58 protein-coding genes and 1 tRNA gene are annotated in these 50,719 nt (G+C 70.0%); 12 read left to right on the forward strand and 47 right to left on the reverse strand.

What is annotated here, in order from left to right:
- Positions 1-81: 81 nt before the first annotated feature.
- The 45 genes from rpsK to ACH5HR_RS13710 all read right to left on the reverse strand — a co-directional run bounded on the left by rpsK (position 82) and on the right by ACH5HR_RS13710 (position 37,653).
- Positions 82-486 carry a 30S ribosomal protein S11 gene (gene rpsK / locus ACH5HR_RS13490; protein ID WP_402372445.1) on the reverse strand — a complete coding sequence of 135 codons (405 nt, stop codon included), beginning with the start codon at positions 484-486 and terminating at the stop codon, positions 82-84.
- An 80-nt stretch (positions 487-566) separates the two neighbouring features.
- On the reverse strand, positions 567-941 hold the full coding sequence (gene rpsM, locus ACH5HR_RS13495; protein WP_402372448.1) for a 30S ribosomal protein S13: 375 nt from the start codon (positions 939-941) through the stop codon (positions 567-569).
- 181 nt (positions 942-1,122) lie between these two features.
- Positions 1,123-1,236, reverse strand: a complete 114-nt coding sequence (rpmJ, locus tag ACH5HR_RS13500) for a 50S ribosomal protein L36 (RefSeq protein WP_088289657.1) — start codon at positions 1,234-1,236, stop codon at positions 1,123-1,125.
- Between the two features lie 84 nt (positions 1,237-1,320).
- A complete protein-coding gene (gene infA / locus ACH5HR_RS13505) occupies positions 1,321-1,542 on the reverse strand; it encodes a translation initiation factor IF-1 (protein ID WP_012867920.1) in 222 nt (73 codons plus the stop codon).
- Between the two features lie 211 nt (positions 1,543-1,753).
- On the reverse strand, positions 1,754-2,569 hold the full coding sequence (gene map, locus ACH5HR_RS13510) for a type I methionyl aminopeptidase (RefSeq protein WP_416478366.1): 816 nt from the start codon (positions 2,567-2,569) through the stop codon (positions 1,754-1,756).
- Between the two features lie 60 nt (positions 2,570-2,629).
- Positions 2,630-3,187: an adenylate kinase gene (locus ACH5HR_RS13515; protein ID WP_402372944.1), complete on the reverse strand. Its 558-nt coding sequence runs from the start codon at positions 3,185-3,187 to the stop codon at positions 2,630-2,632.
- An 80-nt stretch (positions 3,188-3,267) separates the two neighbouring features.
- Entirely contained in the window at positions 3,268-4,566 is a 1,299-nt protein-coding gene (secY, locus tag ACH5HR_RS13520) for a preprotein translocase subunit SecY (RefSeq protein WP_402372451.1), read from the reverse strand.
- A 343-nt stretch (positions 4,567-4,909) separates the two neighbouring features.
- Positions 4,910-5,383, reverse strand: a complete 474-nt coding sequence (rplO, locus tag ACH5HR_RS13525; protein WP_402372454.1) for a 50S ribosomal protein L15 — start codon at positions 5,381-5,383, stop codon at positions 4,910-4,912.
- Between the two features lie 2 nt (positions 5,384-5,385).
- Positions 5,386-5,568, reverse strand: a complete 183-nt coding sequence (gene rpmD, locus ACH5HR_RS13530; protein ID WP_106267288.1) for a 50S ribosomal protein L30 — start codon at positions 5,566-5,568, stop codon at positions 5,386-5,388.
- Positions 5,568-6,230: a 30S ribosomal protein S5 gene (gene rpsE, locus ACH5HR_RS13535; RefSeq protein WP_416478315.1), complete on the reverse strand. Its 663-nt coding sequence runs from the start codon at positions 6,228-6,230 to the stop codon at positions 5,568-5,570. Before rpsE ends, rpmD begins: the two co-directional genes overlap by 1 nt.
- Before the next feature lie 37 nt (positions 6,231-6,267).
- Positions 6,268-6,639 carry a 50S ribosomal protein L18 gene (gene rplR / locus ACH5HR_RS13540; protein WP_402372459.1) on the reverse strand — a complete coding sequence of 124 codons (372 nt, stop codon included), beginning with the start codon at positions 6,637-6,639 and terminating at the stop codon, positions 6,268-6,270.
- Positions 6,639-7,175: a 50S ribosomal protein L6 gene (gene rplF, locus ACH5HR_RS13545; protein WP_402372462.1), complete on the reverse strand. Its 537-nt coding sequence runs from the start codon at positions 7,173-7,175 to the stop codon at positions 6,639-6,641. The genes rplR and rplF overlap by 1 nt, the downstream gene beginning before the upstream one ends.
- Before the next feature lie 19 nt (positions 7,176-7,194).
- Entirely contained in the window at positions 7,195-7,593 is a 399-nt protein-coding gene (gene rpsH, locus ACH5HR_RS13550; RefSeq protein ID WP_402372465.1) for a 30S ribosomal protein S8, read from the reverse strand.
- A gap of 79 nt (positions 7,594-7,672) precedes the next feature.
- Positions 7,673-7,858, reverse strand: coding sequence for a type Z 30S ribosomal protein S14 (locus ACH5HR_RS13555; RefSeq protein ID WP_013837851.1), 186 nt, complete (start codon positions 7,856-7,858; stop codon positions 7,673-7,675).
- 1 nt (position 7,859) lies between these two features.
- Positions 7,860-8,444 carry a 50S ribosomal protein L5 gene (rplE, locus tag ACH5HR_RS13560; RefSeq protein ID WP_402372468.1) on the reverse strand — a complete coding sequence of 195 codons (585 nt, stop codon included), beginning with the start codon at positions 8,442-8,444 and terminating at the stop codon, positions 7,860-7,862.
- 1 nt (position 8,445) lies between these two features.
- Positions 8,446-8,787, reverse strand: a complete 342-nt coding sequence (rplX, locus tag ACH5HR_RS13565) for a 50S ribosomal protein L24 (RefSeq protein WP_402372471.1) — start codon at positions 8,785-8,787, stop codon at positions 8,446-8,448.
- Between the two features lie 2 nt (positions 8,788-8,789).
- Positions 8,790-9,158 (reverse strand): 50S ribosomal protein L14, encoded by a 369-nt coding sequence (gene rplN, locus ACH5HR_RS13570; protein WP_106267302.1) that lies wholly within the window; start codon positions 9,156-9,158, stop codon positions 8,790-8,792.
- Positions 9,159-9,291: 133 nt separating this feature from the next.
- Positions 9,292-9,576 (reverse strand): 30S ribosomal protein S17, encoded by a 285-nt coding sequence (gene rpsQ / locus ACH5HR_RS13575; protein ID WP_277208556.1) that lies wholly within the window; start codon positions 9,574-9,576, stop codon positions 9,292-9,294.
- Between the two features lie 7 nt (positions 9,577-9,583).
- Positions 9,584-9,823 (reverse strand): 50S ribosomal protein L29, encoded by a 240-nt coding sequence (gene rpmC / locus ACH5HR_RS13580; RefSeq protein WP_402372475.1) that lies wholly within the window; start codon positions 9,821-9,823, stop codon positions 9,584-9,586.
- Positions 9,823-10,242: a 50S ribosomal protein L16 gene (gene rplP, locus ACH5HR_RS13585; protein WP_106267307.1), complete on the reverse strand. Its 420-nt coding sequence runs from the start codon at positions 10,240-10,242 to the stop codon at positions 9,823-9,825. Before rplP ends, rpmC begins: the two co-directional genes overlap by 1 nt.
- 3 nt (positions 10,243-10,245) lie before the next feature.
- Positions 10,246-11,097: a 30S ribosomal protein S3 gene (gene rpsC / locus ACH5HR_RS13590; protein WP_402372478.1), complete on the reverse strand. Its 852-nt coding sequence runs from the start codon at positions 11,095-11,097 to the stop codon at positions 10,246-10,248.
- Positions 11,097-11,465 (reverse strand): 50S ribosomal protein L22, encoded by a 369-nt coding sequence (gene rplV, locus ACH5HR_RS13595; RefSeq protein ID WP_106267310.1) that lies wholly within the window; start codon positions 11,463-11,465, stop codon positions 11,097-11,099. Before rplV ends, rpsC begins: the two co-directional genes overlap by 1 nt.
- 43 nt (positions 11,466-11,508) lie before the next feature.
- Positions 11,509-11,790, reverse strand: coding sequence for a 30S ribosomal protein S19 (gene rpsS / locus ACH5HR_RS13600; RefSeq protein WP_036953289.1), 282 nt, complete (start codon positions 11,788-11,790; stop codon positions 11,509-11,511).
- A gap of 14 nt (positions 11,791-11,804) precedes the next feature.
- Entirely contained in the window at positions 11,805-12,641 is an 837-nt protein-coding gene (rplB, locus tag ACH5HR_RS13605; RefSeq protein ID WP_402372482.1) for a 50S ribosomal protein L2, read from the reverse strand.
- Positions 12,642-12,672: 31 nt separating this feature from the next.
- Complete coding sequence (gene rplW / locus ACH5HR_RS13610) at positions 12,673-12,975, reverse strand: 50S ribosomal protein L23 (RefSeq protein WP_106267314.1); 303 nt, start codon at positions 12,973-12,975, stop codon at positions 12,673-12,675.
- Positions 12,972-13,682, reverse strand: coding sequence for a 50S ribosomal protein L4 (gene rplD, locus ACH5HR_RS13615; RefSeq protein WP_402372485.1), 711 nt, complete (start codon positions 13,680-13,682; stop codon positions 12,972-12,974). Before rplD ends, rplW begins: the two co-directional genes overlap by 4 nt.
- 5 nt (positions 13,683-13,687) lie before the next feature.
- Positions 13,688-14,341: a 50S ribosomal protein L3 gene (rplC, locus tag ACH5HR_RS13620; RefSeq protein ID WP_402372488.1), complete on the reverse strand. Its 654-nt coding sequence runs from the start codon at positions 14,339-14,341 to the stop codon at positions 13,688-13,690.
- Between the two features lie 11 nt (positions 14,342-14,352).
- Complete coding sequence (gene rpsJ, locus ACH5HR_RS13625; RefSeq protein ID WP_013837837.1) at positions 14,353-14,661, reverse strand: 30S ribosomal protein S10; 309 nt, start codon at positions 14,659-14,661, stop codon at positions 14,353-14,355.
- A gap of 467 nt (positions 14,662-15,128) precedes the next feature.
- Positions 15,129-16,325, reverse strand: coding sequence for an elongation factor Tu (gene tuf, locus ACH5HR_RS13630; RefSeq protein WP_402372490.1), 1,197 nt, complete (start codon positions 16,323-16,325; stop codon positions 15,129-15,131).
- A gap of 127 nt (positions 16,326-16,452) precedes the next feature.
- Entirely contained in the window at positions 16,453-18,555 is a 2,103-nt protein-coding gene (gene fusA, locus ACH5HR_RS13635; protein WP_416478319.1) for an elongation factor G, read from the reverse strand.
- Between the two features lie 113 nt (positions 18,556-18,668).
- Positions 18,669-19,139 (reverse strand): 30S ribosomal protein S7, encoded by a 471-nt coding sequence (gene rpsG / locus ACH5HR_RS13640; protein ID WP_106267322.1) that lies wholly within the window; start codon positions 19,137-19,139, stop codon positions 18,669-18,671.
- Complete coding sequence (rpsL, locus tag ACH5HR_RS13645; protein ID WP_106267324.1) at positions 19,139-19,513, reverse strand: 30S ribosomal protein S12; 375 nt, start codon at positions 19,511-19,513, stop codon at positions 19,139-19,141. Before rpsL ends, rpsG begins: the two co-directional genes overlap by 1 nt.
- A gap of 440 nt (positions 19,514-19,953) precedes the next feature.
- Positions 19,954-23,835 carry a DNA-directed RNA polymerase subunit beta' gene (locus ACH5HR_RS13650; protein ID WP_402372497.1) on the reverse strand — a complete coding sequence of 1,294 codons (3,882 nt, stop codon included), beginning with the start codon at positions 23,833-23,835 and terminating at the stop codon, positions 19,954-19,956.
- Between the two features lie 56 nt (positions 23,836-23,891).
- Positions 23,892-27,404, reverse strand: a complete 3,513-nt coding sequence (gene rpoB / locus ACH5HR_RS13655; protein ID WP_416478321.1) for a DNA-directed RNA polymerase subunit beta — start codon at positions 27,402-27,404, stop codon at positions 23,892-23,894.
- 492 nt (positions 27,405-27,896) lie between these two features.
- Entirely contained in the window at positions 27,897-28,286 is a 390-nt protein-coding gene (rplL, locus tag ACH5HR_RS13660) for a 50S ribosomal protein L7/L12 (protein WP_402372502.1), read from the reverse strand.
- A gap of 83 nt (positions 28,287-28,369) precedes the next feature.
- Entirely contained in the window at positions 28,370-28,900 is a 531-nt protein-coding gene (gene rplJ, locus ACH5HR_RS13665; RefSeq protein WP_402372505.1) for a 50S ribosomal protein L10, read from the reverse strand.
- 297 nt (positions 28,901-29,197) lie between these two features.
- A complete protein-coding gene (locus ACH5HR_RS13670; protein WP_416478323.1) occupies positions 29,198-31,750 on the reverse strand; it encodes a CHAT domain-containing protein in 2,553 nt (850 codons plus the stop codon).
- Positions 31,751-31,768: 18 nt separating this feature from the next.
- A complete protein-coding gene (locus tag ACH5HR_RS13675; protein ID WP_416478325.1) occupies positions 31,769-33,295 on the reverse strand; it encodes a S8 family peptidase in 1,527 nt (508 codons plus the stop codon).
- 355 nt (positions 33,296-33,650) lie between these two features.
- Positions 33,651-34,151: a hypothetical protein gene (locus tag ACH5HR_RS13680; protein WP_402372512.1), complete on the reverse strand. Its 501-nt coding sequence runs from the start codon at positions 34,149-34,151 to the stop codon at positions 33,651-33,653.
- On the reverse strand, positions 34,142-34,666 hold the full coding sequence (locus ACH5HR_RS13685; protein WP_416478326.1) for an RNA polymerase sigma factor: 525 nt from the start codon (positions 34,664-34,666) through the stop codon (positions 34,142-34,144). The genes ACH5HR_RS13680 and ACH5HR_RS13685 overlap by 10 nt, the downstream gene beginning before the upstream one ends.
- A 345-nt stretch (positions 34,667-35,011) precedes the next feature.
- Positions 35,012-35,719 carry a 50S ribosomal protein L1 gene (rplA, locus tag ACH5HR_RS13690; protein WP_402372516.1) on the reverse strand — a complete coding sequence of 236 codons (708 nt, stop codon included), beginning with the start codon at positions 35,717-35,719 and terminating at the stop codon, positions 35,012-35,014.
- Between the two features lie 109 nt (positions 35,720-35,828).
- Complete coding sequence (gene rplK, locus ACH5HR_RS13695) at positions 35,829-36,260, reverse strand: 50S ribosomal protein L11 (RefSeq protein WP_402372519.1); 432 nt, start codon at positions 36,258-36,260, stop codon at positions 35,829-35,831.
- A 96-nt stretch (positions 36,261-36,356) separates the two neighbouring features.
- Positions 36,357-37,124 carry a transcription termination/antitermination protein NusG gene (gene nusG / locus ACH5HR_RS13700; protein WP_402372521.1) on the reverse strand — a complete coding sequence of 256 codons (768 nt, stop codon included), beginning with the start codon at positions 37,122-37,124 and terminating at the stop codon, positions 36,357-36,359.
- Between the two features lie 64 nt (positions 37,125-37,188).
- A complete protein-coding gene (gene secE / locus ACH5HR_RS13705; RefSeq protein ID WP_402372522.1) occupies positions 37,189-37,443 on the reverse strand; it encodes a preprotein translocase subunit SecE in 255 nt (84 codons plus the stop codon).
- Positions 37,444-37,577: 134 nt separating this feature from the next.
- Positions 37,578-37,653, reverse strand: a tRNA-Trp gene (locus ACH5HR_RS13710).
- Between the two features lie 192 nt (positions 37,654-37,845).
- On the opposite strand from ACH5HR_RS13710, the gene ACH5HR_RS13715 reads away from it, so the two are divergent.
- Genes ACH5HR_RS13715 through ACH5HR_RS13750 form a run of 8 tightly spaced genes read left to right on the forward strand, consistent with a single transcriptional unit; the run spans position 37,846 to position 44,983 of the window.
- A complete protein-coding gene (locus tag ACH5HR_RS13715; protein WP_416478329.1) occupies positions 37,846-38,751 on the forward strand; it encodes an ABC transporter ATP-binding protein in 906 nt (301 codons plus the stop codon).
- Positions 38,748-39,617, forward strand: a complete 870-nt coding sequence (locus ACH5HR_RS13720; protein ID WP_402372526.1) for an ABC transporter permease — start codon at positions 38,748-38,750, stop codon at positions 39,615-39,617. The genes ACH5HR_RS13715 and ACH5HR_RS13720 overlap by 4 nt, the downstream gene beginning before the upstream one ends.
- Positions 39,604-40,848: a sensor histidine kinase gene (locus ACH5HR_RS13725; protein WP_402372529.1), complete on the forward strand. Its 1,245-nt coding sequence runs from the start codon at positions 39,604-39,606 to the stop codon at positions 40,846-40,848. Before ACH5HR_RS13720 ends, ACH5HR_RS13725 begins: the two co-directional genes overlap by 14 nt.
- Positions 40,845-41,468: a response regulator gene (locus tag ACH5HR_RS13730; protein WP_402372530.1), complete on the forward strand. Its 624-nt coding sequence runs from the start codon at positions 40,845-40,847 to the stop codon at positions 41,466-41,468. Before ACH5HR_RS13725 ends, ACH5HR_RS13730 begins: the two co-directional genes overlap by 4 nt.
- 15 nt (positions 41,469-41,483) lie before the next feature.
- Entirely contained in the window at positions 41,484-42,521 is a 1,038-nt protein-coding gene (locus ACH5HR_RS13735) for an adenosine deaminase (RefSeq protein ID WP_402372532.1), read from the forward strand.
- A gap of 7 nt (positions 42,522-42,528) precedes the next feature.
- On the forward strand, positions 42,529-42,828 hold the full coding sequence (locus ACH5HR_RS13740; protein ID WP_416478331.1) for a hypothetical protein: 300 nt from the start codon (positions 42,529-42,531) through the stop codon (positions 42,826-42,828).
- Positions 42,828-44,330, forward strand: coding sequence for a sensor histidine kinase (locus ACH5HR_RS13745; protein WP_402372537.1), 1,503 nt, complete (start codon positions 42,828-42,830; stop codon positions 44,328-44,330). The genes ACH5HR_RS13740 and ACH5HR_RS13745 overlap by 1 nt, the downstream gene beginning before the upstream one ends.
- Positions 44,327-44,983, forward strand: a complete 657-nt coding sequence (locus tag ACH5HR_RS13750; RefSeq protein WP_402372539.1) for a response regulator transcription factor — start codon at positions 44,327-44,329, stop codon at positions 44,981-44,983. The genes ACH5HR_RS13745 and ACH5HR_RS13750 overlap by 4 nt, the downstream gene beginning before the upstream one ends.
- 154 nt (positions 44,984-45,137) lie before the next feature.
- On the opposite strand, the gene ACH5HR_RS13755 is transcribed toward ACH5HR_RS13750, so the two are convergent.
- Positions 45,138-45,572, reverse strand: a complete 435-nt coding sequence (locus ACH5HR_RS13755; RefSeq protein ID WP_416478333.1) for a hypothetical protein — start codon at positions 45,570-45,572, stop codon at positions 45,138-45,140.
- A gap of 119 nt (positions 45,573-45,691) precedes the next feature.
- Positions 45,692-46,975, reverse strand: a complete 1,284-nt coding sequence (locus ACH5HR_RS13760; protein ID WP_402372543.1) for a phosphotransferase family protein — start codon at positions 46,973-46,975, stop codon at positions 45,692-45,694.
- A gap of 151 nt (positions 46,976-47,126) precedes the next feature.
- Between ACH5HR_RS13760 and ACH5HR_RS13765 the strand changes: the two genes are divergently transcribed.
- The 4 genes from ACH5HR_RS13765 to ACH5HR_RS13780 all read left to right on the forward strand — a co-directional run bounded on the left by ACH5HR_RS13765 (position 47,127) and on the right by ACH5HR_RS13780 (position 50,631).
- Positions 47,127-48,353 carry a sensor histidine kinase gene (locus ACH5HR_RS13765; RefSeq protein ID WP_416478334.1) on the forward strand — a complete coding sequence of 409 codons (1,227 nt, stop codon included), beginning with the start codon at positions 47,127-47,129 and terminating at the stop codon, positions 48,351-48,353.
- The gene (locus tag ACH5HR_RS13770) at positions 48,350-49,015 is read left to right on the forward strand and encodes a response regulator (RefSeq protein ID WP_402372549.1); all 666 of its coding nucleotides are present in this window, start codon (positions 48,350-48,352) and stop codon (positions 49,013-49,015) included. Before ACH5HR_RS13765 ends, ACH5HR_RS13770 begins: the two co-directional genes overlap by 4 nt.
- A 123-nt stretch (positions 49,016-49,138) precedes the next feature.
- Complete coding sequence (locus ACH5HR_RS13775) at positions 49,139-49,399, forward strand: SHOCT domain-containing protein (protein WP_402372552.1); 261 nt, start codon at positions 49,139-49,141, stop codon at positions 49,397-49,399.
- Between the two features lie 230 nt (positions 49,400-49,629).
- Positions 49,630-50,631: a L,D-transpeptidase family protein gene (locus ACH5HR_RS13780; protein WP_416478336.1), complete on the forward strand. Its 1,002-nt coding sequence runs from the start codon at positions 49,630-49,632 to the stop codon at positions 50,629-50,631.
- Positions 50,632-50,719 lie beyond the last annotated feature (88 nt).

Below are 50,719 nucleotides of genomic sequence, written 5' to 3' on the forward strand. Positions count from 1 at the left end.
GGGGGGGCCCCCCCCCCCCGCGCGGGGGGGGGGGGGGCGGGCGGGGGGGGCCCCCCCCCCCCCCCCCGCCAGTCCAGACGATCAGACGCGGCGACGCTTCGGGGGGCGGCAGCCGTTGTGCGCCTGGGGCGTCACGTCCTGGATCGAGCCGACCTCGAGGCCGGTCGCCTGCAGGGAGCGGATGGCGGTCTCACGACCGGAACCCGGGCCCTTGACGAAGACGTCGACCTTCTTGACGCCGTGCTCCTGCGCGCGGCGGGCGGCCGACTCGGCGGCCAGCTGTGCGGCGTACGGGGTCGACTTGCGGGAGCCCTTGAAGCCGACGTGGCCGGCGGACGCCCACGAGATGACGGCACCCGAGGGGTCCGTGATCGACACGATGGTGTTGTTGAAGGTGCTCTTGATGTGCGCCTGGCCGAGCGGGACGTTCTTCTTGTCCTTGCGGCGGGGCTTGCGCGCGGCGCTTGCGCGAGTCTTGGGAGGCATATCTGCAAATACTCCTGGTCTGAGGTCGTCGGACCGGGGCGGACGTCAGGCGGGCTGACGCGCTCCACGGACTGCTGGCGTCAGCGGGCCTTCTTCTTGCCCGCGACGGTGCGCTTCTTGCCCTTGCGGGTACGCGCGTTGGTCTTGGTGCGCTGACCGCGCACCGGCAGTCCGCGACGGTGACGCAGACCCTGGTAAGTACCGATCTCCACCTTGCGGCGGATGTCGGCAGCGACCTCGCGACGGAGGTCACCCTCGAGCTGGTAGTTCCCCTCGAGGTAGTCGCGCAGCGCGACGAGCTCGGCGTCGCCGAGCTCCTTCACGCGCGCGTCCGGGGAGATCCCCGTCGCTGCGACGGTCTGCTCGGCGCGGGTACGACCGACGCCGTAGATGTAGGTGAGCGCGACCACGATCCGCTTCTCGCGGGGGAGGTCTACGCCGACAAGACGTGCCATGTGCCTCTCGGCTCCTGTACTGCTCTCCAGAGGTCTCCCGCACCCGCCTCCCGCGATGACCGCGGGCCCCGGCCCCTGGACCGGAGGTTCCCCCGCCGCCTCGGAGGGCGGTCGAGTTCGTGCTGGTGCGCTGTGCGTGGTCGTCCTGGATCAGGACGACCACGAAGTCATGCTGCTGCGATCAGCCCTGGCGCTGCTTGTGGCGCTGGTTCTCGCAGATCACCATGACGCGACCGTGCCGGCGAATCACCTTGCACTTGTCGCAGATCTTCTTGACGCTCGGCTTGACCTTCATCAGTGTTCCTCCGCCGCCTCCCTGGCCGACCCGTGCGGGGCCGGCCGCACAGGCGGCGATGTAGATCGGGTGGGGGGATGACGACTACTTGTAGCGGTAGACGATCCGGCCACGGGACAGGTCGTACGGGCTGAGCTCCACGACGACCCGGTCCTCGGGGAGGATCCGGATGTAGTGCTGCCGCATCTTGCCCGAGATGTGTGCGAGAACCTTGTGCCCGTTGGCCAGCTCCACGCGGAACATCGCGTTCGGCAAGGCCTCGACCACGCTGCCCTCGATCTCGATGACACCGTCCTTCTTTGCCATGTCCTCCGCTAACTCTCGTCTGTGTCTCTCGACGGACTGCTGCCACGCGCCTCCGACCTGTCGTGGCGGCACCAGGACAGGACGTCAGGAACGTGGATCGCGTGCTTCCGTTCGGCAGGCCGCTGTCCCGAGCTCGGGACAGCGCGCACGACGGACTACACCCGACAGGCAATCCTACTCCATCCGGCCCGAACAGCAACCTTGACCTCGGTCACAGCGGGACCGGGCCGACGCCGAAGGGCTCGAGGCCCGAAGCGCCCAGGTCGGCAGCGGTCAGCACCGCCACTCCCCCGTCCAGGACGGCGACCGTGTGCTCCCAGTGCGCTGCCCGTGACCCGTCGGTCGTGACCACCGTCCAGTCGTCCTCGAGCACGCGGGTCCCCGCGCCGCCGAGCGTGACCATCGGCTCGACCGCCAGGCACATGCCAGGACGCAGCCGCGGGCCGCGGTCCGAGGCCGCGAAGTTGAGGACGTCCGGCGGCTGGTGCATCGCCGTGCCGATGCCGTGGCCCGTGTACTCCTCGACGAGGCCGTACCCGGTGCCCAGCAGCTCGGCGGACAGCTCGACCGACGCCTCGACCGCCACCCCGACGTCCCCGACACGACGGCCTTCGGCGAGCGCCGCGATGCCGGCCCACATCGCGGTACGCGTGGCCCGGACGAGCCCTTGCCCGGCCACGTCACCGCCGCCGGACGGATCGTCGACGTCCACCGCACCCGACTCCCCCAGGAGGAAGGAGAGCGCGGAGTCGCCGTGCCACCCCTCCACGGTCGCACCGCAGTCCACGGAGACCAGGTCGCCGGCCGCGAGCACGCGCCGGCCGGGGATGCCGTGGACGACCTCCTCGTTCACCGACGTGCAGATCGACGCCGGGAAACCGTGGTACCCGAGGAAGGACGGCTCGGCGCCGGCCTCGGCGATCACCGCGGCGGCCACGGCGTCCAGGTCAGCCGTCGTCGTGCCCGGGCGCGCCGCCGCACGCACCGCGGCGAGCGCGTCCGCCACGACCAGCCCGGCACGCCGCATGAGACGCACCTGGTCGAGGCTCTTGAGCTCGATCCGCGGCCGGGGACGGAACACGCCGGCTCAGCCGAGCTGCTGGGCGAGCGCGGCGACGATGCGGTCCGTGACCTCGGAGATGTCCCCGAGACCGTCGACCTGGGCGAGGATGCCCCGCTCTGCGTAGGCCGCCGTGAGCGGCGCCGTCTCGGCGTCGTAGATGTCCAGCCGACGCTCGATCGCCGCGGGGGTGTCGTCCTCGCGACCTTCGGTCTCCGCGCGCTTCGCGATGCGCTCCAGCAGCTCGTCCCGCTCCGCGGTCAGCTCGATGACGCCGTCGAGCTCCCAGCCGAGGTCGGCCAGGATCCCGTCCAGCGCCTCCACCTGGTGGGCGTTGCGCGGGTAGCCGTCCAGGAGGAAACCGCCCCGGACGTCGTCCTCCGCGAGGCGGTCGCGGACCATCGAGTCCGTGATCTCGTCGGGGACCAGCTCACCTTTGGCCGAGTACTCCTGCGCGAGCTTGCCCAGCTCCGTGCCGCCCGCGATGTTGGCACGGAAGATGTCTCCGGTGGAGATCGCGGGGATCGTGAAGATCTCCGCGAGGCGGGCCGCCTGGGTGCCTTTGCCGGCCCCCTGTGGGCCCATGATCACCAGACGCGTGACAGGTCCTTCGGCGCTGGGGGCGCCGTGGAGCTCGCGGCGGGTGGTCGGGGTGTTCGTCTCGGTCAACGGAGGAACCCTTCGTAGTGTCGCTGCTGGAGCTGGGAGTTGACCTGCTTCACGAACTCGAGGCCGACGCCGACGATGATGAGGATCGACGTGCCACCGAACGGGATGTTCGTCGTGACGCCCAGGAGGACCAGCACCAGCGTCGGGATGAGCGCGACGATGGCGAGATAGAGCGCGCCCGCCGACGTGATCCGGGTGATCACGAAGTCGAGGTACTCGGCCGTGGGCCGGCCGGCGCGGATACCGGGGATGAAGCCCCCGTACTTCTTCATGTTGTCCGCGACCTCGTCCGGGTTGAACGTGATCGACGTGTAGAAGAACGCGAAGAAGATGATCATCAGGACGTACAGCGCGATGTACAGCGCCTGGTTCTGCTGAGCGATGTTGTTGGAGATCCAGACGACCCAGTCGGCGGTCTGGTCGCCGAACTGGGCGAGCAGCGCGGGGATCGCCAGGATCGAGGCGGCGAAGATCACGGGGATGACGCCGGCCATGTTGATCTTGATCGGGATGTAGGTGCTGGTCCCGCCGTACATGCGGCGACCCACCATGCGCTTGGCGTACTGCACCGGGATCCGGCGCTGCGACTGCTCGACGAAGACGACGATGCCGATCACCAGGACGATCACCAGGATCATGATGATGAAGTTCAGCGCGCCGTTCGCACCGCCGGCGATCGACCACAGCGCCGTCGGGAAGCTCGCGATGATCGAGGTGAAGATCAGCAGCGACATGCCGTTGCCGATCCCCTTCTCGGTGATGAGCTCGCCCATCCACATCACGAGGCCGGTGCCGGCAGTCATCGTCACCACCATGAGCGCCGCCGTCATGAAGCTGTCGTCGACGACGACGTCGAGGCCGCAGCCCGGGAACAGCAGCCCGGTGCGCGCCGTCGTGATGATCGTGGTCGACTGCAGGATCGCCAGGGCGATGGTGAGGTAGCGCGTGTACTGGGTCAGCTTCGCCTGGCCCGACTGCCCCTCCTTGTGGAGGGCCTCGAAGCGCGGGATGACGACTCGCAGCAGCTGCGTGATGATGCTCGCCGTGATGTACGGCATGATCCCGAGCGCGAAGACCGACAGCTGCAGGAGCGCGCCACCACTGAAGGTGTTGACGAGGCCGAGCAGCGAGGTCTCGCCCTCGAGCGTCGCCACGCACTGCTGGACGTTGCCGTAGTCGACGCCCGGGGTCGGGATGAACGACCCCACGCGGAAGAGCGCCATGATGGCGATCGTGAACAGCAGCTTGCGCCGCAGGTCCGGTGTCCGGAAAGCCCGGCCGAATGCGCTGAGCACCTATCCTCCTGACCCGCCGCGGCGGGGTGTCGTGTCGCCGGAGTCCGGCGAGGTGTGGCGCGCCCCGTCGCGGCCGTAGCCGCGGCGTCGGCGCACCGACTCGGTCGTGGTCCGGCCGGGATTCCCGACGATCACCGCTCGCGCAGCGAACGTCGCGAGCAGAACGGACCGTGACGGATTCTACGTGCCTCAGGAAGTGACCTGTGCCACGTGCGTCGGACGAAAGTAGCAGATCGTCCGATCTCGGTCGCTTCGAGAGGTCGTCCCGGACCGGTCGTCACCCGTGCCGGGACAGCACGGAGGGCCGGCAGCGCGCGTGCGCCACCGGCCCTTCCGTCAGTTCTCAGTCCTCCGAGACGGAGCCACCGGCCGCAAGGATCTTCTCCTTGGCGGACGCCGAGACCGCGTCGACCGCGATCTCCAGCTTCACGGTGACCTCGCCCGTGCCGAGCACCTTCACCGGCTGACCCGAACGGACCGCGCCCTTGGCGACGAGGCCCTCGACGGTGACGGAGCCACCCTCGGGGTACAGCGCGGCAAGCTTGTCCAGGTTCACGACCTGGTACTCGACGCGGAACGGGTTCTTGAAGCCACGGAGCTTCGGCAGGCGCATGTGCAGGGGAACCTGCCCGCCCTCGAAGCCCGCGGGAACCTGGTAGCGAGCCTTCGTACCCTTGGTACCGCGGCCCGCCGTCTTGCCCTTCGACGCCTCACCACGACCCACACGGGTCTTGGCCTTCTTGGCGCCGGCAGCCGGACGCAGGTGGTGGACCTTCAGCGGCTGGGCCGCCGCGTTCTTCTCGGTGCTGTCGGCCATGATCACTCGACCTCCTCGACGGTGACGAGGTGCGCCACCGTGGTGACCATGCCACGGATCTCCGGGCGGTCCTCCTTCACGGCGGTGTCGCCGATCCGCTTGAGGCCGAGGGTCCGCAGCGTGTCACGCTGGTTCTGCTTGCCGCCGATGGCGGACTTGACCTGGGTGACCTTCAGGCGAGCCATCACGCACCCACCTTCTCGTCGGCCTTCTTCTCGCCCTTCGCGGCGAGACCGGCGGCCTGGGCACGCAGGAGCGGGGCCGGAGCCACGTCCTCGAGCGGCAGACCACGGCGCGCGGCCACGGCGGCCGGCTCCTCGAGGCCCTTGAGGGCCGCGACGGTGGCGTGGACGATGTTGATCGCGTTCGAGGAACCGAGCGACTTGCTCAGCACGTCGTGGATACCGGCGCACTCCAGCACGGCACGCACCGGACCACCGGCGATCACACCGGTACCCGGGGAGGCCGGGCGCAGGAACACGACGCCGGCAGCCTCCTCACCCTGGATGGGGTGCGGGATGGTGCCCTGGATGCGCGGGACGCGGAAGAAGTTCTTCTTCGCCTCCTCGACACCCTTGGCGATCGCCGAGGGCACCTCCTTGGCCTTGCCGTAGCCGACGCCGACGGTCCCGTCGGCGTCACCCACGACGACCAGGGCGGTGAAGCTGAAGCGACGACCACCCTTGACGACCTTGGAGACGCGGTTGATCGTGACCACGCGCTCGACGAAGGCGTTCTTGTCGTCGCGGGGGTTGTTGCGGCGGTCGTCGCGCTTGGAGCGGCGACCGTCGTTCTTGGACTCGTTGGCGCCCTGGGGGGCGCCGGTGTTGCGCTGCCCTGCAGCCATCAGAGGATCCTCATCTTCCGTGCGAAAGTGGTCGTCATCACAGCGCCAGACCGCCTTCGCGGGCGCCGTCGGCGACCGCAGCCACCCGACCGTGGTACTTGTTGCCGCCGCGGTCGAAGACCACGGCGTCGATCCCGGCGGCCTTGGCACGCTCGGCGACGAGCTCGCCGACCTTGCGGGCCTTGGCGGTCTTGTCGTCGCCGGAGGCGCGCAGGTCGGCCTCGAGCGTCGAGGCGGACGCCACGGTCTTGCCGACCGTGTCGTCGACGACCTGCACCACCATGTGGCGCGAGGAGCGGGTCACGACGAGGCGCGGACGCTCCGTGGTGCCCTTGACCTTCTTGCGCAGGCGAAGGTGACGGCGCTGACGAGCGACGCTCTTGCCCTTGCCCAGAACCTTGAGAGCCATCACTTACCAGCCTTTCCGACCTTGCGACGGACGACCTCGTCGGCGTAGCGCACACCCTTGCCCTTGTACGGCTCGGGCTTGCGGATCTTACGGATGTTCGCCGAGACCTCGCCCACCTGCTGCTTGTCGATGCCGGACACCGAGAACTTCGTCGGGCTCTCGACCGCGAAGGTGATGCCCTCCGGGGCGGTGACCTTCACCGGGTGCGAGAAGCCGAGGGCGAACTCGAGGTCACTGCCCTTGGCGGTCACGCGGTAACCGGTGCCGACGATCTCGAGCTTCTTCTCGTAGCCGTTGGTCACGCCGGTGATCATGTTGGCCAGCAGGGTGCGGGTGAGGCCGTGCAGGGCACGGGACTCACGCTCTTCGTCGGGACGAGCGACCTTGAGGGCGCCGTCCTCCTGCTCGACCGTGATGGGGGCGGGCACCGAGTGCTCGAGGGACCCCTTGGGGCCCTTCACAGTCACGAGTGCGCCGCTGATGGTGACATCCACGCCGGCCGGGACCGGAACGGGGAGCTTGCCGATTCGAGACATTGGCGTCTCTCCTTTCCGATTACCAGACGTAGGCGAGGACTTCGCCGCCCACACCCTTGTCCTGCGCCTGACGGTCAGTCAGGAGGCCGGAGGAGGTGGACAGGATGGCCACGCCGAGGCCGCCGAGGACCTTGGGCAGATTGGTGGACTTCGCGTAGACACGCAGACCAGGCTTGGACACGCGCCGCACGCCGGTGAGGGCGCGCTCGCGGGTCGGGCCGTACTTGAGGTTGATGGTGAGGTTCTTGCCCACCTTCGCGTCCTCGACGGTCCAGCCGGTGACGTAACCCTCGGCCTGCAGGATCTCCGCGATCCGCGACTTCAGCTTCGAGAACGGCATCGTGACCGTGTCGTGGTGCGCCGAGTTCGCGTTACGCAGACGCGTCAGCATGTCTGCGATCGGGTCGGTCATAGTCATATCGGGCTCCAGCCCTTCCTCGCCGGGGTATCCGTGCGGTGCTCAGCGGAGCACCGCACGGACCTGCGGCGTAGTTGTTTTACCAGCTGCTCTTGGTGACGCCGGGGAGCTCACCGCGGTGGGCCATCTCCCGCAGGCAGATCCGGCACAGGCCGAACTTGCGGTAGACCGAGTGCGGACGACCGCACCGCTGGCACCGGGTGTAGGCGCGCACGGCGAACTTCGGCTTGGCGTTCGCCTTGTTGATCAGGGCCTTCTTCGCCATGTCAGCTCTCCTTGAAGGGGAAACCGAGACGGCGCAGCAGGGAGCGGCCCTCGTCGTCGGTCGTCGCCGTGGTCACGACCGTGATGTCCATACCGCGGACCCGGTCGATCTTGTCCTGGTCGATCTCGTGGAACATCGACTGCTCCGTGAGACCGAACGTGTAGTTGCCGTGCCCGTCGAACTGCTTCGGGCTCAGGCCGCGGAAGTCGCGGATACGCGGCAGCGCGACCGACAGCAGCCGGTCGAGGAACTCCCACATGCGGTCGCCGCGCAGCGTGACGTGCGCACCGATCGGCATGCCCTCACGCAGCTTGAACTGCGCGATGGACTTCTTCGCTCGGTTGATCTGCGGCTTCTGACCGGTGATCGCGGTCAGGTCGCGGATCGCGCCCTCGATGAGCTTCGAATCCTTCGCCGCGTCTCCGACGCCCATGTTGACGACGATCTTCGTCAGACCGGCGACCTGGTGGAGGTTCGAGTGACCGAACTCCTCCTGGAGCGCGGCGAGGATCTCCTCGCGGTACTTCTGCTTGAGACGAGGCAGTGCCGGGGCCTCGATGACCTCGTCGTGAGTCGTCGCAGCCATATCAGATGTCCTTCCCGGAACGCTTGGCGTAGCGGACGCGCACGGTACGCGTGCGACCGTCCTGCTCGACCTCCTCGAGACGGAACCCGACGCGCGTCGGCTTCTTGTCCTCGGGGTCGACCAGCATCACGTTGGAGACGTGGATCGGCGCCTCGACGGTCTCGATGCCACCCGTGCGGGTGCCACGCGACGTCTGGCCGGCCTTCACGTGCTTGGTCACGCGCTGGATGCCCTCGACGATGACACGGTCGCTGTCGGTGAGCACCTCGAGCACGCGGCCCGTCAGGCCCTTGTCACGACCGGCGATCACGATCACCTGGTCGCCCTTCTTGATCTTCGCCATGGTCAGAGCACCTCCGGGGCCAACGAGATGATCTTCATGAACCGCTTGTCACGCAGCTCACGGCCGACGGGGCCGAAGATGCGCGTTCCACGCGGCTCGCCGTCGGTCTTGAGGATGACGGCGGCGTTCTCGTCGAACTTGATGTAGGAACCGTCGGGACGACGGCGCTCCTTGACGGTCCGGACGATGACGGCCTTGACCACGTCGCCCTTCTTCACGTTGCCGCCCGGGATCGCGTCCTTGACGGTGGCGACGATGGTGTCGCCGATACCGGCGTAGCGACGTCCGGATCCACCGAGAACGCGGATGCAGAGAATCTCCTTGGCACCCGTGTTGTCGGCGACCCGCAGTCGCGACTCCTGCTGGATCATCGATTGATCTCCTGTCGTCGAGCTGGTTCTCGGCCCGGGCTGTCCCAGGCGAGCCTTGCCGAACGGATAGTTGCTGTGGTGGGGACCCGACGCATACGTGTGTCACACCGCGCCCCCACCGGGAAGGACTGTCTTACTTGGCCTTCTCGAGGATCTCCACCAGTCGCCACCGCTTGGTCGCGGACAGCGGGCGGGTCTCCATGATGACGACCAGGTCGCCGATGCCGGCGGAGTTCTGCTCGTCGTGCACCTTGACCTTGTTGGTACGGCGCATGACCTTGCCGTAGAGCGGGTGCTTCACGCGGTCCTCGACCTCGACGACGATGGTCTTGTCCATCTTGTCGCTGACGACGTATCCGCGACGCACCTTGCGGGTTGCCCGCTCCTCGGTGGTCACCGTCTCGGTGTTCTCGCTCATCAGTGCCTCACTCACTCACGCTCGGGGCCGTACGGATGCCGAGCTCGCGCTCGCGCAGGACCGTGTAGATCCGCGCGATGTCACGCTTGACCGCCTTGAGGCGGCCGTGCGACTCGAGCTGGCCGGTGGCGGCCTGAAAGCGCAGGTTGAAGAGCTCCTGCTTCTGCTCCTTGAGCTTCGCGACGAGAGCCTCGTCGTCGAAGCCGTCGAGGTCGGCCGGGGCAAGCCCCTGGGTACCGATTGCCATCAGTTCGCACCACCTTCGCGCACCACGAAACGGCACTTCATCGGGAGCTTGTGCATCGCGCGGCGAAGGGCCTCGCGAGCAAGCTCCTCAGGGACTCCGGCCAGCTCGAAGACGATGCGGCCGGGCTTGACGTTGGCGACCCACCACTCGGGCGAACCCTTACCGGAACCCATGCGGGTCTCGGCAGGCTTCTTCGTGAGCGGGCGGTCCGGGTAGATGTTGATCCAGACCTTGCCGCCACGCTTGATGTGGCGGGTCATCGCGATACGAGCAGCCTCGATCTGGCGGTTCGTGACGTAGGCGGGCTCGAGAGCCTGGATGCCGTAGTCGCCGAACGAGATCGTGGTGCCACCCTTGGCCATGCCGGAGCGCTTCGGGTGGTGCTGCTTGCGGTGCTTGAGCCTGCGCGGGATCAGCATGACTCAGGCCTCCGTTCCGGACTCTGGGGCCGCGGCCTGCTCGGCCGGGGCCGGCGCGTCGGACGCAGCGGGGGCCTCGGCAGCGGGCTGCTGCTTCGGCTGCGACGGACGCTCGTTGCGGTCGTTGCGGCGCGGGCCACCACGACGCTCGGGTCCGCCACGGCCACCACGGCCCTGGCGCGGACCGGCGGCGGCCTGCTGCGCGGCGAACTCCTTCTCGGTCATGTCGCCCTTGTAGACCCAGACCTTCACGCCGATGCGGCCGAAGGTCGTGCGGGCCTCGAAGAAGCCGTAGTCGATGTTCGCGCGGAGGGTGTGCAGGGGCACGCGGCCCTCGCGGTAGAACTCCGACCGGCTCATCTCGGCGCCGCCGAGGCGGCCGGCGACCTGGACGCGGATGCCCTTCGCACCGGCGCGCTGCGCGGACTGGATGCCCTTGCGCATGGCGCGGCGGAAAGAGACACGGCTCGCCAGCTGCTCGGCGATGCCCTGCGCGACGAGCTGAGCGTCGATCTCCGCGTTCTTGACCTCGAGAATGTTGAGCTGCACCTGCTTGCCGGTGAGCTTCTCGAGCTCACCGCGGATGCGGTCGGCCTCAGCACCACGACGGCCGATGACGATGCCCGGACGTGCCGTGTGGATGTCCACGCGAACACGGTCACGGGTGCGCTCGATCTCGACCTTGGAGATGCCGGCCCGTTCGAGACCGGTGCTCATGAGCTTCCGGATCTCGACGTCCTCACGGACGTAGTCGCGGTACCGCTGCCCAGGCTTGGTGCTGTCGGCGAACCAGCGCGACCGGTGGTCGGTGGTGATGCCGAGGCGGTACCCGTGCGGGTGAATCTTCTGCCCCACTATCGGGCCCCTTCCTTCTGCTCACGCGGTGCGACGACCACGGTGATGTGGCTGGTGCGCTTGAGGATCTGGCTCGCACGCCCCTGGGCCCGCGGTCGGAACCGCTTGAGAGTCGGGCCCTCGTCCACGTACACCTCGGAGACCACGTACTCGGTCTCGTCGAAGCGCTCGCTCGCGCGGTCGGCCTTGACCCTGGCATTCGCCACAGCGGACTCGACGACCTTGCGGACCGGCTCGCTCGCGGCCTGCGGCGCGAACTTCAGCACCGCGACGGCCTCGACGGCCTGCTTGCCACGGATGAGGTCCACGACGCGCCGGGCCTTCTGGGGCGTGACACGGACGAACCGCGCCTGCGCCTTGGCTTCCATTGCTGTCCTGCTTCCTTTTCTCAGACCGTCAGGGTCGCCCCGCTCAGCGGCGGCGGCCCTTCTTGTCGTCCTTCACGTGGCCGCGGAAGGTCCGCGTGGGAGCGAACTCGCCGAGCTTGTGGCCGACCATCGCCTCGGTCACGAAGACCGGGGTGTGCTTGCGACCGTCGTGCACGGCGAAGGTGTGACCGAGGAAGTCGGGCGTGATGACCGACCGACGGGACCAGGTCTTGATGACGTTCTTGGTCCCCTTCTCGTTCTGGACGTCCACCTTCTTCTGCAGGTGGTCGTCGACGAAGGGGCCCTTCTTCAGGCTACGAGGCATCTGTCAGGCTCCTATCAGCGCTTCTTGCCGGTGCGGCGACGGCGGACGATCATCTTGTCGCTCGACTTGTTCGGACGGCGGGTCCGGCCCTCGGGCTGACCCCAGGGGCTGACCGGGTGGCGACCACCGGAGGTCTTGCCCTCACCACCACCGTGGGGGTGGTCGACCGGGTTCATGACGACACCGCGGACGGTCGGGCGGATGCCCTTCCAGCGGTTACGTCCGGCCTTGCCCCAGTTGATGTTCGACTGCTCGGCGTTGCCGACCTCGCCGACCGTCGCGCGGCAGCGCAGGTCGACGTTGCGGATCTCGCCGGACGGCATGCGCAGCTGGCCGTACGGCCCTTCCTTCGCGACGAGCTGCACGGACGCACCCGCGGAGCGGGCGATCTTCGCGCCGCCGCCGGGGCGGAGCTCGACGGCGTGCAGCACGGTACCGGTCGGGATGTTGCGCAGCGGCAGGTTGTTGCCGGGCTTGATGTCGGCGCCGGGACCGGCCTCGACGGTGTCACCCTGCGACAGCTTGTTCGGCGCCACGATGTAGCGCTTGGTGCCGTCCGCGTAGTGCAGCAGCGCGATGCGCGCCGTGCGGTTCGGGTCGTACTCGATGTGCGCGACCTTGGCCGGCACGCCGTCCTTGTCGTGACGACGGAAGTCGATCACGCGGTAGGCGCGCTTGTGGCCACCACCCTTGTGGCGGGTCGTGATCCGACCGGAGTTGTTGCGACCGCCGGTCTTCGACAGCGGACGAACCAGCGACTTCTCCGGCTCAGAGCGCGTGATCTCGACGAAGTCGGCAACGCTCGAGCCACGGCGGCCGGGCGTCGTCGGCTTGTGCTTACGGATTCCCATGGAAGTTGTCCTCGATCTGCTCTCGTCCGGCTCAGCCGACCGGACCACCGAAGATGTCGATCGAACCCTCGCGGAGGGTGACGATCGCACGCTTCGTGTCCTTGCGCTTGCCCAGGCCGTAACGCGTACGACGCGTCTTGCCCTTGCGGTTGATCGTGTTCACCGAGGCGACCTTGACACCGAAGACCTGCTCGACCGCGATCTTGATCTCGGTCTTGTTGGCGTCCGGGTCCACGACGAAGGTGTACTTGCCCTCGTCGAGGAGGTTGTAGGACTTCTCGGAGACGACCGGCGCGATCAAGATGTCGCGCGGGTCCTTCGTCACGGCGGTCACTTGGTGGCCTCCTTCTCGGATGCAGCCTCGACCTCGGCCTCGCCCTCCGTCGCGACCGCCTTCACCGACTTGCCCGTGGTCGGGCCCGCCAGGAACGCGTCGAGCGCGCCCTGCGTGAAGACGACGTCGTCGGAGACGAGCACGTCGTAGGTGTTCAGCTGGTCCGCGGTCAGCAGGTGGACCTGCTCGACGTTGCGGAGCGACTTGATGGTCAGCTCGTCCGAGCGCTCCGTGACGACCAGCACGTGCTTACGGTCCGTCAGCTTGGCGATCGTGCCGAGCGCGGTCTTGGTCGACGGGACACCGTCGACACCGAAGCCCGACACCACGTGCACGCGGCCCGCGCGAGCGCGATCCGAGAGAGCACCGCGCAGGGCGGCCGCCTTCATCTTCTTCGGCGTGCGCTGGTCGTACTTGCGCGGCTGCGGGCCGTGGACGGTGCCACCGCCGGCGAACTGCGGGGCGCGGGTCGAACCCTGACGGGCGCGGCCGGTGCCCTTCTGCTTGTACGGCTTGCGGCCACCGCCGCGAACCTCGCCGCGGGTCTTGGTGGACGCGGTGCCCTGACGCGACGCAGCGCGCTGGGCGACGACCACCTGGTGGATCAGCGGGACGTTCGTGGCGACGTCGAAGACCTCGGCGGGGAGCTCGGCGGTGCCGGACTTCTTGCCGGTGGCGTCGAGCACGTCGACGTTCAGGTTAGCCATCTGTCTCAGGCTCCCTTCGCGGCGGTACGGACGAGGACGATGCCGCCCTTGGGGCCGGGGACCGCGCCCTTGACGAGCAGCAGACCCTTCTCCGCGTCGACCGCGTGGACGGTCAGGTTCTGGACGGTCTTGCGGGCGTGGCCCATGCGACCGGCCATCCGCATGCCCTTGAACACGCGCGAGGGCGTGGAGGCGCCGCCGATCGAACCCGGCTTGCGGTGGTTGCGGTGCGCACCGTGCGAGGCGCCCACGCCGGCGAAGCCGTGACGCTTCATGACGCCGGCGGTGCCCTTGCCCTTGGTGGTTCCGACGACGTCGACCACGGTCCCGGCCTCGAAGGCCTCGGCGGTGATCTCCTGACCGGTCGTGTACTCACCGGCGTTGTCGGTACGGACCTCGACGAGGTGACGGCGCGGCGTGACGCCGGCCTTCTCGAAGTGGCCCTTGAGCGGCTTGGTGACCTTGCGCGGGTCGATCTGGCCGGCGGCGAGCTGGACGGCTGCATAGCCGTCGGCCTCCGCGTCGCGGACCTGCGTCACCACGTTGGTGGGGACGGCGACGACGGTGACCGGCACGAGCTTGCCCGCGTCGTCCCACGTCTGCGTCATGCCGAGCTTGGTGCCGAGCACCGCGGTCATGTTCTTCTGCTGGTTGGTCATGATCTCCAGCCTCAGAGCTTGATCTCGATGTTCACGTCAGCCGGCAGATCGATGCGCATGAGCGAGTCGACCGCCTTCGGCGTGGGATCGATGATGTCGATCAGGCGCTTGTGCGTGCGCATCTCGAAGTGCTCACGGCTGTCCTTGTACTTGTGAGGCGACCGGATGACGGTGAAGACGTTCTTCTCCGTCGGCAGCGGCACCGGACCCACGACCGTCGCACCAGCGCGTGTCACCGTGTCGACGATCTTGCGCGCCGAGCTGTCGATGACCTCGTGGTCGTAGGACTTGAGCCGGATGCGGATCTTCTGTCCCGCCATGGCGTCGTCTGACTCTCTCTCTCGAACCGCTAATGTCCGACCCCCGCGCTCGGGCGTGTCGCATAGCGCGAGACGCTCGGGCACACACCTGTCCGGCGTTGGGGCCGTTGATTGTGGACCGCTGCGCGGACCACGACGTATGTCCAGCCTGTCGAGACGTGTGTCCGTGGGGCGTTCCGCGTATCGACAGCAGGCATCCCCACGATCCCCTCCGAGGAGGGGGACCGCTCCAGGCGCCGCCACCGGCCTGAGGCCGTGACGTGCACCGCGGTGCTACACACTGTTCGACACGAGAAAGAACGCGCCCGTGACAGGCAACTTGACCATCTTGCCATACGGGGAGCCGGGAGACCAACTCCTCCGGGGTGTGACGCCGGACGCACCCGAGGCCCGGGCCCCCGCGGGGGCCCGGGCCTCGGACGGACCGGTGGAGCTCAGCTCCCCACGATCACCGAGTGATCAGGTGATCACTTGACGATCTTGGTGACACGGCCGGAACCGACCGTGCGACCACCCTCACGGATGGCGAAGCCGAGGCCCTCCTCCATGGCGATCGGCTGGATCAGCTCGACCGACATGTCGGTGTTGTCGCCGGGCATGACCATCTCGGTGCCCTCGGGCAGCGTGATGACGCCGGTGACGTCCGTGGTCCGGAAGTAGAACTGCGGACGGTAGTTCGAGTAGAACGGGTTGTGGCGGCCGCCCTCGTCCTTGCCCAGGATGTAGACCTGCGCCTCGAAGTTCGTGTGCGGGGTGATCGAACCCGGCTTCACGACGACCTGGCCACGCTCGACGTCCTCGCGCTTGAGGCCACGCAGGAGGAGACCGGTGTTGTCGCCGGCCTGCGCCTGGTCCATCTGCTTGTGGAAGGTCTCGATACCGGTGACCGTCGTCTTCTGCGGGGAGCGGATGCCGACGATCTCGACCTCGGAGTTGATGTCGAGCGTGCCACGCGCCACCTTGCCGGTGACGACGGTGCCACGACCGGTGATCGTGAAGACGTCCTCGATGGGCATGAGGAACGGCTTGTCGAGCTCACGCTGCGGCTCGGGGACGTTCTCGTCCACGGCCTCCATGAGCTCCAGGACCTTCTTGGTCCACTCGGGGTCACCCTCGAGCGCCTTGAGGCCGGAGACGCGGACGACCGGAGCGTTGTCGCCGTCGAACTCCTGCGACGACAGCAGCTCGCGGACCTCCATCTCGACGAGCTCGAGGAGCTCCTCGTCCTCGACCATGTCGGACTTGTTGAGCGCCACGAGCAGGTAGGGGACGCCCACCTGGCGGGCCAGGAGGACGTGCTCGCGCGTCTGGGCCATCGGGCCGTCCGTCGCGGCGACCACGAGGATGGCACCGTCCATCTGCGCCGCACCGGTGATCATGTTCTTGATGTAGTCGGCGTGACCCGGCGCATCGACGTGAGCGTAGTGACGGTTCGGCGTCTCGTACTCGATGTGCGAGATGTTGATCGTGATACCGCGCTGCTTCTCCTCGGGCGCGGCATCGATCTCGTCGAAGTTCTTCAGCTGGTTCGACGGGAGGTCGGGGTACGTCTCGGCGAGCGTCTTCGAGATCGCGGCCGTCAGCGTCGTCTTACCGTGGTCGACGTGACCGATGGTGCCGATGTTGACGTGCGGCTTGGTCCGCTCGAACTTGGCCTTAGCCACTGGGGTCCTCCTGGGACTTGGGTAGATGTTCCGAACGTTGCGAGTGTCGGCCGATCAAGCCTAAACCCTCGGGGCGTTGCGGTTTCCTACAGGTTGATGGTTGTGCAGGTGTTCGACCTGTGGGGACTCACTCGCCCCGGGTCTTCTTGATGATCTCCTCAGCCACGGCCTTGGGAACCTCGCCATAGCTGTCGAACTGCATCGAGTACACGGCGCGGCCCTGCGTCTTGGAACGCAGGTCCCCGATGTACCCGAACATCTCACTCAACGGTACCTGGGCGCGCACGACCTTGACGCCCGTCGCGTCCTCCATGGACTGGATCATCCCACGGCGTGAGTTGATGTCGCCGATGACCTCGCCCATGTACTCCTCGGGCGTGCGCACCTCGACGGCCATGATGGGCTCCAGCAGCACCGGGTCGGCGCGCCGGACACCCTCCTTGAACACCATGGATCCAGCGATCTTGAACGCCATCTCCGAGGAGTCGACGTCGTGGTACGCACCGTCGAGGAGCGTGGCCTTGACACCGACCACCGGGAACCCGGCCAGCACACCCTGCTGCATGGCCGACTGGATACCCGCGTCCACCGACGGGATGTACTCACGCGGGATCCGACCGCCGGTGACCGCGTTGGCGAACTCGTAGAGCTCGTTCTCCGTGGTCTCCAGCGGCTCGAAGGTCACCTGGACCTTCGCGAACTGACCCGAACCACCGGTCTGCTTCTTGTGCGTGTAGTCGATCTTCTCCGCCTTGCGACGGATCGTCTCGCGGTACGCGACCTGCGGCTTGCCGACGTTGGCCTCGACCTTGAACTCCCGCTTCATGCGGTCGACGAGGATGTCGAGGTGGAGCTCGCCCATACCGCCGATGACGGTCTGGCCGGTCTCCTCGTCCAGCTTGACGCGGAACGTCGGGTCCTCCTCGGCGAGCTTCTGGATCGCCGTGGAGAGCTTTTCCTGGTCCGCCTTGGTCTTCGGCTCGATGGCCACGTCGATCACGGGCTCCGGGAAGGTCATCGACTCGAGGATGACCTGGGAGTCCGAGGCGCTCAGGGTGTCACCGGTGGTGGTGTCCTTGAGCCCGATGAACGCGTAGATGTGGCCGGCCTGGGCCTCGGGGACCGGGTTCTCCTTGTTGGAGTGCATCTGGAAGAGCTTCCCGATGCGCTCCTTCTTGCCCTTGGTCGTGTTGTAGACCTGGGCGCCCTGCTCGACCTTGCCCGAGTAGACCCGGACGTAGGTGAGCTTGCCGAAGAACGGGTGCGAGGCGACCTTGAACGCCAGCGCGGAGAAGGGCTCCGAGGCGTCCGAGTGACGCTCGATGATCTTCTCCTCGTCCTTGGCGTCGTGACCCTGGACGGGCGGGACGTCGAGCGGCGACGGAAGGTAGTCGATGACGGCGTCGAGCATGGGCTGCACGCCCTTGTTCTTGAACGCCGAGCCGCAGAGGACCGGGAAGGCCTCCGAGTTGACGACGAGCTTGCGGATGCCGCCCTTGATCTCGTCGATCGTCAGCTCTTCGCCACCGAGGTACTTCTCGAGCAGCTCCTCGTCCGTCTCCGCGACGGCCTCGATGAGCTCGGCGCGGTACTCCTCGGCCTTGGCCTGGAGGTCGGCGGGGATCTCCTCGACCTCATAGGTCTCGCCGAGCTTGGTCTCTCCGTGCCAGACCAGCGCCTTCATCTGGAGCAGGTCGACGACGCCGGTGAAGTCGTTCTCCGCACCGATCGGCAGCTGGATGACCAGCGGCTTCGCCTTGAGGCGCTCGACGATCGTCTTCACGGTGAAGTAGAAGTCGGCACCGAGCTTGTCCATCTTGTTGACGAAGCAGATGCGCGGCACGTCGTACTTGTCGGCCTGACGCCACACGGTCTCCGACTGGGGCTCGACGCCCTCCTTGCCGTCGAACACGGCGACGGCACCGTCGAGGACGCGGAGCGAACGCTCCACCTCGACGGTGAAGTCCACGTGCCCCGGGGTGTCGATGATGTTGATCTGATTGTCGCCCCAGTAGCAGGTCGTCGCGGCGGACGTGATCGTGATGCCGCGCTCCTGCTCCTGCTCCATCCAGTCCATCGTCGACGCACCGTCGTGCGTCTCACCGATCTTGTAGTTGACACCCGTGTAGTACAGGATGCGCTCGGTGGTGGTGGTCTTTCCGGCATCGATGTGGGCCATGATGCCGATGTTGCGGACCTTCTTCAGGTCGGTCAGCACGTCGAGTGCCACGGTGTCTTACCCCTCGGGTCAGTGGGACGTCGGGAACCGGTGCGGAGACCCGGCGTCTGCCGGCTCCAGATCCGCGGACGACCCCGGGATGCTCCCGAGGTCGTCCGAGCGCATCACCAGCGGTAGTGCGCGAAGGCCTTGTTGGACTCGGCCATCTTGTGCATGTCCTCGCGGCGCTTGACCGCGGCACCGAGGCCGTTCGAGGCGTCGAGGATCTCGTTCATCAGACGCTCGGTCATCGTCTTCTCGCGACGAGCGCGCGAGAAGTCGGTGAGCCAGCGCAGAGCGAGCGTCGTCGACCGCGACGGCCGGACGTCGACCGGGACCTGGTAGGTCGCGCCGCCGACTCGGCGGGAGCGGACCTCGAGGGCCGGACGGACGTTCTCGAGCGCACGCTTGAGGACGACGACCGGGTCCTGGTCGGTCTTGTCACGAACACCCTCGAGGGCGCCGTAGACGATCGACTCGGCGGTGGACTTCTTACCGTCGAGCAGGACCTTGTTGATCAGCTGCGTCACGACGGGCGACCCGTAGACGGGGTCGACGATGAGCGGCCGCTTGGGGGCCGGACCCTTACGAGGCATCAGGCCTTCTCCTTCTTCGCGCCGTACCGGGAACGCGCCTGCTGACGGCCCTTGACACCCTGGGTGTCGAGCGCGCCGCGCACGATCTTGTAGCGGACACCGGGAAGGTCCTTCACACGGCCGCCGCGCACGAGCACGATCGAGTGCTCCTGGAGGTTGTGGCCGACACCCGGGATGTAGGCCGTGACCTCGATACCGGAGGAAAGCTTCACACGCGCGACCTTGCGGAGCGCGGAGTTCGGCTTCTTGGGGGTGGTGGTGTACACACGGGTGCACACGCCGCGCCGCTGAGGGGAACCCTTGAGGGCCGGGGTCTTCGACTTCCCGGCCTTCGAGGTCCGGCCCTTGCGGACGAGCTGCTGGATCGTAGGCACTACGTCTCCGTCGTCTCTCGAGCTCACGAGGGCCTGTCGGCCCTCGACGGTGGTCTGTCTGGCTTGTGCGTGCCGATCGCAGGCGGCACCCGCGATCCTCACGGACCGCAACGCCACTTACCACCGGCTCGATGGCCCGGGTCCGCTCCCCCGTTCTCGCGAACGGTCCGAGCAGTCATCCGGGATGCTCGTGCACGCATCGGCGGCGCCTCCGGCGACTCTCCCGAGAGATGCTCTGGAGCACTTCTCGGACGACCAGCGGGATGCACGGTGCGACGGCACGGGCACGGCTTCCTAGGCTACCGCCGGAAGCAAGCATGGTCAAAGGACGAGACAACCCTCCGGGTGTGACGTCCGTCGCCCGCCCCGACAACCGCCCCTGACCCGCGCCGATGCACCCGAGCCGCCTTCGCCGTCGTCGTCCCCGCGCCGAACAGGAATCAGCGGAAGTCGCCGAAGTCCAGGTCCTCCAGCGGGATCGCCTCGCCCGAGCCCATGCCGAGGGTCGGGAAGTCGATCTCGTCGTAGCCGAAGCTCGGGTAGAGCTCCGCCTTCGCCTGCTCGGTCGGCTCGACCTCGATGTTCCGGTAGCGGGGCAGACCCGTACCGGCGGGGATGAGCTTACCGATGATGACGTTCTCCTTGAGGCCCAGCAGCGGGTCCCGACGACCGCTCATCGCCGCCTCGGTGAGGACCCGGGTCGTCTCCTGGAAGGAGGCGGCCGAGAGCCACGAGTCGGTGGCGAGCGAGGCCTTCGTGATACCCATCAGCTCCGGACGGCCGGCGGCCGGCTGGCCACCCTCCGCCACGGCCTTGCGGTTCGCGTCCTCGAAGCGGGTGCGCTCCGCGAGCTCACCCGGCAGCAGCGCGGCGTCCCCGGCGTCCAGCACGGTCACGCGACGCAGCATCTGCCGCACGATGACCTCGATGTGCTTGTCGTGGATGTCCACACCCTGCGAGCGGTACGTGTCCTGCACCGCGTCGACGAGCTGCTTCTGGGCGGCACGCGGGCCGAGGATGCGCAGGACCTTCTTCGGGTCGACCGCACCCTGCACCAGCTGGGTGCCGACAGCGACGTGGTCGCCGTCCGCGATCAGCAGGCGCGCACGCTTGGTGACGGGGTAGCGGATCTCCTCGCCGCCGTCGTCCGGCGTGAGCACGAGGTGACGCGTGCGCTCGGTGTCCTCGATCGCGACCCGACCGGTGTACTCCGCGATCGGCGCCTCACCCTTGGGGGTGCGGGCCTCGAAGAGCTCGGTCACGCGGGGAAGACCCTGCGTGATGTCCTCCGCGGAGGCGACACCACCGGTGTGGAAGGTACGCATCGTCAGCTGCGTGCCCGGCTCACCGATCGACTGCGCCGCGATGATGCCGACGGCCTCGCCGATGTCCACGAGCTTGCCCGTGGCCAGGGAGCGGCCGTAGCACTTGGCGCAGGTGCCCACGCGCGACTCGCAGGTCAGGACCGAGCGGACCCGGACCTCCTCGATGCCGGCCGCGATCACCTTGTCGATGATGATGTCGCCCGCGTCGGAACCGGCCTCGGCGATGACCGTGCCGTCCTCCGCCACGACGTCCGTGGCGAACGTCCGCGAGTAGATCGACGTCTCCACGCGAGCGTCCGGCACCAGCTGGTCGCCGATCCGCTCGGCCACCGGCAGCGGCAGACCGCGCTCGGTGCCGCAGTCGTCCTCACGGATGATGACGTCCTGCGACACGTCGACGAGCCGACGCGTCAGGTAGCCGGAGTCCGCCGTCCGCAGCGCCGTGTCCGCGAGGCCCTTGCGGGCACCGTGGGAGGCGATGAAGTACTCGAGGACGGACAGGCCCTCGCGGTAGTTGGACTTGATCGGGCGCGGGATGATCTCGCCCTTCGGGTTCGCCACGAGACCGCGCATGCCGGCGATCTGACGGACCTGCATCCAGTTACCACGGGCACCCGAGGAGACCATGCGGTACAGCGTGTTCCGCTCGTCGTTCTCGAGGTGGTCGCGCATGACGGAAGCGATCTTGTCGGTCGCCTGGGTCCAGATCTCGATGAGCTCCTGACGGCGCTCGTCGTCGGTGATCAGGCCCTTCTCGTACTGGCCCTGGACCTTGAGCGCGCGTGCCTCGTGCTCGTCGAGGATCTCGTTCTTCTCCACCGGCATCGCGACGTCGGTGATCGAGATCGTCACGCCCGAGCGGGTCGCCCACCGGTAGCCGGCGTCCTTGAGCGCGTCGAGCGACGTCGCGACGTCGACCTTCGGGTAGCGCTCCGCCAGGTCGTTGACGATCGCGGAGAGCTCCTTCTTGCCGACGATCTCGTTCTGGAACGGGTAGTCGACGGGAAGTGCCTCGTTGAAGAGCGTGCGACCGAGCGTGGTCTCGAACAGCAGCGGCTGACCCGGCTCCCAGCCCTCGGGGGCCACGAAGCCGCGGCTCGGCGCCACCAGGTCCGACATGCGCACCTTGATCGTCGCGTTGATGTCGAGCTGACCACGGTCGAACGCCATGATCGCCTCGGCCTGCGACGCGAACACGCGACCCTCGCCCTCGGCACCCGGGCGGTCCGCCGTCAGGTGGTGCAGACCGATGATCATGTCCTGGGAGGGCATGGTCACCGGACGGCCGTCCGAGGGCTTCAGGATGTTGTTGCTCGAGAGCATGAGGATGCGGGCCTCGGCCTGCGCCTCCGCGCTCAGCGGCAGGTGGACGGCCATCTGGTCACCGTCGAAGTCGGCGTTGAACGCGCCGCACACGAGCGGGTGCAGGTGGATCGCCTTGCCCTCGACGAGCTGCGGCTCGAACGCCTGGATGCCCAGACGGTGCAGGGTGGGCGCACGGTTGAGCAGCACGGGGTGCTCGGTGATGACCTCCTCGAGCACGTCCCACACCACGGAACGCGTCCGCTCGACCATCCGCTTGGCGGACTTGATGTTCTGCGCGTGGTTGAGCTCCACGAGCCGCTTCATGACGAACGGCTTGAACAGCTCGAGCGCCATCTGCTTCGGCAGGCCGCACTGGTGCAGCTTGAGCTGCGGGCCGACCACGATGACCGAACGGCCCGAGTAGTCGACACGCTTGCCGAGCAGGTTCTGACGGAACCGGCCCTGCTTGCCCTTGAGCATGTCGGAGATCGACTTCAGCGGACGGTTGCCGGGGCCCGTGACCGGGCGACCGCGGCGGCCGTTGTCGAACAGCGAGTCGACGGCCTCCTGCAGCATCCGCTTCTCGTTGTTGACGATGATCTCGGGCGCGCCGAGGTCGAGCAGCCGCTTGAGGCGGTTGTTCCGGTTGATGACACGGCGGTACAGGTCGTTGAGGTCCGACGTCGCGAAGCGCCCACCGTCGAGCTGCACCATCGGGCGCAGGTCCGGCGGGATGACCGGCACGGCGTCGAGCACCATGGCCGACGGCGAGTTCGTCGTCGTGAGGAACGCGTTGACGACCTTGAGGCGCTTCAGCGCCCGGGTCTTGCGCTGCCCCTTGCCGCTGCGGATGATCTCGCGCAGCGTCTCGGCCTCGGCGTCCAGGTCGAAGCTCTCGAGACGCTTCTGGATCGCCGCGGCGCCCATCGAGCCCTCGAAGTAGGTGCCGTAACGGTCGACGAGCTGCCGGTACAGCATCTCGTCACCCTCGAGGTCGGCGACCTTGAGGTTCTTGAACCGGTCCCAGACCTGCTCCAGGCGGTCGAGCTCCGCGTCCGAGCGCTTGCGCAGCTGCGCCATCTCGCGCTCGGCGGAGTCACGCACCTTGCGGCGCGCGTCAGCCTTGGCCCCCTCGGCCTCGAGCTCGGCCAGGTCGGCCTCGAGCTTCTGGGCGCGGGTGTTGATGTCGTTGTCGCGCCGGTCGGTGATCTCCTTCTTCTCCAGGTCGATCTCGTTCTGGAGGTTCGGGAGGTCTTCCTGGCGCGCCTCGTCGTCGACCCACGTGATCATGTAGGCCGCGAAGTAGATGACCTTCTCCAGGTCCTTGGGCGCCAGGTCGAGCAGGTAGCCCAGGCGGGAGGGCACACCCTTGAAGAACCAGATGTGCGTGACGGGGGCCGCGAGCTCGATGTGACCCATGCGCTCACGGCGCACCTTGGACCGCGTGACCTCGACACCGCAGCGCTCGCAGATGATGCCCTTGAAGCGCACCCGCTTGTACTTGCCGCAGTAGCACTCCCAGTCCCGGGTGGGGCCGAAGATCTTCTCGCAGAAGAGCCCGTCCTTCTCCGGCTTCAGGGTGCGGTAGTTGATGGTCTCGGGCTTCTTCACCTCGCCGTGCGACCAGGCACGGATGTCGTCGGCCCTGGCCAGGCCGATACGCAGCTCGTCGAAGACGTTGACGTCGAGCAAGATGTCCTACTTCCTCAAAGCTTTTCGGATGTTCCGTGGTTCAGCTGGTCGCTGGATCAGATCTCGTCGACCGTGGTGGCGGAGTTGGGCCGGCGGGAGAGGTCGATGCCGAGCTCTTCCGCGGCGCGGTACACCTCGTCGTCGGACTCCTTCATCTCGATCTGCACGCCGTCGCTCGAGAGCACCTCGACGTTCAGGCAGAGCGACTGCATCTCTTTGAGGAGGACCTTGAAGGACTCCGGGATGCCCGAGTCGGGGATGTTCTCGCCCTTGACGATCGCCTCGTAGACCTTGACGCGGCCCGGGATGTCGTCGGACTTGATGGTGAGCAGCTCCTGGAGCGTGTAGGCCGCTCCGTACGCCTCGAGCGCCCACACCTCCATCTCGCCGAACCGCTGACCGCCGAACTGCGCCTTACCACCCAGCGGCTGCTGCGTGATCATCGAGTACGGGCCGGTCGAGCGCGCGTGGATCTTGTCGTCGACGAGGTGGTGGAGCTTGAGGATGTACATGTAGCCCACCGCGACCGGGTCCGGGAACGGCTCGCCGGAACGGCCGTCGAACAGCGCCGCCTTGCCGTCGAGACCGACCATGCGGTCGCCGTCGCGGTTCGGCAGCGTCGTCGAGATGAGGCCGCGCAGCGCGTCCTCCTCCAGACCGTCGAACACCGGCGTGGCCACCGGGACACCCGGCTCGGAACGCTTGGCGTGCTCCGGGAGCTTCTCGCGCCACTGCAGGTCGTCGCCCTCGGCGAGCTCGACGTCCCAGCCTCGGCTGGCGACCCAGCCCAGGTGGGTCTCGAGCACCTGGCCGACGTTCATACGACCGGGCACACCGAGCGGGTTGAGCACGATGTCCACGGGCGTGCCGTCGGGCAGGAAGGGCATGTCCTCCTGCGGGAGGATCTTGGAGATGACGCCCTTGTTGCCGTGACGGCCGGCGAGCTTGTCACCGACGGTGATCTTGCGGCGGTTGGCGATGTAGACGCGCACCAGCTGGTTCACGCCGGCGGGCAGCTCGTCGCCGTCCTCCCGGTTGAACTCGCGCACGCCGATCACGGTGCCGGACTCGCCGTGGGGAACCTTGAGGGACGTGTCACGGACCTCGCGGGCCTTCTCGCCGAAGATCGCGCGCAGCAGGCGCTCCTCCGGGGTCAGCTCGGTCTCACCCTTCGGCGTGACCTTGCCGACGAGCACGTCGCCGGCCCCGACCTCGGCACCGATGCGGATGATGCCGCGCTCGTCGAGGTCCGCCAGGACGTCCTCGGAGACGTTCGGGATGTCCCGCGTGATCTCCTCGGGGCCGAGCTTGGTGTCGCGCGCGTCGACCTCGTGCTCCTCGATGTGGATCGAGGACAGGACGTCGTCCTCCACGAGGCGCTGCGACAGGATGATCGCGTCCTCGTAGTTGTGACCTTCCCAGGACATGAACGCGACGAGCAGGTTGCGACCCAGCGCGAGGTCGCCCTCGTCGGTCGCGGGACCGTCGGCGAGCACGGAGCCCACCTCGACCCGCTGGCCGGCGTCGACCAGCACGCGCTGGTTGTAGCTCGTGCCCTGGTTCGAGCGGCGGAACTTCGCCGCGCGGTACGTGGTCGTCGTCGCGTCGTCGTTCTCGACCGTGATGAGGTCGGCGGAGACCTGCGTGACCACACCGGGCTTCGCCGCGACGATGACGTCACCGGCGTCGACGGCGGCACGGCGCTCCATGCCGGTACCGACCAGCGGCGCCTCCGAGCGCACCAGCGGCACGGCCTGACGCTGCATGTTGGCGCCCATGAGCGCGCGGTTCGCGTCGTCGTGCTCGAGGAACGGGATGAGCGCGGTCGCGACCGACACCATCTGGCGCGGCGAGACGTCCATGTAGTCGACGTCGGCCGCCAGGATGTCGTCCGTCTCGCCGCCCTTGGTACGGACCAGGACGCGGTCGAGCGCGAAGGAGCCGTCCTCGTTCAGCGTGGTGTTCGCCTGCGCGATGACGTGACGGTCCTCGTCGTCGGCCGTGAGGTAGACGACCTCGTCGGTGACCTTGCCGGCCACGACCTTGCGGTACGGCGTCTCGATGAAGCCGAACGGGTTGATGCGGCCGAAGGACGCGAGCGAACCGATCAGGCCGATGTTCGGGCCCTCCGGCGTCTCGATCGGGCACATGCGGCCGTAGTGCGACGGGTGGACGTCACGGACCTCCATGCCTGCGCGGTCGCGAGAGAGGCCGCCCGGGCCGAGCGCGGAGAGTCGACGCTTGTGCGTCAGGCCCGCGAGCGGGTTGTTCTGGTCCATGAACTGCGACAGCTGCGAGGTGCCGAAGAACTCGCGGATCGAGGCCACCACGGGACGGATGTTGATCAGGGTCTGCGGCGTGATCGCCTCGACGTCCTGCGTCGTCATCCGCTCGCGCACGACGCGCTCCATCCGGGACAGACCCGTGCGGACCTGGTTCTGGATGAGCTCGCCCACGGCGCGGATGCGGCGGTTGCCGAAGTGGTCGATGTCGTCGGTCTCGACGCGGACCTCGTAGGGCTCGCCGTCACGGGTGCCGTCGAGCGTGGCCTTGTCGGCGTGCAGCGCGGCGAGGTACTTGATCGTTGCGACGACGTCGGTCACCGACAGCGTGCTCTCGCTCAGCTCGGCGGAGACGCCGACCTTCTTGTTCATCTTGTAGCGGCCGACCTTCGCGAGGTCGTAGCGCTTCGGGTTGAAGTAGAAGTTCTCGACGAGCGCGCGACCGGCCTCGACCGTCGGGGGCTCGCCCGGACGGATCTTGCGGTACAGGTCGACGAGGGCCTCGTCCTGCGTGTGGACGTGGTCCTTCTCGAGGGTGTCGAGGATCGTCGGGAACTCGGCGAACTCCTCGCGGATCTCCGACTCCGTCAGGCCGAGCGCCTTGAGCAGCACGGTCACCGGCTGCTTGCGCTTGCGGTCCACGCGCACGCCGACGGCGTCGCGCTTGTCGATCTCGAACTCGAGCCACGCACCGCGCGACGGGATGATCTTGGCGGAGTAGACGTCCTTGTCGCTCGTCTTGTCCGGCGTCCGCTCGAAGTAGACGCCCGGGGAACGCACGAGCTGCGAGACGACGACGCGCTCGGTGCCGTTGATGACGAACGTGCCGCGGTCGGTCATGAGCGGGAAGTCGCCCATGAACACCGTCTGGCTCTTGATCTCACCGGTGGTGTAGTTGACGAACTCGGCCGTGACGAACAGCGGGGCCGCGTACGTGAAGTCCTTCTCCTTGCACTCGTCCACCGTGTACTTCGGGGGCTCGAAGCGGTGGTTGGAGAAGGAGAGCGACATGGACTGGCCGAAGTCCTCGATCGGGGAGATCTCCTCGAAGATCTCCTCGAGACCGGAAGCGTCCGGGACGTCGTGCCGACCGGCCTCGACCGCGGCCGCGACCCGGGCCTGCCAGGCCTCGTTCCCCAGGAGCCAGTCGAAGCTCTCGACCTGGAGCCCGAGGAGGTCGGGCGCCTGGAGCGGCTCGTGGATCCGGGCGAAGGAGACGCGGCGGGAGGCGGTGCGGTTCGCGATGGCGTCGGCGGACGGAGCAGAAGGGGTGCGCGAGGCAGCCAAGAGGGGTCCTTCCCTGCAGTTCGATGGCACGCTGTACGCTCGTGCTGCGACGGGCGCCGAGCCGCGGGCGAAGGGCCGCCACGACGAGCCACCGGGGCGTGACCACGGTGGGCTCAAGAAGGCGGGACATCGTCGGCGGGGAGGGGCGTCAGGGCACAGGCGAGCGCAAAGCGCTAGCGTAGCCGAAACCGGGGACCGTGTCCACCCGCGGGGGCACGCGAGCAGACGCCCTCGGCTTCGCTGATTGTGAGGACGTTGTCTCGGTGGCCGCCATATGCCGCCCAAGAAACGGTAGCCACTCACATTACCGCCCGCCAGGGCCCAGGACCACCTGGACGGCGGAGCCGTTGCTCACACTCCCCCGGTTCCACACAGGTTCCCCACGCGGGCACGACGAAGGCCCGCTCCCCGAGGGGAACGGGCCTTCGTGCCGGAGACTCACCGCGACCGAGGTCGCGGCATCACCCGTGAGTGCGGCTCAGGCCGCGAGGCTCACTTGAGGGTGACGGTGGCGCCGGCGCCCTCGAGCGCCTCCTTGGCCTTCTCCGCGGCGTCCTTGTCGACGCCCTCGACGACCGGCTTCGGCGCGCCGTCGACCAGGTCCTTGGCCTCCTTGAGACCGAGGGACGTGAGCGCGCGCACCTCCTTGATGACCTGGATCTTCTTGTCGCCGGCCGACTCGAGGACGACGTCGAACTCGGTCTGCTCCTCGGCAGCCTCGGCCTCGCCGCCACCGGCGGGGGCGCCCGCGGCAGCCACGGCGACCGGAGCGGCGGCGGTGACGTCGAACTTCTCCTCGAAGGCCTTCACGAACTCGGAGAGCTCGATGAGGGTGAGCTCCTCGAAGGCGGACAGGAGCTCGTCGGTGCTGAGCTTCGCCATGATGTGGCGTTCCTTTCAATCAGCGCTTCGCGGGCCGGACGGCCCGCCAGAAGCAGGGGTTGTGTGTCTGGGCGGCCGCCAGGTCAGGCGGCGACGCCCTCCGAGTCCTGCTTCTGACGCAGGGCATCGATGACTCGGGCGACCTGGGCCGGCTTGGCGGAGAAGGCGTACGCCGCACGCGTCAGCGTGGCCTTCAGCCCACCAGCCACCTTGGCCAGCAGAACCTCGCGGGACTCGAGGTCCGCGAGCTTCGTGATCTCCGCAGCGGTCAGCGGGTTCCCGTCGAGGACACCGCCCTTGATGACCAGTGCAGGGTTCGCCTTGGCGAAGTCACGCAGGCCCTTGGCGGCCTCGACCGGGTCCCCGGTCACGAACGCGATCGCAGAGGGGCCCTTGAGGTCGGCGTCGAGACCCTCGACACCCGCCTCCTTGGCCGCGATCGTCGTCAGCGTGTTCTTCACCACGGCGTAGGTTGCGTTGCCGCGCAGCGACCGCCGCAGCTCCTGGAGCTGCGTGACGGTGAGCCCGCGGTACTCGGTCAGCACGGCCGCGTTCGTCTCACGGAGCTGGTCCGCGATCTGCGCGACGGCGGCTGCCTTGTCCGGCCTCGCCATGGCAATCCTTCCGGTGGTGGAGCCACCGGTCACCCCGGGAAAGAGAAAGAGCCCCGGCGCAGGCGCACGGGGCTCGGAAACACACAGCGGAACTGTGGGATCGTCGTCTGTGTCACCTGCGCAGGCCCCCGCTCTTCGCGGGACTTCGGTCTGGCGCGTCCACCTGCGTGGGCAGCGCCGGACGACCGGCGGTCTTGGGTTACTCGAACACCTTACACGACGACGGCGGCGGTGCGGCACCCGAGGCGGGAGGCACGCGTCACAGCGGGCCTCACCGAGTTCTCGAACGTGGCAGTGCTACCACTCGCCCGACCTTCCGAAGCAGACCAGGGGAACGGGCTCCGGCTCGTCCACGATGGCGTTCGCCAAGGCCACGCCCGGCCGTGTCCCTGCCTTCAGCTCCCGGTGCAGCGCCGGCATGACACGCACGGCGACGTCGTCTCGCAGGGGCGCGACGGCCGCGACCACCGCACGCGCACCCATTCTCAGCAGCACACTCGTCAGTCCCAGCGGTTCTCCCCCGTGGCGCATGCTCATGGACCCGACGTCGCACGCCGAGAGGACGACAACCGATTGCGACAGGTCCCGCCCGTCCAGCTCGTGCGCGAACAGCGGCCCGTCGGCCAGCGCGAGGCGAGAGAACATCGGGTTCTCGGGCTCGTGCGTACCGTGCGCCGCGATGTGGACGACGGCGGCGCCCCCGATGGCGTCTGCCACCGCCTCGCATCGCGCGTCCTCACCGGTCAGACATCTGGTCGTACCTCGCCAGACATCCGCCACCGCACGCGCCTCGGTGGGTGCACCGCTGAGATCGGGACCCGCGACCGCGACCCCCCGTCCTGGTCGCCAGCTCCCGGTGCCGCGGTCGACCCACGAGTTCACCACGGTCGACAGACCTCGCCGAGACGGCAGCGCCGCCCAGGGAAGAGAAACCAGGCGGTCGCGGGCAGCGACGAACACCGGGCCGGTGACGTCCAGCTTCCGGAGCAGGACGTCGTCCACCCAGGTGAGCTCACGCGTCAGGGACCGCAGGGCCGTCCCGCGCAACGGAGCCGGGATGAGCGAGTTCGCGACGATCCGAAGGTCGGCCCGCATCCGGTGTGCATGTTCTCTCAGCTCGTCGACGGCAAGGAGATCCACCAGACGTGAACCCTCCTGGTCCACGCGGAGGACGAGCACGCGGCCACGACGCAACGTGAAGTTGAGGATCACTCTGTCGTCGCCGGCTGCGCTGAGGTCTGCCTGCATCCCACGTGCGGTGGCGGGTTGTGGAACCTCCGCGTTGCCGCTGACGTACCACGACCGTTCTCGCGCGCGGTTCTGGAGCCTGCGCGCCTCCCGGTGCAGACGACTCTGCTCGTCGGCGGCGCCTGGGGTCGCGCGGAGCTGTCGGGCCCGGTCGAAGAGCCGCCTGGCGCCGGCGACGAGCGCGGCCGTCTCCTCGTCGTCGGGTGGATGCACACGGCCTGCTCCGGCAAAGGTGGCACGGCCTCGCTCCAGTGCGTCGAAGACGGAGGCCGCCCGCCCGGTGGCGAGCGCTGCGTCCACATCGACGTGCTGGAGACGTATGCCGTGTGCGGCCGCGGCTGTCACCGCCTCGACAGCCCCCAGCCTCTGCCGCTGGGTCGCGAGGAGGGAGTGTCCCCGCCGCACCGCACGAAGGCCCGCTCGCCGGTCCCCTCCCCCGAACGCCACAAGAGCCTGGACCACCTCGCGACGCACCCGCGCGCCGAGCGGCAGGTCTCTGCTCGACGGAACACGTTGTAGCTCCCCCTGGGCCTCGGTCGCCCTTCCCGCCCGGGCGAACGCCTCGGCCGCGACGAGGCTTGCGTCGACGGCGACACGTTCGGCTCCTGCTGTCGACTCCGCTCGCTCTCGGAGCCCCGTGGCAGCCTGGGCGAGACGCTCCAGCTCCCGCGACCTGCCGCTTCCCTCCTGGTGACGTCCGTGCTTCGCATCGAGAACGATGAGCTCCGCCCGGAGCTCGACGAGCACGAGTCCTGCCCGCCGTGCACGAGCACTCGCCCGCTGCGCCAGGCGACCCGCCTCCTCGTTCCGGTCGAGCGCGACCAAGCAGCGGGCCCGAGTGATCTGCGCGTCCAAGAGGTCACGAGACCCATGACTCGCCGCGAGCAGCTGCGAGGCCTCGGTGAGCGCCGCCTCAGCGTCCGTCAGCAGCCCTGCCTCCAGCAGCACCGTCGCCTTGTCGACCAGTCCGACGCCGGCATGCTCAGGAGGTGCCGCCGACGCGGCCGAGTCCATCGCTCGCAGTGCGGCCGGCAGGTCGCCACGCAGGTAGTACGCATAGCCCAGGTTGTGTTCCGCCATCGGACGGAACACCACCTCCGCGTCACCGCGAGCGAGATCGCGACACCTCTCGAAGTCGCGAGCTGCCGCCTCGACATCACCCCGCTCGAGATGGAGCGACCCACGGTTGAGGAGGGCTGGGACCATCTCCTCCTCGTCACTCATGTGCTCGAGTGCCGCATCGAGCTCGTGCCTGGCGCTCCGGAGATCGCCCGTACGAAGGAGCTGCAACCCCCTGTTCCCACGAACAGTGGCCACCAGTGCATCGTCGTTCGCGTCCCGCGCCCACCGCGCAGCCTCGTCGAGGACGTCCAGCACCGATTCCTGCCCGGCGCCGAGCTCTGTGCTGCAGGCGGCCAGCCCGACGAGTGCGCGCGCACGCACCGCGGAGGCCTCCGCCCGAGGCACCCCATCACCCAGCGCGTCGAGCCGGCGCAGAGCTGTGCGGTACATCTGTGCGGCACGTCCGAAGTGGCGATTCACGCGGGCCCGGGCGCGGGCATCGGCCACCTGAGCCATCACGGCGGCCAGCCCGTCGTCCATCGGTCACCCCATGTCTGCTCACCCAGGCTCGGCCGCGCCACCGAGCTCGAGGCCGGTCGCGGCGGTCACCGCATCCCAGATGTCCCTGACTCTCCCCTCGACAGTAGCGTCACCAGCATCGTGACGAGGAACCCGGACCGCGAGCAGCTCCCTGGCGATCTCTCCGGCGAGGACCGGTGCCGCGAACGACGTCCCGCTCCACGTCGCGAAGCCGCCTTGAAAACCTTCGGGATCGATCGTCGCGCGGTGACTGTCGGCGTACTTCTCCTTCATCCGCACCGACGGCGTCAGAGGGCCGTCCAGCGTCGTCGGAACGGTGCTGACGAGAGCCGCGCCCGGCCGCACGCACGTCACCCACGGCCCGTCGTTGCTGAACAAGGCTGTCGTTCCGTCCGGGTTCCGGGCTCCGACACTGAGGATCGGCGGTCGATCGGCCGACGTGTCACGGGGGCAGGTGATGCGTACCGGGTCGCTTCGTCGATCGACCTCCGGTGCGAAGGCTGCCGGGTACGACGGTCGCGTCTCACCGTCGTTGCCCGACGCCACGACGACGGCGACACCCGACTCCCGGAGCGTGGCGAGCACCTGCGACAACGGATGGTCCCACTGCAGGTCCTCCGGTCGTTCGTGGTAGTAGCCCATCGCCAGCACGACGACGTCGATCGGCACGAACCCCGCGTGCCCGGCGAGCCCGCGCTGGTGGTAGCGGTTCAGCCGACGGAGGGACTCGATGACCTCCGACTCGACGGCCACACCGGCCCCGCCGACGGCGCGGACAGGCAGGATCCGGGCATCGGCACAGACCTGGTGCACGATGCCGGCGATGAAGGTCCCGTGGCCTGCGACAGGATCGAGCGGACCGGTCAACGGAGCGGTGCTGGTCCCGCCGATCTCTGCGTCCTCCTCGGGCGACGCCGCGAGGGGGAACGTCCCGATGGGCCCGTCCGGCAGGCGAGCGTCACGGATCACGACGCCGTTGCCGTCGTCCCTCGACGCGTCTCCCGTGTAGGTCCCGAACCATTCGTGCGTCCCGACACCCGTGTCGACGATCGCGACGACGGGCCGGACCGCACCCGACGGCGTCCTCGCGTCGTCGCCGTCCGGGCGTTCCTGCCGTACGGGGCGGCTGCCGAGCCACTGGACGGGTGCGCGGCCGCCCGACCCCGGAACTCCGTACTCGGGCAGACCGTGCGACGTGAACGGATGCGACGTGAACGGGTGCGAGGTGAACGGATGCGACGTGAACGGGTGCGACGTGAACGGATGCGACGTGAACGGATGCGACGTGAACGGATGCGAGGTGAACGGATGCGAGGTGAACGGGTGCGACGTGAACGGGACCGCGAGCATGACGTGGTCCAGGCTCAACCGCCATCCTGTCGTGGTGTCGTCGGCGTCGGCCTCGAGCACCTCCCACGCGTCGGGCTGCCGGTCCGGCCGGTCGGTCAGCAGGCGGAGGACGAACCCGAACTCAGGGTCGACGCGGTCCAGCAGGTCCGCTCGTGATGACCTCGCGGTCGGCTCGACATCCTGCCTGAACCGCACCTCGAGACCGACTCGACAACCCTGCCTGCGCGCCTCCCGCTCGACCAGAGTGGCCGATTCCTCGGACTCCGGCGCGGCCACCTCGAGGACGTCGCTCGATCCCCCGGCGTCATCAACCTGTCGAAGACGCGCACGGATGCTCTGTGGTAGATCACCGTGGACCAGGAGTCGGTCGGCCAGATACCAGGTGGGCCCCACGTCGTGCCGGCCTGGACGGCGCCGCACCGAGTTGGGGTCGAGGTACCGGACGACAGGACCCGGTCCTCGCATGCTCGGACCGACAGGGCTCTCGCTCACGTGCTCCTCCTCAGGGGCGGGCACGGAAGCGCCCGCAGGTCAGACAGGAATGGGCGCTCTACAGCTCGATGACGGGTGTCGTGATGGGGACGTCGTCCTGCTCGACGAGCAGGCTGGCCAGTCCGCGCGGCACGTCCTCGAGGACGAACCGTCCGTCGTCGTCCGCGGTGCTGCGGTGGTCGCCGTCGGGACGGCGCAGGACGATCGTCAGCGTGTCCGCGGGCGCGATCCAGCCGTCGACACGCACCGTCCGCGGAGTGTTGCCCGGAGACAGCGCGATCATCACGGTGAGCCGTTCGTGCGTGAAGGTGATGGTGCGGGTCTCGAGCGGCGGCGCGTCGCTGCGTACCGTGCCCGCGGGCGCCTCGAGGACCATGAGCTCCATGACCTCCGACTCGAGGCCTGCGAGGGTGATGGCGAACAGCGACCGCTCGACGAGCCCGTCCGGCACCGGGTCGAGGCGCTCGTCCAGCTCAGCGAGCCGGGCGAGCAGGGCGACGTCCGAGGCGTCCAGCGGGTCCTCCGCTCCGGGGACGTCGTCGAAGTAGGTCATGTCCATGAGGTCTCCCCGTGCTCGGTGAGGAGGGTGCGTAGCTTGGCGAGGCACCGTCCCCGGGTGGCGCCGATGCTCCCGACCGGCATGCCGATCGCGGCGGAGATGGACCGGTAGTCCGGACGGTCGGCGAGGGAGACGAGGCGCAGCAGCTCCTGGCACCGTGCCGGCAGCTCGCGCAGCGCACCCCACAGCAGCCGGTCGCGCTCGTTCCGCAGGACCTCTGCCTCCGGACCCGGGGTCGGGTCAGGCAGGGTCGCGGAGGTCTCGGTGTCGTCGTCGGGCAGGTCCGTGCGCCGCTGCTCGTCGGCACGTGCCTTGCGGACGACCTCCCAGGCGGCGCGGCGAGCCGTCACCAGCAGCCACTTGAGGGTGGCCTTGGGCTCGGCGATCGACTCCACGTGGCCGACGAGCGCCGCCCACGTCTGCTGGACGACGTCGTCGGCCGCCTCGCGAGGCACGCCCTGGGCGCGCACCGTGCGCCACAGCAGCGGGGTCGCCTCGCGGACGAACTCGCTCATGGCGTCTACGTGACCCTCGCGGTACCCCAGCAGCGCTGCCGCCGCTCGGTCACCGAGGCTCTCCGTCTCGGGTGGGCTGGTCATCTCTCGTCGGGCGTCCTCGTGGTCCTGGCCGCCGGACGCTCCGGCGGCTGCCCACGAGCCTAGGGCGGGGCGTGGGGACGCGCGGCGTCCTCCGGGTCCGCCCATGACATTTCACCCTCCGCACGATCAGCTCTGTCGTGGGGAGGGAGGCGGCAGGGCTCCGTCTGATACATCGACCCACGGATCGTCCGTGCCGGGCACGACGACGGCCCGGCACCCTCGCGAGAAGGGCACCGGGCCGTCGTGGCGCGGAGAGCGGTGTCAGCTCTCCATCAGGCGCGTGGTGCGCGACTGGTCGAGCGGGATGCCCGGGCCGAACGTCGTCGCCAGCGTCGCCTTCGTGATGTAGCGGCCCTTCGAGGACGACGGCTTGAGCCGCAGGACCTCGTCCAGGGCGGCGCCGTAGTTCTCCACCAGCTGCTCCTCGGAGAACGAGGCCTTGCCGATGATGAAGTGGAGGTTCGCGTGCTTGTCGACGCGGAACTCGATCTTGCCGCCCTTGATGTCGTTCACGGCCTTGGTGACGTCCATGGTCACGGTGCCGGTCTTCGGGTTCGGCATGAGGCCGCGGGGACCGAGGACCTTGCCGAGACGACCGACCTTGCCCATGAGGTCCGGCGTGGCCACGGCCGCGTCGAAGTCGGTGTAGCCGCCGGCGACCTTGGCGATGAGGTCGTCGCCGCCGACCTCGTCGGCGCCGGCCGCCATGGCCTCCTCGGCCTTCGGGCCGTTCGCGAACACGACCACGCGAGCGGTCTTGCCCGTGCCGTGCGGCAGGTTGACCGTGCCGCGGACCAGCTGGTCCGCCTTGCGCGGGTCGACGCCGAGGCGGAAGGCCACCTCGAGGGTCGCGTCCGCCTTCGAGGAGGCGGACTCCTTCGCCAGCTTCACGGCCTCGAGGGGCGTGTAGAGGTTCTCGCGGTCGATCTTCGCCGCGGCGGCGCGGTACGCCTTGCTGCGCTGTGCCATCTGCATGTCTCCTTGCTGCAGTCGTGGTTCGTCGGGTCTGCGCAGACCCTCCCACGTGCCCGACGACTGTCGTCGGGACTTGTCGTCCCTGGTGGGACTCCGGCGGTCGTCAGTCCGCGACGGTGATGCCCATCGAACGAGCGGTGCCCGCGATGATCTTCTTCGCGGACTCGATGTCGTTCGCGTTGATGTCCGGCATCTTGGTCTCGGCGATCTCCCGGACCTGGTCCTGGGTGAGCTGAGCGACCTTGTCCGTGTGCGGCGTCGCCGAGCCCTTGGTCACACCGGCGGCCTTCTTGATGAGCTCCGCGGCCGGCGGGGTCTTCGTGATGAACGTGAAGGAGCGGTCCTCGTAGACCGTGATCTCCACCGGCACCACGTTGCCGCGCTGCGACTCGGTGGCCGCGTTGTAGGCCTTGCAGAACTCCATGATGTTCACGCCGTGCTGACCCAGTGCGGGCCCGATCGGCGGGGCGGGGTTCGCGGCCCCGGCCTGGATCTGGAGCTTGATGAGACCGGCGACCTTCTTCTTGGGAGGCATGGTGCTTCCCCTCTCTGTGTCATGGGCCGACGCCGTGGGCGATGACCCGGTTGCATGACGTCGTTCGTGCGGAGGGCCGGAGGTCCGGCGCTCCGGTCAGATCTTGGCGACCTGGTTGAACGACAGCTCGACCGGGGTCTCCCGGCCGAAGATGGAGACGAGGACCTTGAGCTTCTGGGCCTCGGCGTTGATCTCGGAGATCGTGGCGGGCAGCGTGTCGAACGGACCGTCCGTGACGGTCACCGACTCGCCGACCTCGAAGTCGACCTCGATGGAGGGCTGCGCGGACGCGCCTCCGGTCGCCCCGCCGGCGCCGCCGGCGGACGGCTTGGCGGGCGAGTCCTCGAGCATCGTCGGGGCGAGCATCCCGAAGACCTCGTCCAGCGACAGCGGGACGGGCTGGTGGGTGTGGCCCACGAAGCCGGTGACTCCCGGCGTGTGACGCACGGCGCCCCACGACTCGTCGGTGAGGTCCATGCGCACCAGGACGTAACCGGGGATCCGGACGCGGCGGACGGTCTTCTTCTGCGCGTTCTTGATCTCGGTCACCTCCTCCATGGGGACCTCCACCTGGAAGATGTAGTCCTCCATGTTGAGGCTCTGGGTGCGGTTCTCAAGGTTCGCCTTCACACGGTTCTCGTAGCCCGCGTAGGAGTGGATGACGTACCAGTCACCGAGCTGCGCGCGCAGCATGCGACGGAGCTCGTCGGCGGGGTCCTCGATCTCCGCGGTGACGTCCGCGTCGTCAGAAGTGGCCGCAGCCTCCTCGTCGGCCACGGGCGCGTCGTTGTCGGCCTCGACGCCGGTGGCGTCGGGCTGCGTGGGGTCGACGTTCTCCGCCTGCTCCAGAGGGTCCTGGGACACGAACGAACCTGCTTTCTGACTTCGGATGTGGGTTGCGGCCCGGGCGATCGTGGGCTGGACGGGATCAGTTCCCGAAGAGCCAGCCGGCACCCTGGCCGACGACGAGGTCGAGCCCGGTGATGAAGAGCATCGCCACCGTGACGAACACGATCACGACGATCGTGTAGTTGATCAGCTCCGACCGGGTCGGGGTGACGACCTTGCGGAGCTCACCCACGACCTGCCGGACGAACAGCGCGATGCGGGCGAAGACGCCACGACGCTCCTTGCCCGTTCCGGCACCGTGCGTCCCAGCGGCCTCAGCCGGCAACTCGCTCACTTCGACCTACCCCGTTTCGCGATCACACCGCAGCCACGCCGCCTGCCGGCGACGTACCCACGGCACAGACTCCTGGCGTTCGGGTCACACATGTCGCATGGCCCCGCTGCGCGCGGCCCCGCGGGGGATCACGCTGGCAGGGTAGACAGGACTCGAACCTGCAACCTGCGGTTTTGGAGACCGCTGCGCTACCAATTGCGCCACTACCCTTCGTGCCCGACGACGTCGCACCGGTCGAGCCCCGTGAGGGCGCGGTCCAGCATGGCGGCCGTCAACCACCGAGGGACAACTGTACGCGACGCGACGCCGTGGGTCGAACCACGTCGTGTCCACCGACCGGTGGACGCCACGTCCCACCGTACGGACGTCCCGCCCGGACCGCGCGGTCGGGAGGCTGGGTCCATGACCACCGCGACGACACACTCCCCCAGACCCGCCGCACCGAGCAGGAGCAGCCGAGCCGTGCACGTCCGCGGCCTGCGCAAGCGCTACGGCGACAGACGCGCCGTGGACGGGCTCGACCTCGACATCGACCAGGGCGAGATCGTCGCTGTGCTCGGGCCGAACGGCGCGGGCAAGACGACGACGATCGAGATCCTCGAAGGTTTCCGGACCCGCGACGCCGGCGAGGTCCGCGTCCTCGGCGAGGACCCGGCGTCGGCGGGCCGGGCCTGGCGGGCACGGCTCGGCGTCGTGACCCAGGACTCGCGCGACCAGGCCGAGCTGACCGTGGCCGAGACCCTGCGGTACACCTCCCGCTACTACCCGGCGCCCGCGGACCCCGGCACCGTCCTCGACACGGTCGGGCTGACCGCGAAGAGCGACACCCGCGTCCGCGGCCTCTCGGGCGGGCAGCGGCGCCGCCTCGACGTCGCCTGCGGCATCGTGGGCCAGCCGGATCTGCTCTTCCTCGACGAGCCGACGACGGGATTCGACCCGCAGGCGCGCCGCTCCTTCTGGGAGATCGTGCGGGCGCTGCGTGACGGCGGCACCACGATCCTGCTGACGACCCACGACCTCGACGAGGCCGCGTACCTCGCCGACCGGGCCGTCGTCGTCCGTGACGGGCGGGTCGTCGCCACCGGCACGCCCGACACGCTCGGCGGGCCCGAGGCCCGCGTCCCGGTCGTCACGTGGTCCGCCGACGGGGTCACCCACGACCGCCGCACCACGACACCGTCCGCGCTCGTCGCGCACCTCGTCGCGACGGCGTCGGGCCCCGACGGCGAGGTCGCCGACCTGCGCGTCACCCGCCCCAGCCTCGAGGACGTCTACCTCGGGCTCGTCGGGACGGAGGCCCACCGATGAGCAGCACGACAGCACGCCGCGCGACGACCACCACGGCGAGGCCGCCCTCGACAGCACCCCTGCCCTCCGTGCCGAGCCTGGCGCTGACCCGCGCCGGCCTGGAGCTCCGTCAGTTCTGGCGCGAGCGCGACGCCGTGATCTTCGTCTTCGCCTACCCGATCGTCATGCTCGCGATCTTCGCCACGGTCTTCGGCGCGGAGGAGCAGGGCGGTCCGGTCGCCTCCGTGGACTACGCCCAGTACTTCCTGCCGGGCATGGTCGCGACGGGGATCATGCTCACGAGCTTCCAGTCGCTCGCCGTCTCCATCGCGGTGGAGCGCGACGACGGGACGCTGCGCCGGCTGCGGGGCACCCCGCTGCCCGTGACGTCGTACTTCGGCGGCAAGGTCCTGCTGACGCTCGCGACGTCGGTGGTCCAGACGGCCGTGCTGCTCGCCGTCGCGGCATGGTTGTACGACGTCCCGATGCCCGACGACGTCTCCCGCTGGGCGACGTTCGCCTGGGTCTACGTCCTCGGCACCGCGACCGGTGCGGTCTGCGGCGTCGCGTTCTCCAGCGTCCCCCGGTCCGGGCGGTCGGCGTCGGCCGTGGTGACCCCTGTCGTACTGATCCTGCAGTTCGTCTCCGGCGTCTTCTTCGCGTTCTTCGCCCTGCCGGGCTGGATGCAGACCGCGGCGTCGGTCTTCCCGCTCAAGTGGCTCGCCCAGGGGATGCGCTCGGTGTTCCTGCCCGAGGACATGGTGGTCCTCGAGACCGGCGGGTCCTGGCAGCTCGGGGCCGTCGCTGCTGTACTGGGCGCATGGCTGATCCTCTGCCTCGTGATCGGCGTCCGCACGTTCCGCTGGCGGCGGCGTGACGACGGCTGACCCGGTGGGCGACGACCGCGACGCCGGACCTCCCGGCGACCTCGGCGACGACTGGGACCGGCAGGTGGTCTGGTGGGACGTCGCGTTCGTCGCGATCGTCCTGCTCACGGCCGTCGCCCTGCCCGTCAGCGGGCAGTCCGGCCGCGAGCTGTGGGTCGCGTACGGGGCGATGGCAGCGATCCTCGTCGCCTACGCGGCATGGGGCGCGCCGGCGGCGCGGTCGCGGGACCAACGACGCGCAGCCGCCTACGTCTCGGTGCTCGTCGTCGCGACCACCGTCGCGGTCTCCCAGGGCGGCCTGGCGACCTTCCTGCTGTTCGGGGCCTTCACCCAGCTCTGGATGCTGCTCGAACCTCCTCGCCGGGCCGTCCTCGCGTCGGTGGTCCTGGCCGTCGCGACGACGTTCGGGCTCGCGTTCGAGGCGGGACTCTCCACCCGGGGGCTCCTCGCAGCGGCGCCGCACATGGCGATCGCGCTCGCCTTCGCGCTGACGTTGGGGCTCTGGACCGCGACGTGGATGCGACGCTCCGAGGATCGGGCCCAGCTCCTGCACGAGCTCCGGTCCACGCAGCACCAGCTCGCGCAGACCCACCACGCGGCAGGGGTGGCGGCCGAGCGCGAACGGATGGCACGCGAGATCCACGACACCCTCGCCCAGGGGTTCACCAGCGTCGTGACCCAGGTGCAGGCCGCCTCCGCCGCGCTCGACCGCGGCGAGGAGCAGGCGGCACGCGACCGGCTCGCCGTCGTCGAGGCGACCGCCCGGGACAACCTGGCCGAGGCACGAGGGCTCGTCGCGGCGTTCGCACCGGTCCCGCTGCAGGACACCACGCTCGCCGAAGCGCTCCGACGCCTCGCGGAACGGTTCACCACCGAGACGGGCACGGTCGTGCGGTTCGACGTCGAGGGCGAGACCGACGCGGCCGACGGCCTCGACCCCGCCGGGGCGGCGTCCGACGTCGTGCTCCTGCGTGCGGCGCAGGAGGCGCTGACGAACGTCCGCCGACACGCAGGAGCGTCGGCGGTCGCCGTGCGCCTGACCCGTTCCGACGCGGCTGTCGAGCTCGAGGTGTCCGACGACGGCCGCGGCCTGCCCGCTCAGTTCGCCGAGGGGTTCGGACTGTCGGGGATGCGCGAACGGGCCACGGCGGTCGGCGGGGTGCTCGAGGTCGGCCCCGCCGCCCCGCGAGGCACCCGGGTACAGGTCCGGCTACCGGTGAGTACGTCGTGACGATCCGTGTGCTCGTCGTCGACGACCACCCCGTCGTCCGCTCCGGCATCGTCGGCATGCTGGCGGGCGAGCCGGACGTGCACATCGTCGGCGAGGCGGCCGACGGCGAACGCGCGGTGGCCCTGGCCCGCGAGCTCTCCCCCGACGTCGTCCTCATGGACCTGCGGATGCCCGTGCTCGACGGCGTGGGCGCGACGGAGCAGATCGCCCGGGACGTCGCGGGCGGACCCCGCGTCGTCGTGCTCACCACGTACGACACCGACGCCGACATCCTGCGTGCGGTCGAGGCCGGAGCGACGGGATACCTGCTCAAGGACGCACCCCGGGCCACGCTGGTGGCCGGCGTCCATGCCGCGGCCCGCGGCGAGACGGTGCTGGCGCCGTCGGTCGTGACACGGCTGATGACCTCCGTGCGCACGGCGGAGGAGCGCCCGACCCCGCGCGAAGCCGAGGTGCTGCGACTGGTGGAGCGCGGGTTGTCGAACGCCGCGATCGGCCGCGAGCTGTTCATCGCCGAGACGACCGTCAAGACGCACCTCCTGCGCGCGTTCGCCAAGCTCGGCGTGGACGACCGCACCGCGGCGGTCACGGTGGCCCGACGGCGCGGCTGGCTCACGTAGTGCCAGACTGTCAGGGTGCGCGACCTGGCGAAGCTCCCCAAGGCCCACCTCCACCTGCACTTCACGGGGTCGCTCAGGGTCTCCTCCCTGCGTGAGATGTCCGCCGAGCACGGCATCCGGCTGCCGTCCGCGCTCACCGACGGCGTCGCCCTGCGCGTCCCCGCCGACGAGCGCGGCTGGTTCCGTTTCCAGCGGCTCTACGACGCCGCCCGCCACTGCGTCCGTTCCGAGGCCGACATGCGCCGGCTCGTCGCCGAGGCCGCGGCCGACGACGCCGCCGAGGGGTCCGGTCGGCTCGAGATCCAGGTGGACCCCACCTCGTACGCCCCGTTCGTCGGGGGCATCACCCCGGCCGTCGAGATCGTCCTGGACGAGGCGCGTGCCGCGAGCGCCGCGCACGGGGTGGAGGTCGCCGTCGTCGTCGCCGCCTCTCGCATGCGGCACCCGCTGGACGCGCGGACGCTGGCCCGGCTGGCGGCCCGGTACGCCGGCGACGGGCCGGGCGAGATCGTCGGGTTCGGGCTGAGCAACGACGAGCGCCGGGGCGACACCTCGGAGTTCGCCGCCGCGTTCCGCATCGCCCGGCGGGCCGGGCTGGCGTCGGTGCCGCACGGCGGCGAGCTGCTCGGCCCGGCGCACCTGCGCGAGGTCGTGGGGGCGCTGACACCGGACCGGCTCGGTCACGGGGTGCGCGCGGTGGAGGATCCGGCCCTGCTGGGATCGCTCGTCGAGTCCGGGGTGGCCCTCGAGGTCTGCCCGGCCTCCAACGTGAGCCTGGGCGTGTACGAACGGGACGACGACGTCCCTCTGCGCACGCTGGTCGACGCCGGTGCCCAGGTGGCGCTCGGGGCGGACGACCCGCTGCTGTTCGGCTCACGCCTGGTGCAGCAGTACGAGACCGCCCGCACCGTGCACGGCTTCAGCGACCCCGAGCTCGCCGACCTCGCCCGGGCTTCCGTCCGGGGCTCACGGGCCTCCGAGACGACGCGCAAGCGTCTGCTCGCCGGGGTGGACGACTGGCTCTCATCTCCGTCTCATCCGGCCGCGGGATGATCCGCGCATGACTCGCCCGACGCTCCGTCTGCTCACCTGGGCGCTCGTCGGGCTCCTCCTGGTCGCGGCCGGGGTCGCGGTGGCCGCCGCCGTGTCCGGCGAGCCCGAGGACCGCGACGTCGGGAGCGTCGTCGTCATCACCCCCTCGCCCGAGCCGTCGCTCCCCGCCGGCCCGACGCCCTCCGATCGTCCGACGCCGTCGGAGCGCCCGGCCCGGGAGGACGGCGAGGTCGCCCCGGTGCCGCCGGCGGTCGACGACGATGACGACGACGAGGACGACGACGACGATGACGAGGACGACGACTGATGGCCCTCGTCACCGACCCGGCCCGTGGCCTCACCGTTCGCACCCGCATCCTGGCCGCCCTGCTCGCCCTCACCGTGCTCGCCGTCACCCTGGCGGGCGGGACCGCCTACCTCCTCGCCTTCCGGCAGGTCGACACCCGGATCGATGCCGACCTCGTGCAGGACGTCGACGAGCTGCGGGCGCTCGCGGAGTCCGGCGTCAGCCCCGTGACCGGTGAGCCGTTCTCCTCCCCGGAGGATGTCGTCGTCACGGCGATCCAGCTCACCGTGCCGAGCCGCAACGAAGGTGTGATCGGTCTGCGTGCCGGGAAGAGCCCGCTGGTCACGCAGCAGGCGGTGACGGTCCACCTGGAGGACGACGCGGCCTTCGTCGAGGCGGTGACCCCGCTGGTCGACGCCGAGCAGGCCGTGCTCCGGTCGGTGCAGACCGCGTCGACCGACTACCGCGCACTCGTGGTCCCCGTGGCGTCGCTCCCCGGCGCGCAGGCGGACTCCGCGGGCGCCCCGGCCGCGCTCGTGCTCGCCTACGACCGGGCCGCGGAGCACGCCGTGACCCACGCCGTCTTCCGCGGCTACGCGCTCGTGGCCCTCGTCGCGCTGGTGGTCACCGGCGTCGTGGGCTGGCTGCTCGCCGGACGGCTGCTCCGGCCGATCCGCCTCCTCGCCCGGACGGCCCAGCAGATCGGCGACACCGACCTGTCGGCGCGCATCCCCGAGACCGGCAACGACGACCTCACCCAGCTCACCCGAGCCTTCAACGGCATGCTCGGTCGGCTGGAGGAGTCCTTCGAGGCACAGCGACGGCTGCTCGACGACGTCGGGCACGAGCTCCGCACACCACTGACGATCGTGCAGGGCCACCTCGAGCTGATGGACCCGCACGACCCGGCCGACGCGGCCGACACCCGCGACCTGGCGCTCGACGAGCTGGACCGGATGCGCCGCCTCGTCGACGACCTCGTGACCCTCGCCACCGTCGGGCAGCCGGACTTCGTCCGTCCCGCCCTCGTGGACCTCGGGCGCCTCACCGACGACGTGCTCGACAAGATCCGTCCCCTCGGCGAGCGGACCTGGCTCGTGGACGACCGCACCGACGCGTTCGCCCTCGCCGACGCCCAGCGACTGACCCAGGCCTGGCTGCAGCTCGCGGCGAACGCCGTGAAGTTCTCGGACGACGGCAGCGTGGTCGCGATCGGCTCGCGCATCAGCGACGACGGCTCGCGGGTCCACCTGTGGGTGCGCGACGAGGGCGTCGGGATCTCGAGCGAGGACGCCACCGCGATCTTCGACCGGTTCGCTCGCGGCGACCACGGCGGAGACCGGCGGGACGGGTCCGGGCTCGGCCTCGCGATCGTCGCCGCGATCGCCGAGGGTCACGAGGGGACCGTCTCCGTGGACTCCGTCCCCGGTCACGGCGCCACGTTCACCATCGACCTGCCGGTGATCGCCCGTCCCGCGGCCACGCCGACCGACACCCGACCAGACGGAAGGACCGACCCGTGAGCCAGATCCTCGTCGCCGAGGACGAGTCCCGCATCGCCTCGTTCATCGCCAAGGGACTGCGCGCCGCCGGCTACGCCAGCACCACGGTGGGCACGGCCCGCGAGGCGTTCGACCTCGCCGCCTCCGGCGACTTCGACCTGCTCGTGCTGGACCTCGGGCTGCCCGACCAGGACGGGTTCACCGTGCTGCGCCGGCTCCGCGAGGCGAAGGTCGCTATGCCCGTGATCATCCTGACGGCACGGACCTCGGTCTCCGACACCGTGGCAGGCCTCGAGGGCGGCGCCGACGACTACATGCCCAAGCCGTTCCGGTTCGAGGAGCTCCTGGCGCGCATCCGGCTGCGGTTGCGCACCGAGCCCGGCGGCGACGTGACCGTCCTGAGCCACGGCGACCTCAGCCTCGACCTGCGCACCCGGCGGGCTCGTGCCGGTGACGTCGAGGTGGACCTCTCCGCTCGCGAGTTCGCCCTCGCCGAGGCGTTCCTGCGCAACCCCGGGCAGGTGCTCAGCCGCGAACAGCTGCTCTCACGGGTGTGGGGCTACGACTTCGACCCCGGGTCCAACGTGGTGGACGTGTACGTGCGCTACCTGCGCAACAAGCTGGGCGCGGAACGGTTCGTCACGGTCCGCGGGATGGGGTACCGGTTGGCGTGACGGCTCCGTCTCGTTCGCCGGTCGACGACGAAGGGTGGGTCGGGGTTCCTCGCGCCGTCGCGCTCACGGTCGCTGCGCGACCTGCGCTTCCCGTCTGACGACGGCGCGAGGAACCCCGACCCACCTTTCTGGATGACTGCCGGCCGGTCGGGCTTCAGTCCGCCGAGGGGGCGGACGGCGCCGACTGGGCGCTCTGGGCGCTCTGGGCCGACTGGGCAGAGTCGGCCGACTGGGCGCTCTGGGGGGACACCGGGCTGACGGGGCTCGTCGCCGAGACCGGGCTGACCGGCGAGCCGGGGGTGTCCGTCGTCGGGGCCGTGGTGGCGCTGGCCACCGAACCCGCGGTGACCGTGGTGATCGACGTGCTGTTCTGCACGGCGGCCGGCGACGGCGAGGCCGACTGGGTGTCCGTCGCGGTGCTGGCCCCCGGGTCGGTCACAGCACCGGTCGTGTCGTCACCGACAGTGACGGCCGACGAGACCACCTTGTCCGACGGCGCGTCGAACGTCCCCTGCGCAGCGGCCATCGTGGTACCCAGCGCGACCGCTCCGAGCGCTCCGCTGACGATCCAGACGTTGCGTGCCTTCATGAGTTCCAGCTCCTTCGTGGCGAGGACCCTCGGTCCGTCGGTGCAGCCCTCCGGCTGCCTGATGACTCAAGACTCGCGGCTCCGGGTGAGACGTCGAGGAGGTCGAGGTGAGAGGACTCTCAGAAACCTTCGACCGCCGCCACGAACCGCTCGGCGACGTCGATCCAGCCGGACGCGGTCGCAGCGTCCGGCGCCCCGACGGCGAGCGAGACCACGACGGCGGCCGCCCGGGCCCGCAGCACCACCGGGTCCACCGCGGCACCGAACCCCGCCAGGCAGCGCTCGACCAGCCCGTCGACGCCGTCGTACGTCCCGGGCGCGAGGCCCGGCAGCACGGCGAGGTGGGCGACGGCGCATGCCAGGTCGTCGACCAGGTGGCCGGGACCCAGGGTGTCGACGTCGAGGACGCCCGCCGGCCGCGGCGCGGCGCCCGGCCCGGCGTCCCCGAGCACGATGTTCGCGGCGTGGAGGTCGCCGTGCGTGGTCACGACCGGGCCCAGGTCCCGGCCCCGGACGGCGTCACGCACCCCGGCCGCCAGCCGGTCCAGCCGCGCGGGGTCGATGCCGTGCCCGTCCGCGAGCGCCGCGGTGTACTGGTCGAGCCGCTCCGCCCAGGGCGCACGGCGCGGCAGCCGGACGCCCTCGGCGGGCAGCGCGGCGGCCAGGCGCAGGAGGTCGGCGGGGTCGAAAGCGTCGGGCTGCCGGTGCGCGGGCGTGGCCGCCAGGTGGTCGGCCAGCGGTCGGCCGACGAGCTCCGCGAGCACCACGACACCGTCGTCGCCCCAGGTCAGCACCCGCGGTGCGGCGAGCCGGTCCTGGGCGGTGAACAGCTCGTGCCGCTGCACGAGGGCGGCCGCCCGCGCGGGCCGGACCACCTTGACGTACAGCGTCCCGATCGTGGTGCGGGCTCGCAGCACGGCCCGCCGCATCGGCCGGTAGGTCACGGTCTCCAGCGACAGGACGTCGGCGGCGATGCCGGCCTCGCGCAGCCGCGCCGTCAGTCGCGCCGGTGTGGTGCCGACCGGCATCCCGGGCAGCGCCGGGTCGTGCGGGTGGCGCCAGACGTGCAGGAGGTGCGTGCCGTCGTCGAGCCGCACCACGCCGTCGTCCAGGGCCGTGCTGTCGGCGCCGGCGTCCAGGCCCGCCGCGCTCGTGGCGAAGAGGTGCTCGTGCGCGCTGGTGTCCGCGCCGTCGTCCCGGCGACGCGCGACGACGTCGTAGGCCACCGTCAGCTCCGCGCCCGGGCGTGCCTGCACCTCGCGCACGTGCCAGGTGTCGAGGCTCGCGCCGTCGGCCCCCAGCGCGGCCGCGAGGACCGCGCCCGCCGACGGACCGGTCAGCAGGTCCCGCCAGACGCGGTGGTCTGCGGGCGAGGTCCGGGAGGCAGAGGTCTCGACGGTCATACGGCCATCCGATCGCACTCGAGCGGGTGGGCGGTGAGAGCCGGATGAGAGTCCTCTCATCCGGACCGTCGGGCGAGCGGTACCCGGGGACGACGGCGGACGGCACCTCAGCGGGACGCGCCCGGGAACCGCTCGGCGTACGGTGCCAGGCATGGACCGGTCCCACACCGGCGAGGACGCGCGAGGTCCGCTCGACCGGCGGCGGCCGCGCCTGTTCCTCGCGACGGCACTGGCCGTCGTCGTCACGGTCGGCACGCTGGGCGCCTCGCACTGGCGTCCCGGCGAACGACCGCTGGACGTGCTGGGGCTCGGCCTGGCGCTGGCGTCCCCCGTCGTCGTGGCTGCGCTCGTGCGGCGCCCCGTGGTGGCGGTCCTGCTCGCCGCGACCGCCGTCGGCAGCTACCTCGCGCTCGGCTACGCGTGGGGTCCCGCGATCGGCGGGTTGCTCGGGGTGCTCGTCACGGTCGCCCTGACCGGCCCGGCACGGCGAGCACGCGTCGTCGCCTGGTCCGGGGCGGTGGTGGGCTGGGGCGCGATCCTGGCGGCGGCCGCCCTGCGCACCGACGTCCCCCGGCCCGCCGGCATCCTCGGTGGGATCGCGTGGACGGCCGTCGCGCTGCTCGTGGCGGGTGCGGTCCGCGAACGGTTCGCCCGGGTGGCGGCGCACCGGGCCGCCCGCCTCGAGCGGGAGCGCACCGCCGTGGCCACCGAACGGCTCCGCATCGCCCGCGAGCTGCACGACGTGCTGGCCCACTCGCTGTCCGCGATCACCGTGCAGTCCGGCGTGGGGCTGCACCTGCTGGAACGCGACCCGGAGCAGGCCCGCTCCGCGCTCACGTCGATCCGCGCCACCAGCCGTGACGCGCTCGACGAGGTGCGCGCCGTCCTGGGCGTGGTCCGGCTGGAGGACGGCGCCGTCGTCGCCGGCGACCACGTCCCCGCACCCGCCTGGGACCTGGCGACGCTCCCGGCGCTCGCCGAGCCCCTGCGTGCGCTCGGGACCACCGTGCGGTTCGACGCGGAGCCCTTGCCCGAGGTCCCGCCGCACGTCGCCGGGATCGCCTACCGCGTGGTCCAGGAGGCCCTGACCAACGTGGGCCGGCACGCGCAGGACGCGCGCGCCGTCGTCGTCCGCCTCGACCGCCAGGGTGGGTCGCTCCGCGTACGGGTGAGCGACGGAGGCCGCCCGGGCGACGGACCGACCCCAGGCCCGTCCGGACACCCGGGGTACGGGTTGCGCGGGATGCGCGAGCGGGTCGAGGGCGCCGGCGGGACCCTGTACGCGGGCCCGACCCGCGACGGGTTCGCGGTCGATGCGACGATCCCGTGGGCGAGCCCGCCGCACGACGCGGGCTCCGGGACGCAGGAGGACACATGATCCGGGTGCTGCTGGCCGACGACCAGGCGTTGGTGCGCGGCGGGTTCCGCGCCCTCCTGACGGCCGAGGACGGCATGACGGTGGTCGGCGAGGCCTCCACCGGGCACGACGCCGTCCGCCTCGCCCTCGAGCTGCTCCCCGACGTCGTGCTCATGGACGTCCGCATGCCGGGGCTCGACGGCCTGGCGGCCACCCGGCGGATCGTCGCCGACCGGCGGGCGAGCCACGTGCACGTCGTCGTGGTGACGACCTTCGAGCTCGACGACTACGTGGCCGAGGCCATCCGGGGCGGCGCGACCGGGTTCCTCGTCAAGGACACCGAGCCGGCGGACCTGGTCCGGGCGGTGCGCGTGGCCGCCGCCGGCGACGCCCTCCTCTCCCCCGGCGTGACGCGACGGCTGCTGGCCCGGGTCGCCGCCGCCACCCGGGAGGTGGTGCCGCCGCCCGGGCTGGCCGACCTCACGGACCGCGAGCACCAGGTCCTCGTCGAGGTGGCCGGCGGGGCGTCCAACGAGGAGATCGCCCGCCACCTGCACCTCTCCGAGTCGACCGTCAAGACCCACGTGTCGCGCGTGATGACCAAGCTCGCGGCGCGCGACCGGGCCCAGCTCGTGGTCACCGCCTACGAGGCCGGCGTGGTGCGGCCCGGCTGGTCGGGCTGACCGGCCGGGCGGCACCCCGGGACGACGAGGATCGGCACCCACGGGGGACGACGGCGAGCGCCTCGACCGCGACCGTGGGACCAGGCCCGCACCACGCGCGGCCACGACCCGAAGGAGACCGACATGCTGACCACCGTGGCATCCGTCGCCGCCCACCCCGCCTGGTCGGGCGGCGGTGGGCCGGGCTGGTGGATCGTCTTGCCGATCCTGTGGTTCCTGCTGCTCGCGGCGGTGGTGTTCCTCGTCGCCCGGCGCGCCCGGCACGGCTGGGGCCCGTGGGGCCGTGCCGGGTCCCCCGAGTCGGTGCTCGGCGAGCGCTACGCGCGCGGCGAGATCGACGAGAGCGAGTACCGGCACCGCCTGGAGGTGCTGCGCGCACGCTGACCCCGGCGAGGCTCCCGCGTATCGATGCCGCGGTGCCGTCTGTCCCGATCGACGCCTGCCGTCGTCATGGACGGTGAGATCACCTCACGGTGACGACGTCCAGGTCACGAGACGGTGTCGATCACCGGTCGGACGGCGCCGTGGCTCGCCAAGCGGTCGCCGACGCGGCACGGTGGTACTCCGCGGTCGCGAGCCCGGCCCGACGCGGCCGTTCCGGGAAGGTGTGCACGATGACGAGGACCACGACGACGAGGCGACGACGGCTCACGGCAGCCGGTATCGGACTCGCACTGTTGCTGGTACCCGGCTGCGCGACACTCACCGGGACCGAGGGGCAGGAGCCCACGTCGGCAAAGTCGAGCACGGCTGCGACCACGCCGACGGCTGCCCCGCAGGCCTCGCCCGGTTCGGCCGACGCCGTCACGGACCTGCCGTCTCCGGAGGGCCTCCCGACCGAGCGCCCCTCGGCGGCCGCGTCGCCGTCATCGGACGCGGGCGACGCCGAGGCGGACGACGCCGACGACTCGGCGGTGGACGAGGCGAAGCAGGCCGAGGCGAAGGAGCGCGGCTCTCAGGACAAGAAGGGCAAGGGCTCCGGCAAGAAGGGGGCCGAGGCGAAGGACGAGGCGCCCGACTGGCCCGCCTACGGGGCGTCCGGCAAGCAGGTGACCGCCCTGCAGCAGCGCCTGGTCGACCTCGGCTACTTCCTGCCGGAGGTCGACGGGCGGTTCGGGCCCGCGACCCAGCAGGCGGTGTGGGCCCTGCAGAAGGCCGCCGGCCTCGGGCGGGACGGCGTCGTCGGGCCCCAGACGCAGAAGGCGCTCGACTCGGGCGCCCGGCCGTCACCGCAGTCGTCGTCGGGCAAGGTCGTGGAGATCGACCTGTCCCGACAGCTCCTCATGACGGTCGAGGACGGCCGCGTCACCCGCGTGCTCAACGCGTCGTCCGGCAACGGCGAGACGTACGAGGCCAGGGGCCGCACGTACACGGCGAGCACCCCGCGGGGATCGTTCGCGGTGTACATGGAGCGCAACTATCTGCACGAGTCGACGCTGGAGCTGGGTTCGATGTACCGGCCGAAGTACTTCCACGGGTCGTTCGCCGTGCACGGGTCGGGATCGATCCCGCCGTGGCCGGCGTCGCACGGCTGCGTCCGCGTGTCGAACTCCGCGATGAACTGGCTCTGGGACACCTGGGGCATGTCGAAGGGCACCCCGGTCGTCGTCTACTGACCCCCTCCCGCGCCCGCCCTCCCTCCCGCGGTGGGGGGGGCCCCCCCCCCCCCGGGGGGCCCCCCCCCCCCCGGGGGGGGGCCCCCCC

Source organism: Isoptericola maris, from assembly GCF_048065335.1.
Classification (GTDB): domain Bacteria; phylum Actinomycetota; class Actinomycetes; order Actinomycetales; family Cellulomonadaceae; genus Isoptericola; species Isoptericola rhizosphaerae.

What these genes read in the sequence shown, in the direction of transcription:
- rpsK (WP_402372445.1), bottom strand. Translation starts at nt 486, where the DNA reads ATGCCTCCCAAGACTCGCGCAAGCGCCGCGCGCAAGCCCCGCCGCAAG.
- rpsM (WP_402372448.1), bottom strand. Translation starts at nt 941, where the DNA reads ATGGCACGTCTTGTCGGCGTAGACCTCCCCCGCGAGAAGCGGATCGTG.
- rpmJ (WP_088289657.1), bottom strand. Translation starts at nt 1,236, where the DNA reads ATGAAGGTCAAGCCGAGCGTCAAGAAGATCTGCGACAAGTGCAAGGTG.
- infA (WP_012867920.1), bottom strand. Translation starts at nt 1,542, where the DNA reads ATGGCAAAGAAGGACGGTGTCATCGAGATCGAGGGCAGCGTGGTCGAG.
- map (WP_416478366.1), bottom strand. Translation starts at nt 2,569, where the DNA reads ATGCGGCGTGCCGGGCTGGTCGTGGCGGACGCGCTCGCCGCGGTGCGT.
- ACH5HR_RS13515 (WP_402372944.1), bottom strand. Translation starts at nt 3,187, where the DNA reads ATGGGCCCACAGGGGGCCGGCAAAGGCACCCAGGCGGCCCGCCTCGCG.
- rplO (WP_402372454.1), bottom strand. Translation starts at nt 5,383, where the DNA reads ATGGCCGACAGCACCGAGAAGAACGCGGCGGCCCAGCCGCTGAAGGTC.
- rpmD (WP_106267288.1), bottom strand. Translation starts at nt 5,568, where the DNA reads ATGGCTCGCCTGAAGGTCACCCAGGTCAAGTCCGCCATCGGCGGCAAG.
- rpsE (WP_416478315.1), bottom strand. Translation starts at nt 6,230, where the DNA reads ATGGCTGCAGGGCAGCGCAACACCGGCGCCCCCCAGGGCGCCAACGAG.
- rplR (WP_402372459.1), bottom strand. Translation starts at nt 6,639, where the DNA reads ATGGCTCTCAAGGTTCTGGGCAAGGGCAAGAGCGTCGCTCGTCAGCGC.
- rplF (WP_402372462.1), bottom strand. Translation starts at nt 7,175, where the DNA reads ATGTCTCGAATCGGCAAGCTCCCCGTTCCGGTCCCGGCCGGCGTGGAT.
- rpsH (WP_402372465.1), bottom strand. Translation starts at nt 7,593, where the DNA reads ATGACTATGACCGACCCGATCGCAGACATGCTGACGCGTCTGCGTAAC.
- ACH5HR_RS13555 (WP_013837851.1), bottom strand. Translation starts at nt 7,858, where the DNA reads ATGGCGAAGAAGGCCCTGATCAACAAGGCGAACGCCAAGCCGAAGTTC.
- rplE (WP_402372468.1), bottom strand. Translation starts at nt 8,444, where the DNA reads ATGGCTGCGACGACTCACGACGAGGTCATCGAGGCCCCGGCACTGCCT.
- rplX (WP_402372471.1), bottom strand. Translation starts at nt 8,787, where the DNA reads ATGGCGAAGATCAAGAAGGGCGACCAGGTGATCGTGATCGCCGGTCGT.
- rplN (WP_106267302.1), bottom strand. Translation starts at nt 9,158, where the DNA reads ATGATCCAGCAGGAGTCGCGACTGCGGGTCGCCGACAACACGGGTGCC.
- rpsQ (WP_277208556.1), bottom strand. Translation starts at nt 9,576, where the DNA reads ATGAGCGAGAACACCGAGACGGTGACCACCGAGGAGCGGGCAACCCGC.
- rpmC (WP_402372475.1), bottom strand. Translation starts at nt 9,823, where the DNA reads ATGGCAATCGGTACCCAGGGGCTTGCCCCGGCCGACCTCGACGGCTTC.
- rplP (WP_106267307.1), bottom strand. Translation starts at nt 10,242, where the DNA reads ATGCTGATCCCGCGCAGGCTCAAGCACCGCAAGCAGCACCACCCGAAG.
- rplV (WP_106267310.1), bottom strand. Translation starts at nt 11,465, where the DNA reads ATGGAAGCCAAGGCGCAGGCGCGGTTCGTCCGTGTCACGCCCCAGAAG.
- rpsS (WP_036953289.1), bottom strand. Translation starts at nt 11,790, where the DNA reads ATGCCTCGTAGCCTGAAGAAGGGCCCCTTCGTCGACGACCACCTGCAG.
- rplB (WP_402372482.1), bottom strand. Translation starts at nt 12,641, where the DNA reads ATGGGAATCCGTAAGCACAAGCCGACGACGCCCGGCCGCCGTGGCTCG.
- rplD (WP_402372485.1), bottom strand. Translation starts at nt 13,682, where the DNA reads ATGGCTAACCTGAACGTCGACGTGCTCGACGCCACCGGCAAGAAGTCC.
- rplC (WP_402372488.1), bottom strand. Translation starts at nt 14,341, where the DNA reads ATGACCAACCAGCAGAAGAACATGACCGCGGTGCTCGGCACCAAGCTC.
- rpsJ (WP_013837837.1), bottom strand. Translation starts at nt 14,661, where the DNA reads ATGGCGGGACAGAAGATCCGCATCCGGCTCAAGTCCTACGACCACGAG.
- rpsG (WP_106267322.1), bottom strand. Translation starts at nt 19,139, where the DNA reads ATGCCTCGTAAGGGTCCGGCCCCCAAGCGGCCGCTCATCGTCGACCCC.
- rplL (WP_402372502.1), bottom strand. Translation starts at nt 28,286, where the DNA reads ATGGCGAAGCTCAGCACCGACGAGCTCCTGTCCGCCTTCGAGGAGCTC.
- rplJ (WP_402372505.1), bottom strand. Translation starts at nt 28,900, where the DNA reads ATGGCGAGGCCGGACAAGGCAGCCGCCGTCGCGCAGATCGCGGACCAG.
- ACH5HR_RS13670 (WP_416478323.1), bottom strand. Translation starts at nt 31,750, where the DNA reads ATGGACGACGGGCTGGCCGCCGTGATGGCTCAGGTGGCCGATGCCCGC.
- ACH5HR_RS13680 (WP_402372512.1), bottom strand. Translation starts at nt 34,151, where the DNA reads ATGGACATGACCTACTTCGACGACGTCCCCGGAGCGGAGGACCCGCTG.
- ACH5HR_RS13685 (WP_416478326.1), bottom strand. Translation starts at nt 34,666, where the DNA reads ATGAGCGAGTTCGTCCGCGAGGCGACCCCGCTGCTGTGGCGCACGGTG.
- rplA (WP_402372516.1), bottom strand. Translation starts at nt 35,719, where the DNA reads ATGGCACAGCGCAGCAAGGCGTACCGCGCCGCCGCGGCGAAGATCGAC.
- rplK (WP_402372519.1), bottom strand. Translation starts at nt 36,260, where the DNA reads ATGCCTCCCAAGAAGAAGGTCGCCGGTCTCATCAAGCTCCAGATCCAG.
- ACH5HR_RS13715 (WP_416478329.1), top strand. Translation starts at nt 37,846, where the DNA reads ATGACCACCGCGACGACACACTCCCCCAGACCCGCCGCACCGAGCAGG.
- ACH5HR_RS13720 (WP_402372526.1), top strand. Translation starts at nt 38,748, where the DNA reads ATGAGCAGCACGACAGCACGCCGCGCGACGACCACCACGGCGAGGCCG.
- ACH5HR_RS13740 (WP_416478331.1), top strand. Translation starts at nt 42,529, where the DNA reads ATGACTCGCCCGACGCTCCGTCTGCTCACCTGGGCGCTCGTCGGGCTC.
- ACH5HR_RS13745 (WP_402372537.1), top strand. Translation starts at nt 42,828, where the DNA reads ATGGCCCTCGTCACCGACCCGGCCCGTGGCCTCACCGTTCGCACCCGC.
- ACH5HR_RS13755 (WP_416478333.1), bottom strand. Translation starts at nt 45,572, where the DNA reads ATGAAGGCACGCAACGTCTGGATCGTCAGCGGAGCGCTCGGAGCGGTC.
- ACH5HR_RS13760 (WP_402372543.1), bottom strand. Translation starts at nt 46,975, where the DNA reads ATGACCGTCGAGACCTCTGCCTCCCGGACCTCGCCCGCAGACCACCGC.
- ACH5HR_RS13765 (WP_416478334.1), top strand. Translation starts at nt 47,127, where the DNA reads ATGGACCGGTCCCACACCGGCGAGGACGCGCGAGGTCCGCTCGACCGG.
- ACH5HR_RS13770 (WP_402372549.1), top strand. Translation starts at nt 48,350, where the DNA reads ATGATCCGGGTGCTGCTGGCCGACGACCAGGCGTTGGTGCGCGGCGGG.
- ACH5HR_RS13775 (WP_402372552.1), top strand. Translation starts at nt 49,139, where the DNA reads ATGCTGACCACCGTGGCATCCGTCGCCGCCCACCCCGCCTGGTCGGGC.
- ACH5HR_RS13780 (WP_416478336.1), top strand. Translation starts at nt 49,630, where the DNA reads ATGACGAGGACCACGACGACGAGGCGACGACGGCTCACGGCAGCCGGT.